We start from the raw sequence: 57671 nt of genomic DNA, 5'->3' as shown, positions 1-57671 counted from the left end.
CCAATTGTCGATAGCAGTTCGCCGTGCCGATGTAGGCTTCCATCACCGCGGGGGAATTCTGATAACGATTCGTCGCGGCGTTGTAGACGTCGATCGCCTCGTCGTAGCGTTCCAACTCAGTGAGGGCCGCGCCCCGGGCAAAGTAGCAGTTGCGCAACATTGCCGCGTCGAGCGGGCTGATCGCACCGGTCGCCTGCCGACGCGTGATCTCGTGCTGCACCCGGTCGTACTCGGCAACGGCACGGTGCAGGTGGTCGTGGCTTTGCCGCTTCAGCGCCAGTCGGGCCGTGGCCACGCTGGTCGTCTCGGCCTTTGCCCGAACCTCGGCCGAAAGCTGCATGGCACTGTCCGCCAGCAGGTAGCGCAATTCGAGCGATTGTGGCTGATCGCCGTAGCGTGCCACGGCTTCTTCCAGACGCGGCAGCGCCTCGGCGTACTTCTGTTCCAGGTGCAGGATGCGCGCCAGCTCGAACAGCGAATCGCGCCACTCGATGCTGGCCGGCGTCAGATCGTCTCCCTGCAGATTCTCGAGCAGCAGCTTCTTGGCCTCGTCGTCCTTGCCCAATTCGACCAGCGCTCGACTCGCCACCAGCCGCGCCCGGAAGTTCGCGGCATCGCGTGGGTAGGCTTCGAGGCACTCGCGGCAGGTCGTAAGCGCCAGGTCGACCTCGTCGACGGCCAGGTACGACTCGGCCAGTCCGACCAGGGCAAACGCGCGACGCTGCCGGGCCTCGTGCGTCAGGTAGAGCTTGTAGAACTCGATGGCGTGCAGGTAATCGCGTCCGCGATAGAAGTTGTCGGCCGCGTTCCAAAGATCGTTCGGATAATCGCGTGAGACGAAGCGAAGCTGTGCCAGAACGACGTAGTTTTCTCCGGCCTTGCGGGCACGAGCACGGGCGTCGCGTTCCAAGCTCTCGGCCTGCGAGCGCGGCAACGCGGCCGCCTCGTCTAACAACGCTCGGGACCAGAGGGCATTCGTCTCGGCCAGCAAGGCCACGGCACGATCGCGTGGAAAGAGCGGCTCGAGTTGCGAGGCCAGTTCCAGCGCGGCGGCGTACTTGCCGGCCGCCAGCAGGGCGTCGTAGGCGGCGAGCACGCGACGACGGAGCTCTTCGAGCGAAACCCAGGGAGAACGGAATTCGGCCGGATCGCCCGCGAGCAGCAACACTCGAGCATAGGCGGCCGCCGATTCCTCGCGTCCCAGTTTTCGCAGCAGATCGGCCTCGTCGATAGCCGCGGCGAGCCCCTCGGGCTGACTGTGGTAGAGCGTGCGTGTCTCGGTGAACTGTTCGAGCGCCGCGCGATCTTCTCCCAAGGCGGCCAGGCAGTAGCCCATCAGGTAGCTCGCCTGTCCCGAGGCCTTGTTGTCGAGCGAATTGCTCGCCGGCACCGTCTTCAGCAGTGCCAGGGCCGCTTGATGATGCTCGCGAATGCGGGCCAGCGCCGGCTCATCCTGGGCGCCGGCCGGATCGGCCGCCAGACGTCGCGCCGCGTCGATCTCGAGCCGAGCCCGCAGCACGGTCGCTTCGCCCCGTTCGCGGGCCTGCTGATCGATCGATTCGAGCGCCACGCGGCAGGCGTCGACGTGGCCAAGTTGTAGTTGAATTCGTACCTGGGCGAGCATAACGGCGGCACGTTCATCGTCGGTGAGTTGCGGGGCGGCCAGGTAGGCCGACACGTGCTGCAGGGCCACCTGCGGATCGGGACCGCGCTCGTCGAGATACGCCTCGACCAGCATTCGATGCAGTTCTTTGGCACGGTCTGGATTGCTGGCCAGCGCCGCTTCGAGATGCGGCCGGCTTTCCACGATCTGGCCGGATCGGTACAGGCTCTCGCCAAGCAGCCGGTGGCCGGTGGCCTCGCGTCCGGCGGGAAAACCCAAATCGCGCGAACGTTCGAGGTAACGTGCCGCCAGGGCGAAGAAGTCCTTATCGCCGCGTCCGTAGAGATCGCAGGCCTCTTGGTAATTGATCACTCCCAGCACGAAGGCCGGACCACCTGCTTCCTCGGATTTGAGGTGGCGAGCTTCGCGCAACCACTCGGCGAGATTGCGGGCCTGGCGATAGTTGCCTTCGTCGAGCGCGGCCAGCGCCATGTCGAACGTCGGCGATGGGGCGGGGGGACGTCTCGATAGCACCACGAGGTACGTGACAAACGGAGAGTTGAGCAGCAACAGCGCGACGACAAGCAAACGCAGCCGGCTGGCCGTACACCAGGCCACCACACTGCGCCACGTATTCCGCGCGCGCTCCAGCGGCGATGAAGGCGCAGCGGATGCCGCGTCAAGGGCCGGCTGAGATTCGCGTTTCGGTTGGCTCACGGCGTAGCGACTTCCTTGTCGGACGCTGTTCGGTCACGAGCGTCATCGGCGAGCGAGCGATCCGTCTCGCGCAACTACCGACAACACTGCACTTCGCCCGCGCGTTGCGCAGCCAGACTGGCTCCGCAGCCCGCGTGGGCAGAGTAGAGACGTGGAAAAGCGGGGAGTATGTACCCCAATCAACCAGCAGGTGTCAATGCGCATCGCGCCTGCTGGCAACGCTAGAGAGTGGCGCAGCGTACGGCGCCAGAAGTTCGTGCTAGCAGCACGATTCGCCCGTCACTTGTTCCATGATCCAACGGTCCATGTCGGCCAGGATCATGGGATCGAGCTGATGCCCGCACGGGTATTGGCGCAGCGTGACATCCATCCCCGCGCTGTGAAAGAGGCGCAGGTCGGCGCAGATCGACTCGGCCGAGCAGACCGTGCTATCGCGCCCGTGCGCGAGGAACAGGGGCAAGCGGCGCGCCTCGGTGAGGCGGCTCAACGGCGCGCCCCCGCTCGGGAACGTGGCGCCGATCGTCAACACGCCCGCAAATTGCTGGGGGTGGTTCATGGCCACGCGATAGGCCATCGTGCCCCCCACATCGAAGCCGCCCAGAAAGATGCGTTGCGAGGCGATGTTCAGACGGCGGCGGGCAATCTCGACGGCATTGAAGATGCGCTGCTCGGCCAGGTGCAGGTGGCCGTCGGTCTGCTGCCAGGTGAAACGCGATTTGCCTGGCTCCGCCGAACGATACTCGGCCGTGCCGCGCGGAGCGATCGCGGCGTAATTCCGCGTGCTGATGCAGGGCATGATCCGCTTCAGTTGGCTCTCGTCCCCCCCGGGGCCGTGCAACCACACGATCAGCGGATAGGCGTAGTTCTTCTCGTAGTGCAGCGGCGCGAAGAGGGCACAATCGGTGCCGCGCACGCTGGGAGAGTAAACGGCAGACCCGACGGCGGGAAGTTCGCTCGGAACGGCGATGTCCTGGTAAGTCGGTTCAGCGTGGATGCGATTCATAGGCTTTCTAAATCCTCGCGACCACCGAAAACAGTCCTCTTGGGGGACACGCTCGCGGGACCGCGACGGGGTAGGTCAATCTTCTGTCTCGACAGTGATTACTCGATGAGGGTCCGTTTGTCTAGCGAAGCAGGGGCTGATTTGGCGCCACAGGCCACACCGTACGCGCGCGGCGCGCCGAGTGCGTATCCTGCGCGCCCGTCGGAAGCAACACTGCCTCGTCGGCAGACCAATTCGTGCGGGCAGTCGCCGGAGCACGGGCCGCAACGATCATTTGTTCCAGCGGAAAGAGGCGTCCCGGGCAGGCGGTCGCCTTGAGCTGGCTGTGCCCCACAACGTTTTCCGGGGCAATTTCGTACTCTTCTGCCAGCACGGATACCAGTTGGCGGCACGCCTTGACCTGCAGCGGCGTGGGAGCGGTCTCCTCGAAATTGCCTACCAGGCAGATGCCAATGCCCAGGTCGTTGTGCTCGGCGTCGCCCGCGTGGGCGCCGTGCAATTGCTCGCGCCAACGAAAAGTTGGCTCCACCAGCCCGTCAGGCATGGGGCGGCCGTTGCCGATCACAAAGTGGTACCCAATGCCGAGCCAAGGTTTTCCGTCACGGTCGATCTGACGGCGATGTTCGGCGTCGATGGTGGCCACGTCGCCCCGTTCGGTGGCCGTGTGGTGCAACACGAGATACCGCCACTCTCGCGGCGGGGCCTCGAGCGATCGTTGCGGGTCGTCGAAATTGAACTGCGTATGGACGACCGGGTGGATCTCGCGAGACCGAGGCTCCTGGTCGCCGGTCCCCGGCTCCTCCGACAGGGGCAGCGCCGCGCGGTAGTCGGGCGCCGGAGCCATCGCCGTGCTGCTCGGCAGGCAACCGATCGACGGTGCAACGGCGAGCATGCTGAGGCCCCAAAATAAGATTGATGCGATCGATCGACCCGGCAATGACATGGATGAAGCTCACGCACTTGCCGGATGAAATCGTTGAACCGCGCGGACTTTCGGACTCTAGCGGATGCCGCTGCGGGGTGTCAACGTCGAGGGGGCGAGCGTATGCTAGCAAGCTAGCATACCTGAGCCGCCCTGGATGGATGCCAGTTTGGCATTGCCCAAGGTGTCGAAATCCCTAGACTTCCGCGTCGCTCGGGCCGTTTGCACCGCGCATTGACCGCAGCGACCCTGCCTCGAATAGTTTGCTTAGTACGACATCCCTGGCACGACTGGCACGAGGCCGGCCGTCGCAACGTTTCGATCCCGCCATGCCCCTTTCCAACTCGACCGAACCGCCGCAAGCGCCAACGAACCTGTCGTTGCTCCGGCGGATGCTCATTCTGAGTTGGCCCTATCGCTGGAGCTGCGCACGCCTGCTGGCGATGCAGTTCGCCATCACGCTGCTCACGCTGGCGGGACTCGCCCTCACGGGGCTGGCGATCGACTTCGTCGCCCATCGCGTCGAACTCACGACCGGCGACCAATGGGTCGCCCGCCTCGATGCCTGGCAGTGGCCTCCGCTGGCGGTCGTGGCCGCGCTGGCGAGTGGCGTCTTGCTGATCGCCGTCGTTCGCGCCGCGATCGGCTACCACTATGCCGTCGCCTCGGGGCGCGTCGTCCATCACGAGATCGTGGCCGATCTGCGGGCCAAAACCTACGAAAAGCTGCAGCGGTTGAGCTTCCGCTTCTACGACCGCAACGCCAGCGGCTCGGTGATCAATCGCGTGACGGGAGATGTCGCCGCCGTGCGACTCTTTGTCGATGGCGTGCTGATTCAGTTCGCCATGATCGGGCTATCCCTTGTCGTCTACCTGGGATACATGCTGTCGATCCACGTTCGCTTGACGCTGGCCTGCCTGGCGACGACCCCATTGCTTTGGATCGCTTCGGCCACGTTCTCGCGACTGGTGCGTCCGGCTTACGATCGGAATCGCGAGTTGATCGACCGGCTGATCCTGGCCCTGACCGAGAATTTCCAGGGCATCCACGTCGTGAAGGGGTTTGCCCGCGAGCGGCAGGAGATCGATAAGTTCGCCGCGGCGAATCGCACGATCCACGATCAGCAGCGGCGGATCTTCTGGGCAGTGAGCCTGTACACGCCCACGATGACGTGGTTCACGCACTTGAACCTATTCGTGCTGTTGGCGTATGGCGGCTGGCTGGCGGTCGAAGGTCAACTCGCGCTCGGCACCGGGCTGGTCGTATTTCACGGCCTGCTGCAGCAATTCTCGACCCAGGTAAGCAACGTGGCCACCGTGGCCAACAGCGTGCAGCAAAGCCTGACCGGCGCCCGCCGGGTGTTCGAAGTGCTCGATGCGCCGATCGAGATTGAGAATCGCCCCAACGCACTCCACGTGGCGCGCGTCCGCGGCGCGATTCGCTTCGAGAACGTGTCGTTCGAATACGAGCCGGGAAAACCTGTGCTGCGGGGGATTGATTTCGAGGTGCAGCCTGGGCAGTGCGTGGCGCTGGTCGGCCCCACGGGGTCGGGCAAGAGCACGCTGATGAGCATGATTCCCCGCTTCTACGACCCGACCAAGGGGCGCGTGCTGATCGATGGCTACGATCTGCGCGACCTGTGGCTCGACGACCTGCGCCGGCAGATCGGGCTCGTGTTTCAAGAGAACTTCCTGTTCAGCAACACGGTGGCCGCGAATATCGCCTTCGGGCATCCTGCGGCGACGCTCGAACAGGTCGAACGTGCCGCGAAGTTGGCGGCTGCCGACGAATTCATCCGCCAGTTGCCCGAGGGATACGACACCGTGCTGAGCGAACGGGCCGGCGATCTGTCGGGCGGGCAACGTCAGCGGCTGGCCATTGCCAGGGCGTTGTTGCTCGAACCGCCCGTGTTGCTGCTCGACGATCCAACGGCGGCCATCGATCCGCGCACCGAGGAGGAAATTCTCGAGGCGATGGATCGCGCCATCGCCGGCCGCACAACTTTTGTCATCGCACATCGTCTGAGCACGCTCCGCCGGGCCGATCTCGTCATCGTGCTCGAAGAGGGACGCATCGTCGAGCACGGAACGCACGCCGAGTTGCTGGCACGGGGCGGACACTACGCCAGCGCCGCGCTGCTGCAGTCCGCTACCGCCGAACCAGATCAGGCAGAGATCTCGCAGGATGCGGGAGTTCGCGCCGCATGAGCACGGTTCCCACTCCGCGTCGTCCCTCGCCCCGCCGACCGGGCAAACCGCAGCCCCCCGCCGCGAGCATTACGCGCTTGCGCGGCGAGACGGACGAAGACGCCGTCATGCGTCCGCTCGATCTGGCGATCATCAAACGAATTCTTTCCTACACGAAGCCGTACGCCGCCAAGCGCAATCTGTTGATCGTGCTGGTCATGATGCGCTCGATCCAGTTGCCGTGCCTGGCCTGGCTGATCGGCGCGGTGATCAACGGACCGATCGCCGGTCGATCGGCGAGCGGCGCCATCTGGGGCGCCGTCGCCTATTTGGCCCTCGCTACCTTCACGCAAGCCACGTTCCATTTCCGGCAGCGACTGGCTCTCGAACTGGGCGAATCGGTCGTCCACGACCTTCGCCGCGAGATCTTCGAGCACCTGCAGCGCATGCCGATGAGCTTCTACCATCGCACGAAGCTCGGTCGCGTCATCAGCCGCATCACCTCCGATGCCGAAGCTGTGCGCGTCGGCATCCAGGACGTGCTTTTCGTGGGCATCGTCGGCGTCGGGCAGATGGCGGTCGCGGCCGCATTCATGCTCTCTACCGACTGGGTGCTGTTTTGTGTCGTCGCGGCCATGGGTCCCGTGCTGTGGTACCTGAATGCCTGCTTCCGCCAGCAATTGAGCCGCGCCTATCGCGACGTGCAGGAAAGTTTTAGCCGCTTGACGGCCACGCTGGCCGAATCGGTGAATGGCATCCGCGTGACGCAGGGCTTCGCGCGCGAGCGGGTCAATGCAGATCTGTTTCAGGATCTCGCCGTCAGCCATGCCGACTACAACCTCGAGGCGGCACGGCAGGCCGGCATTCTGCTTCCCTTGCTGGAATTAAACAATCAGTTCTTCATCGCCATTCTGCTCCTGCTCGGCGGCTATCGCGTGCTCGAGCCGGGGGGCATGCCGATCGGCGATCTGATTCAGTTCTTCTTTCTGACGAATCAGTTTTTCTCGCCGTTGCAGATGCTGGGCAATCAATACAACCAGGCGCTGACCGCCATGGCCGGGGCCGAACGTGTCTTCCACCTGCTCGACCTGCGCCCCGACTGGCAGGATCCGGACGACGCCCTCGCTTTGGGCACGCTCACCGGACGCGTCGAGTTCGAGCAGGTCGGCTTCGCCTATGAACCGGGGCGACCGGTGCTCGACGACATTACCTTCACCGCCGAGCCGGGGCAGACGATCGCGCTCGTCGGCCACACGGGCAGCGGCAAGTCGACCATCTCGAGCCTGATCGCCAAGTTCTATCTGCCCGGTGAGGGCTCGCTGCGCATCGACGGCCACGACATTCGACAGGTCTCTACCCCCTCGCTGCGCCGTCAGCTCGGCATCGTGCAACAACAGACGTTCCTCTTCTCGGGCACCGTGCTCGACAACATTCGCCTGGGGCGCCCCGACGCCACCGACGACGAAGTGATCGCGGCCGTACGACGGCTCGAATGCCTCGACATGCTCGAGTCGCTGCCGGGCGGCCTGCGCACCGAAGTGGGCGAACGTGGCGCGGGCCTGTCTCTCGGCCAGCGGCAACTCGTGTGCTTTGCCCGGGCCATGCTGGCCGATCCGCGGATCTTGATCCTCGATGAAGCGACCAGCTCCGTCGATACCCTCACCGAGCTGCGCTTGCAGCAGGCCCTCACGCGACTGCTCGCCGGCCGCACGAGCTTTGTCGTCGCCCACCGGCTGAGTACCATCCGTCACGCCGATCTTGTGCTCGTGATCGACCACGGGCAGATTGTCGAACGAGGGACACACGACCAATTGGTGCGTCGCGGGGGCGTGTACGCCGAGCTGTACGAGCAATTCGTGCGCGCCGCCGCGGCTTAATGCGGCTCCGACCTGCACGGCGCGAGACGCATTGCGGCCGAAGACTCAACGCGTCCAGCGGCGTGCCGCAATGCGATCGAGCGCCCGCTGCATTGCCAGACGCATGGGGCCCTTCACCAGAGGCCATGCCAGTGGCCACGCGAGCGGGCTGGTCAGGTCGTAGGTGTACTTCCACGTGATGCGCACGCCCTCTTCCACGGGCTCGAAGGTCCAGTCGCCGTGTCCGGCCCGGACGAGCTTCGAAAACGGGGCCACATAGCCGGTCACACGGTAGGCGTGCCGCCGCGGACGCTCGAGCACGACGATCTCCTCGCGCAACAGGTTGCCGTCGGCCAGCTTGATGCGACGGCTTTCGCCCACGACCGGTTTGGCGCCGTCGATCATCTCCATCGAGCGAATGGCGGGCACAGGCCCGTAGCCGACGAAGTATTCGGGCACCGCGTCGAGATCGGTCGAGTAGTCGAATACGTCATTCGCATCGGGATGCGGAACGACGACCGTGGCCGAGGTGCAAACGTGCGCCATGTCGAGGCCTTCAATACGGAGCCGTGGCTCACGCCGGCGGAATCAACATGCCGCCGTCGATGACGAGCACCTGCCCGGTGATGAGATCCGATCCGGTAATGAAGGCCAGCGCGGCCGTGGCGACATCTTCCGGCTCGCAAACCTTCTTGAGGGGCACGCGCGACTCCATCGACTTCTTGACCAGCGGATACGCCAGCCCCAGCCCCTGTTCGAGCCAGCGTCCGGTGATAAAGCCCGGCGCCACGGCGTTGACGCGGATCGTGGGGGCCAGTGCCCGAGCCAGGGTCACCGTCAGATTGTTGAGCGCCGCTTTCGAGGCACAGTAGGGAATCGAGCTGCCGACTCCCCCCACACCGGCCACGCTCGAGATATTGACGATCGCCCCGCCGCCGGCGGCAAGCATCGACTCGCGCACGGCACGCGCGCAATAGAAAGGCCCCTTCAGGTTCACGCCAAGAATACGATCCCACTCTTCGTCACCCACACGATCGAAATCGGGGTGTGGGATGAACTTCGTCGTGCCGGCGCTGTTGACGAGCACATCGATCCGCCCGAACGCGGCGAGCGCCGCGTCGGCCATCGCCTGGCAGGCCTCGGCGTTGGCGACATCGGCCTGATGGGCAATGGCACGCACGCCGAGCGCTTCGACTTCGGCGGCGGTCTGCTCTGCCTCATCCCGCGAACGCGAGTAGTTCACCAAGACCGAGCAGCCCAGCTTCGCCAGGGCGATAGCCGTGGCGCGTCCCACGCCCGTGCCACCCCCGGTGATGATCGCCGTCTTACCTTCGACCTGCATATCGTGCTTCCCTCGTCTCGATCCTAAAGACTTTTTACGCCAGCGGCCCCAGAACTACCGAAGGTGCTTATCTTACCGCTGGGTCCGTCCTAGCGGGAGGACTACGCGCAGCGATGGCGCCGCGCCAGGTCCCAATCGACCTCGACCCCCAAACCGGGCCGATCGGAGAGGGAGACCAGTGGCCCGACGATCTCGAGCGGTTGCTTCACGATCGAGAACTCGTGATAGACGGGTCCCAGGGCGTCGCCTGGGTAGCGTTCGACCTGCATGTTCTCGTGAGCCACGACCAGGTGGGCCATGGCGGCCGTCGCCACGTCCCACTCGAGATTCGAGCCGATCGAACAGGCAACGCCATGTAGCGCCGTCAACTCGACGATGCCGAGCGATTTGCGCAGGCCGGCGTTTTTGCCCGGATAGACGCTGATGGCGTCGCAACACTCGTTGCGGATCAGCTCCCGCGCGTGGGCCAGATGGAAGCAGATGTCGTCGGCCAGCACCGGCAAACCTGTCTCGCGCCGCACGTGGGCCAGCGCCGCATAGTCGCCATCGGGGGTCGGTTGCTCGACGAGCACGAGCCGGCAGTCTGCCAGTTCGCGCAGGCAGCGGATCGCCGTATCTGCATCCCAACCGCAATTCGCGTCAACCATAAGATCCGTGTCGGGGCCGATCGCCGCGCGCACTGCCCGCACGCGGGCAAGATCGAGCGAGGGTTCCGTGCCGACCTTGACCTTGATCGTGCGAAATCCGTCCGCGACGCGATCGGCCGCGATGCGCGCCGCCCGCTCGGGTTCGTAGGCCCCTAACGAAAAGCGGCAACGAAACGTAAGTTCGCGTTTCGGCCCGCCGAGCAATTCGTAAACGGGCCGACCGGCCGCGCGGCCTTGGATGTCCCAGCAGGCCATCTCGAGCGCCGATTTGGTAAACCAGTTGTGCGCGCACGCGGCATCCATGCGTCGATCGATCTCGGCCACATCGTGCGGATCGCAACCGATGACGAGCGGCGCGAGCACGTGCTCGACCAACGCCTGGGCGCTCCAGACCGTCTCGCCGCTCCAGCGCGGCATCACGGTCGCTTCACCCGCTCCTTCGAGGCCGTTGTCGGTGACGACTCGCACGAGGAGATAGTCGGATACCTCGTGCTTACCCAGCGCCGAGACCATCCTTCGCTCGGGCACGAGGGGGATGCGGACGGGATAGGTCTCGATGTGGGTGATTTTCATAGGCATAGCTGCGGGGCATTCTAGCAGTGAAATTGCCGGGGCGCACAGCAAAGGGGACCGCCGATTGCATCGATCAGGTACCGGCATCGCGACCGACGAATAACGAATTGCTTGAACCGTGCGGTGGGGATCGTACGATAGGCAGCAGCCCGAGCGTGAGTGGGGCGGTTGCCAGGGAGCAAACGGAGCAGTTCATGAACGTGCGATACTCGAATCCTGGGATGCGGCGTGTCGTTCTTGGAACGGTTGCGTTTGTACTTACATCGATTACCGCGATTCGTGCGGCCGAGCCCACTCCCGTCACGCTCGACAATGTCGTGCCCCCCTCGGCCAACTCGCCCGACGAGCCCCTCTTGGGGGCGTTCTCGCGGGCCAAGGCCGAACATTTTCTCGATTCGGCGGCGCTCGCCTGGCAGAAGAACCGCAATTGCATGACGTGTCACACGAACTACCTGTACCTGATGTCGCGGCCCGAGACCGATCTCGAGGCACCGGCGGTGGGGGTCGTGCGCGACTATGCGGAGAAACTCGTCACTGAACGCTGGGAGGAAAAGGGACCACGTTGGGATGCCGAGGTCATCATGACGGCCGCCGTGCTCGCCTCGCACGATGCGGCGCAAGGCCAAGGGCTGCACCCGGTCACGCGGAAGGCACTAGATCGCATTTGGACGGTCCAGCGCGAAGACGGTGGTTTTAGCTGGAAGAACTGCGGCTGGCCACCGATGGAGTTGGACGACTATTTTGGCATTGCGATGGTGGCACTGGCGGCAGGCTTCGCCCCGGACGACTATCAGCACACACCCGCGGCGAAGGCGGGACTCGAACAGCTTGCCCGGTACGTACATGAGAATGAAGCCCCCTCGCTGCACCATCATGCCTTGCTTGCCTGGGCCTCGACCAGGGTCGATGGCCTCATGAATGACGAGGAGCGTCAGACGTGTGTCGAGGCCATGCTGACGCTGCAGCACGCCGATGGTGGTTGGGGACTCGCCACGCTCGGCGATTGGAAACGCCAAGATGGTTCGCCGCAAGACCTGGATTCGAGCGACGGCTACGGCACCGGATTTGTCATCTTTCTCGCGCGGCAACTGGGCGTGCCAGCCAACGATCCGCGCCTCGCGCACGGCGTCGAGTGGCTTAAGACCCACCAGCGCGAAAGCGGGCGCTGGTTTACGCGCTCGCTCTACAAAGACAACAAGCACTTCCTCACGCATGCTGGCACGGCGTATGCCGTCATGGCGCTCGAGGCGTGCGATGCCTTCCACAATTCGCCCACCGAATAATCGGGCCGATGGATGAACCAATGGCGCGAGATTCTGTCGGGTTTGTTCTTCGCGAGACTCGTGCCCGGCACCGTAGTGGTCGTGTAGCCCTGGATCATCCCGGGTTGGGAGCAACTGTCGCCATTACGGGCCTTGCTCCTGGTGCTCATTGGCCGAATCCTCGACGGCACCACGATAAATTACCAGCCCGCGGTCGCGCAATCGTGTGGTGAAAGGCGCGATCGGCGAAGCCTTTTTGCCTGGGAAAAATATGCGGGCGCACGACCTTCGACCGACGCAAAAAAATTTCTCAAGCTCCAGATCTCTGCGCCGTATTCACTTGCGCCGGCTGTCGGACGCGTTGCTCAAGAATTTTTTCTCTCGCATTTTGACTTCACTCCCAGCGCGTGTATTTCAACTATGGCTGCGACGCACGCAAGACAAAAACGATGCGAAGCCGTGGCCGAGATTGAGCGTCGGAAGCAGGTCAACGCAGCGATGGCGCGGCAGCGTGCCGCGAGGTTTTCATCCGCTTCACTCGAAGAACGAGGAACGCGCAGCATGAGGTTACCCCGCTCCGGTACCAGAGTAGGGGCACTCGCCTAGCGAGACGAGTGCCCTGTGGCGGCGACGCCGGCTTGCCACTCGATCCGCCAGCGACGCAGGCACGTTCCACGCGACTCGGGTCGCTCCTCCCGATGAGTCGCGGGGCTTCGGGCCGTCGATTGCGGTTCTGCGATGGCAGCGGTCTCGCTGGTGTCCCTTCGACGGTGAACGAACCAATCTCATTTCCTTCCAGCTTGCGAGGCGGGTTGACAGTCCTCGGCGCAGCGTTCAGACCGGAAGTCGCGAATCCTTCCGGTCCGCCCCCCAGGCACGCTGCACCGGGACCCATCAGCCCGCCTCGCTCGTTTGTTGGCGCCCCCCGTGGCGGCTTCGCCTGGGCACTATCTCGCTGCCGGATCGGCCACTTGAGAAAATTCTTCTCCACGAAGCATCCCTGCCGGCAAGATTTCTCGAATGGAGCAGGACTCAAGCGGCGTCGCCGCGCGAACCGATATGCTCAGGGTAGCGACAAGACGCTGCTTGGCGCGAACCTTGGAAGAGGATTCCAAGTCATGTCCTCAGGCGAGGTTCGCACAACATGAGGCTGGAGCCAGACGGCCAGGCAATCGGCTGCAACCCGATCTAAGTGGGTTCGACTCCCACCGGCCTCTTTTTCTTCACGATGCGAGCAACGCCCTCGCGCGGGCCTGTCCTTCGATATCAAGTCCCGCCTCGCGGCTCCAGGCCGCCATCAACCGGGCATAGATCGGCCCCGGCGACCCGTCGGCAATCTCGCGATCGTTCACGCGTGTCACCGGCAACACGCAGTTGGGCGTGCTGGTGACGAGCACCTCGTCTGCCGTCGCCACTTGCTCAACGCTCAACTCGCGGTAAACGCACGTGATCCCCTGGGCAGCGGCCAGTTCCATGGTCACGGCCAGGCTAATGCCAGGGAGCACCGATTCGAGCGGGGGAGAAATCAGCCCTTCATCCTGGCGGTAGACGAGCACGTTCGCCGTGGTCGTCTCGAGCACGGCACCGCTTTGATCGAGCAAGAGCGCGCGAGCACTTCGCGAATGCTGCGTCGCACAGCGGTCGGCCAGGTAGTAGTGCATGCGGCTACGGCATTTGATTTCGCGCGGCCACGAGCGCGGCGACACCTGCTCGAACGGTGTCACGATCAGGTGCTCGCCGCCGCGATACTTGTTGGCCCAGCGGGCAAAGGGCAACTCGTACGTGTGCAGACAGACGGTCGGTGCCGTCTGCCCCGAGGCGAACGTTCCGTATGGTCCCGGCGTGACCACCATCGAGAGTCCCAGATCGCTCCCTTCGTGGAGCAGCGGGAAATTGACCTCGACCAGGTCACGCGCCGCGGCCGAAATGGTTTCGAGCGATACGGCCTCGGCCAGCCCCAGATAGACAAGGCTGCGCTGAAGCCGCGCGACGTGATCTTCGAGGCGAAAGATCTGCCCGTCGAACGTGCGCAACTGCTCGCTCAAAGTCACCCCCAGCACGAAGCCCGCGTCGGTGACCGAGATGCGAGCCTCGTCGTCGGGGACGAAGCGACCGTTGAGATAGGCTTGGGGGCGATCCATAGTCTCGATTATCAACTGCATTCCGCGAAGCGAGAAGTCGAATCCGCGAAATCGGTCCGGCCCGTTCGACGGTTACCGGTCAACTGGTAGACTACACCCGCTCGCAGGACACGACTCGAGGCCGTCGCGTTCGGAACGCTCCCGCCTCTTTTCTTCGGAATGGCCATTTATGCAGAACGACAAGGTCCGCTTCGGCATCCTGGGTTGTGCCCGGATCGTGCGGCGTGCCATGCACGCGGGCATCGAACAATCGGGGGTGGCGACGACCCTGGCCATCGCCAGCCGGGACCGTGATCTCGGCGCCGCGTGGGCGCGGGAATTCGCCATCCCCCGCCACTACGATTCGTACGAGGCCCTGATCGATGATCCCGACATCGACGCCGTCTATATCCCGCTGCCGAACGAATTGCACCGCCCCTGGACGTTGCGTGCCGCGGCGGCCGGCAAGCATGTGCTGTGCGAGAAACCGCTTGGCCTTACCGCCGAAGACGCCGCCGACATGGTCGAGGCCTGCCGTCAGCATGGCGTGATCCTGATGGAGGCGTTCATGTGGCGCCACCATCCGCGAGTGACACGGGTGCGGCAGATGTTGGCCGACGGCACGATCGGCGATTTGCGCCTCGTCAAGCTCGACTTCTCGTTCGATATCGATCGTGGCGATTGGCGACTCGACCCGCAACATGGTGGCGGCGCCGTGTGCGACCTGGGCTGCTACGGCATCAACGCCGCGCGCCTCTTTGCCGGCTGCGAGCCCAAAGAAGTCTATGCCCGGGGCGTGCGTTATGAATCGGGCGTCGATATGACGCTGTCCGCCCAACTCGTGTTTCCGAATGGCGTGATGGCACTTTTCGACAGCAGCTTCGAGTGCCCTTTTCGTTGCCGTCTCGAGATCGTGGGCACGAAAGGCGCCGTCGAGTTGCCTGGCGGCGTGCTCCCCGATCCCGAAGCGACCTTGATCGTCACCACGGAAGCAGGGACGCAAACCGTACGGTTTCCGGCGGCGCAGCAGTATGCCGAACAGGTCAAGGCGTTCTGCGCCGGGATCGCCAACGGCCGCTTGTCCGAGCCGGCTGAAGGGGGTTTGGCGAACATGCGCGTGCTCGATGCGGTGCGCACGGCCGCCGGTCTCGAATTGCCCACCTCGCAGGGTGGTTAGCGCGCGGCCGCCGCATGCCGGGACCTGCCACTCGACGCCATGGGTAGCGCCGGGGGTGGATCGTCGCTCTCGGCGGGAGTTCGATCGCGCAGGTCGTCGAAGGAGAATTCGCGTCTTGCGCGTCCCATCACGGCGCCCGAATTCACATGGTGCGTCCAGTCGTGATGGCGTCCAATCGCCCCGGTGACATTCACCTGCCATAGCTTTGCGCCATGTTCGCCCAGTCGCGTCCGCGACGCGACGCCCGTGCGTCCCAAGGCCTCGGGCCCCCGGCCGTGTCCATACAGATGGGGATAAAGCCGCAGGACGGGGTCTTCGCCATTGACGAAGACGACCAGGCTCTCGACTTGTGAAAGCGCCATCCCGTGGTGTTGGCCCACGCCCAGCCAATGATGGTCGAGCGCGGCTGCAATCAGCACGGCGCGCACCGGGCGGCCATCTGCCGCGGGAGTAGGAGTCAATTGACGGCCGGCGATGCGTCCCCCCCCCATCAAATGCAGGGAGGCGGTAATCAAGCGTGCGCCGTAGCTGTAACCCACGAGCCCGACCGGAACCTCCGGCGCCAATCGATCGACCAGCGCCGCCAGGTACCACGCGTACGATTCGCTGGTGCCGGCCTTGATCCGCGCATCTTCGATCGGCTTGCCGGGGATCGCATCGCTTGGCCAGGTGTAGATCACCAGGCGCGCCGGCCCATCGCCATAGTCGCCCCGTTCGAAGCGGCGCACCCACTGCCAACCCATCTGCTGCGCCTCGCCAAAATCGGCGCGATTGCCGTGTACGAAGAAGATCGTCGGCACGCGCGGATTGTCGGCCACGTGAAATTCCTCGGCCGTGGCGCGCGTCCAATGGCAGCCATCCTCGGCGTGCCAGTAGTCGAGCCGCTCGTAACCGATCTCGGGGTCGCCACAGCGACTTGCGCGACGACTGCTCACGAGCCACACATCGTGCTCGTGGCAGACGCGGGCAATCGCCGTGAGGCTCTCGTCGCAAGGATCGTCCTCGGCCGTGCTGACCAGCGGCACGCGAAAGGCATCAACATCGCCGCTGACGTCGATCGGCGTTGTTTCGTCTGGCGTAACGTGGTTCGCCCTGGCGTCGGCCGCCAGGAACAGGCCGCAGAGACCGGCATGCAATAGCAAGGCCAGCAGGCGCGCACGAACGCCGAACGCACGCAGGTGGTGCGCGATCGCGAAGGAAGGGGGCGCGGCAGTGTTCGTCGTCGGCTTCATGCCTGATCGGGGGGGTAGAGCGAACTGTGCGCGCGGAGCCTGCTAGTACCCCGCTACGCAAATGTAGCCTCCGGTAAACATTCGCGATGGCGAAAAATTTTCGCGTTGGTGAAAAAAAATGACGTGTTGCGTTTGCACATCACCAGACACGTTGTAGAGTTGCTTGACCCACGAGTTCGTCCCGGAACTCGTGACGCTTCGACTGGAGATACGAGCCATGAAGAAGCTGCTGATCCTGACGGCCGTAGCGATGCTCACGGCTGTCGCACAAGGATGCTGCCACAATAACAACTTTGTGAACCGTGGCGCGCCGTGCAACACGTGCCCAACCAGCACTGCCCCTGCACCGTGCGCTTCGGGCGCTCCCTTTGCCGGCGACGCGTATATGTCGCCCGCGGCCGGTGGCATGTATGCCCCTGGTCCTGGCTAAGCGAGAACTTGAAGTTGCCTGGCACTCCTTCGGCGCTCAACTGAGGAACGACGCGCATCCGCTGCTCTGTGCCACAAACCCAGATGGGATTGCACAAGCCGGCCGATCGTCTCAGGGGCTTCGCCTGTCACAGCAGGCGAACCGCGAGTGCTGAAACGACCACTGATTGCCCCGCGAGGAATGAGCACTCGAACCCGTTGGCCACGATGGGCGCATGTCCCCACCACGGCGTTTCGAGTCTCTCGCGACACCACAATCAGCGACGACGCTGCTTGATCGACACCACCAACTCGAACGAACCGGACACCGCGTGACGCGCCGTTACCCAGAAGGGAGCGGCCGTCGCCGCGGACGCGGTGTACCCCGTTCGACCTGATTCGACATCCAGCGACCGACCCCACCGGCGACCGTCCGCAGCGCGACGATACGTGCCATCCTGACCACGCATCGTCGCGCCGGACGGCTGCTGCCGGCTTCTCATTCCTGTAGATCGCTCGTCATGCCAGCCTCTCTGCGCGCCAGCAAACCAAATCGACTCGGCCGCATCATCCTGCGCGAGTTCTTTCACGGGGCACACCCGACGACGGGCCCACTCGGCCGTGCCCCCGTATCCCACCGGGCTTCCGATGTCACGCCGGGTGCGCAGGAAAAGCCGCCGGCAAAGCCCGCTTAGTTCGTCGCGCGCGGATAGCCGGGCACTTTATCGCCGAGGAACGCATTCAGCCGCTCGGCAATCAGGCGATTGCCCGCTTCGCTGAAGTGGTGGTACTTCTCCGTCAGGAAGAAGCGATCGATATTTCCCGCCGCGAGAAAGTCGCCCGAGAGATCGAGCAGCGGAATGCCCTGCGTCTGGGCGAAGCGTTCCAATTCGGCAATGATCTGCCGGTACAACACTAGTCGTGCCGGCTCCTTCAACTCGCCCACTTCCGGCAGCATGACCAACACCAGGGGGACATCCCCCGCCTCGCGCTTGAGCTCCGCCAGGATCGCCAGGGCCAGTTGAAACTGCTCGTTGCGATCGACTTGAACGCGCACTTCGCGCGCCGGCTTGACGACCGTATCGACGGTGCGGAAGAGTGCGCTCTTCTCGAACAAGAACCCCAGCGGTCGCGCACTCGGGTCCACCACATCGCCCGTCTCGATCTTCGGCGGCACGGGCTGATTGCTCACCACGACGCGGCCATCGATCAGGTTGAAGTGGGGCACCGCGGCGCCATTCGGGGTGCGCATATTCACGAGGCGCCAGAAGTCGTCGACAATGAAGCTCGCCACTAATAAGTCGGGCTCGAGCCGTGCATGCTCTCGTTTGAACCAAAGATAATCCTGCCCGACCGAGTACCCCCCCTGCCCCATGTTCACTGCCTGAATGCGCGGATTGACTTGTTCCAACTGCGCGGGATAGGTGTCGGGATCGTCCACGCCGTAGCCCATCGTCATCGAATCGCCCAGGCAGACGACGCGGAAACGATCGCTCGGCTTGTGTCCAACGTAATCCTCGCGGCCGCGAAAGCCGTCGGCATTGATGGTGATCGAGCGTCCCTTGCCGTAGAGATGGCTGACGGTTTTGCCGGGAATATGTTCCCAACCTAATTCCGAGTTGTGCCGGGCGTGATAATCCTCGAGATAGGTAATCGCCCGGGCGGCCGAGCGGCGCCGTGCGAGAAAGTCCGGCACCATCCAGAGAATCGACAAGAGCCCTTCGAGAAAGACTAACCCGACGGCGACCGCCACGATCGCAAAGACGATTCGTTTGCCGCGTTGGGAACCCTTGGTCGACATGAGTCTAGTTCTCGCTGGGGGGACGTTGGGTCCTGCACCAGTTTGAATTGTAATCCCCGTGGGTTTCTCAGCCTTCGGCCGCATCCGAAACTGCTAATTCCGCGGTGTTGATCCTGCGGGTGCCGGCGGCCTGAGTGGAGCGATGGCCGGCGGCATGTTGCGTTCGCCCGGCGGACGGCTGGCGCTGTCGAACAACAGGCACACGTAATAAAGCGTGACATAGTTGCCACCCAGGTTCGGATCAAGCGACTCCTGTTGCAACGATCGTCGCAAGAGCTCGGTCTGACCGTACGACACGTGATACCATTCTCCCGCGAAAAGCTCGCGTCGATAGCGTCCCCAACTTAGCAGATTGCTGGCCACCAACCCGACGAGAACCACGTTCACCAACAATGCTCGTCGAGCGCTGCTTCCTTCGAGAAACCAGTTCAGTCCCAGCCATACGGGAAACAGCAAGGTCGCCTGAATCGGCAGACCATAGTACCAGAGGCGATGGTCGACATCGTAAATCGCGGGATGCCGTACGACCATCACCGCCAGCATGAAAGCACCTGCCACACTTGCCAGACACGAGTAGAGCAAGGGGGGGACGAACGCCGTCCATCGGTGGCGAGGAATGCCACGCCGCTTGAGCACGATGGCCAGCGCTGTCAGCATCAGCAGCAAAGCGAGCAATAAGGCATAGTTGCCGAAACCGAGCCAAGCCTGTTCAACCAGCAAGAGCGATCCTTGCGCCAGGTGCCAGGGTTCCGTAACGATGCGCATCAGGTCGACGCGCTGATAGCTAAAATCGGGCCGATAGCCATTGATCCAAAAGATGAGCTGCGGACCCAGCACGTAGTTGTAGAGCAACCCCGTCGCGCTGCTTGCCATGAGCGCGAGGCAGACATCCCAGTGTCCTTTTCGCCACACGGCGTGAATCGCGGTCAGCGCCGCCGACACGGTGACCAGGTAGAACCCCATGCGATCGAGCAGGCTGATCGCCGTTCCGATGGTGTACAACGAGACGACCGCCCACCACATCGCACGCCGTGCGACACCATCGCGTGGGCGCTGCTGAAAATACCAGACGAGCGACATCCCCAGCACGATCAAGGGCACCATGAGCGGCTTCGTCGAACGATAGTACATGCCGTCGGTCGAAAGTCGCACGAATCCGGTCAGATAGACCAGCAACACGAGGATCGACGTGACGGGAGGCAACCGCGGCAGGAGTCGCCCGATCCATAGTTGATGCACGAGCACCAGTGACACGGTGGCAAGGAACGTACTGGTGGCAATGAACAGCGGATACCCCATTTGCAGCCAGACGCGAAAGACTTGCGCATCGAGGTAGTCGAAGAAATAGCTCAGCTCACGCCCCTGGTAGGCATTGAAGTCGTTCGTGTGGGGGTCAAAGACCTTTGCCGCGATTCCCCGGTAGTCGAGATAATGGCTGATGAACCAGGGAGATTCTGTCTCGAGCACGCCTCCGTGCCAGTAGATCGCCGGCACGACGAGCAACACGACGACCGACAAACGCAGGGCACGCAGTACCAGGCCCCCACCTGGCTGTGGCTGTTCGGCGTCTCGTGTGTGGGTGGACTTGGGCAAAGGCGAACGCATCCAGAACGATCGGCGACCACGCTTGTGGCACCTACGGAAAGATTTCCGACCCCCTCGCGAACCGGCGACTGTATGCCAATGTCGCTACCACTTTGCGGAATGTCCAGTCGTCCGCCCGGTACTTCCGATCGTGTTCGTTGCCCCAGTTGCGCGGCCTCGTAACAACAGGTAGAATTCGTCTTATGCAAGGCACACCCGAACAACTCGAGCTGGCGAGCGACCAGCGACATCTGATCCACGCCCTTCACAATCCGCAGGCGCAAGCGCACGCCCATATTTGGGTTCGCGGCCAAGGCGCGTTGCTGTTCGATCACGACGGACGAGAATACCTCGACGGCCTGGCTGGCCTGTGGAACGTCGTCGTCGGCCACGGCCGCCAAGAGCTGGCCGACGCGGCCGCCCGCCAGATGGAAACCTTGGGATACGCCTCGGCGTACACGGGCAGCACCAATCGGCCCGCCATCGCGCTGGGCGAACGTTTAGCGGAGCTTTGCTACCCCTCGATCCAGCGATTCTTTCTCACGTGCGGCGGGGGAGAGGCGAACGAATCTGCCTTCAAGACCGCGCGCTATTACTGGAAAGTCGCGGGGCGTCCCGAGAAGACCAAAATCTTCAGCCGTACCTGGGCCTACCACGGCACCACGCTGGCCACCATGTCGGCCACGGGCATCGCCAGCTATTGGCCGATGTTCGAACCGCGGGCCCCCCATTTTCTGCACATCGCGAGCCCGTATCCTTATCGCTTCGCGCCGGCGGCGGACACCGCGTCCGACGATTCCCGCACGCCGGGACAACGGGCCGCCGATCTGCTCGAAGAGGCGATCTTGCGCGAGGACCCCGAGACCGTGGCGGCCTTTATTGGCGAGCCCGTGCAGGGGGCCGGCGGTGTGATTGTGCCCCCGGACGACTATTGGCCCCGCATTCGCGAGATCTGCGATCGGTACGACGTGCTGCTTATCGCCGACGAGATCATTACCGGCTTTGGGCGCACGGGGGACTGGTTTGCCCTGTCGCGCTACGGCATCGAGCCCGATATCGTGGCCTTTGCGAAGGGCATCACGAGCGGCTATTTCCCGCTCGGCGGCATCGGGGTGAACGGTAAGATCGCCGGCGCCATCGACCACGCTCCCGACCAACTGCGTTGGATGCATGCCTTCACCTACTCGGGGCATCCCGTTGGTTGTGCCGTGGCATTGGCGAATCTCGACATCATCGAACGCGAGGGATTGGTCGCACGCGCCGGCGAATTGGGACGCCATCTGAACAAGCAGTTGCGCACACTCGAATCTCACCCACACGTCGGCGAGGTACGCGGCCTGGGCCTGATGGCAGCGGTGGAATTGGTCGCGGACAAGACCACCAAGGCGGAGTTCCCCGCTGGCGAGAACGTGGGGGGACGGGTCCACGAGGCGACGCAACGTCGGGGGCTCTTTACTCGTCTGCGGGGAGACGTTTACAACCTGGCCCCCTGCTACGTCACGACCGAGGAGCAAATCGATCGCATGGTCTCGATCCTGGGCGAATCGATCGACGAAATCCTGCCAGGCTAATCTTCGACTGTCGCGGCGGTGCAATTGCTGCGATCCTCATCAGCGGAAGGTTACCTCGGCCGGTACGCCCCTTGCGTGCTGGTTTCCTCAGGCGAAACCTCTACCTGGCGTGTCTACAATAGAGGAAATAACACCTCGATTCCTCGCCCGGGAGAGTTCGCCTTGTCGCGCCGAACCTGGCTTGCCCTGCCCCTCGTTGTCACCTTGGTCCTGCTGCCCGAAGTGGCCCGGGCGCAGTTCGACGCGCGCGAAACGCCGGACGGCACCCCGTTGGGCCCGTCGTCGACGAGAGAACTGCGCATCGGCATGATTGTCACGGCGGGGGGCGCTCCTTGTCGGGGCATCGTGGCGACGGCGCCGGTGCCGATCGACTGGCCCGAGCAGCGCGTGCGCGTGGTCGAAGAAGACTTTTCGCCGAACGTCCGCGAAATCGACTACCGCAATGTCGGAGACACCGTGCGTCAGATGGTGCTCGACATGCCGGTGCTGGCCGCGGGGGAAGAAGCCCGAGCCATTCTCGTGCTCGAGATCGAGCGATCGCAGATCCCCGCCCCGACCGACACCTCGGGATTTATCATTCCCAAGAAACTCGACAAGTTCACCCGGCTATACCTGGGACCAAGCCCCTATATCGAAAGCCGCGATCCGAAGATCAAGTCGGCCGCGAAGGAAGCGATCGAAGGAAAAGAAACCGCCTGGGAACAGGTCGAAGGGATCTACGATTGGGTTCGCGACCGCGTGACCTACGAAGAAGGCCCCCTCAAAGGTGCGCTCGCCGCCCTGCGCGATGGGAACGGCGATTGTGAAGAACTGAGCTCCCTCTTCATCGCCATGTGCCGGGCCATCAAGGTGCCGGCACGCACTGTTTGGGTGCCCGGGCACTGCTATCCCGAGTTCTATCTCGAGGATACCGAGGGCAAGGGGCACTGGTTCCCCTGTCAGGCCGCGGGAGATCGCTCCTTTGGCACGATTGTCGAGCCGCGTCCCATTCTGCAGAAGGGGGATAACTTTCTCGTGCCCGAGCGGTCCCGCGACCGCCAGCGTTACGTGTCGGAGTATCTGACCGGCAAGGGGGGCAATCCGAAGGTCAAGTTCGTCCGCGAATTCGACGGCAAGACGTTCAATTAACCCCCCCCGACGTGCAGTTCTAATGGCGGAAACCACTGTCTCTGGACAGTTAATCAGCGATGACACACTACTCGTCGCGGTGACTGCCATTCCTGACGAGCGCAAAGGGGAACGCATCGTTGTGCTACACAAACTGATCGATGTGGCGCCAAGCGAAATCTGCCGTCGCCCGGCGGAAGCAGGTCTCCCGCCGTTATGGGTCCCAGGGCGTAACAGCTTCGTTGAACTCGACGAACTGCCGCTGCTCGGCACTGGCAAAATCGATCTCAGAAGGAAGAGTAAGCAACTGCCCGCGCGCGATTAGCGACCAATCTTGTGTGGCACGACAACGGCAGTGGCTCCGTTGAAGCGTACTTGCCGTCGCCCCACACGGCCCCGGGGCCTCGCTTTCCGCGTCTGAACAGGCACGGAAAGCTGAAGAAGACGGGGCGCATCCCGTCGCAAGAGGCGCTTCAATGGTGCCGGCCCCAGCAACCTGGCTGACTCGACCGTAGTCACCGCGAGGCCATGTCCCCTCGCACATTGGCAGCCAACTCATAAAAAAACGGGCCGCACTCGCGTTGAGTGCGGCCCGTTGGCTTTCACAAACTATTGGACGCCAGGGCGTCCTTCGCTCGTCTTAGCGACGGCGGCGGAGGCGGTAAGCTACCACACCACCGATCGTGCAGAGAGCGAATCCCAACACACTTGCCGGCTCCGGAGCAGCCAGACCGACCAGCGTGAAGGAGTAGGAGTTCCCCGGCATGCCGAAGACCGCATCCTCGTCGGTGAGGAAGGTCAACGTAGCCGTCTTGATCCCCGGCGGGAAGAGCGGATCGAAGTTCACGAAGTAGGAGATCAGGCCACCGGCACTGATTACCGTACCGGGGACGAACCCGGGCAGCGAGAACTCAACCGCATCCGGACCGGTGATCGTCGCCGAAATCAGCGTCATGTCGGTCAGCGTCGGATCGCCACCATTGGGATCGGTGGTGATGTTGCTGATATCGAGCTGAAGCTGGCCGTTGGCACCGATCACGACACTACCGAAGTCCAGGGTGTTGCCCGGAGCCGGGTTGTTGTCCGTATCGTACGGCAGTCCGTTGAAGATCGGGCCCACACCTTGGCCACTCACCGTCACCGGTACGACCTGAGCCTGATTCGTGCCGTCAGCGCTTCCGTTCGAGAAGGAGACGGTGAAGGTGCTCGAGTCGATGGTATGGGTGGTCGGCTGGTAGTTGATGGCGTAGTTGACATTCGTGTGGTCAGTCAGGCTGAAGGCCGCACCACCACCCGTGAAGCGAGCATCCGTTCCGGTATCAATCGTACCGTTCAGGTTGCTGACCGCACCTAGGCCCGACAAGTTGCCGTCACCATTGTTATGCACCGTGACCGAGGGCGGATTCGTGTTGCCCGGACCCGGAGTCAGGTAGGTGATACGGGTAAGAGGAGCGTCAACCGAGGAAGTAGCCTGCACAGGGGCAACACCTTGACCCTGAACGACGTAGGCCTCGCTCGTGGCCTGGTTGGTACCATCGGGGCTACCATTCGTGAACGACATCAGACCATTTTCCGAGTCCGCACCACGACCCGTCGGCGTATAGGTATACGAGTAGGTGTGCGTGGTGTGATCGGGAACGCTGATCGTTCCGAGCGGCGTGGGGGAGCTGGTCAGATTGAACTCACCCAGTGTCGTCGGCAGCGTGCCGTTCAGGTTGCTGACCGCACCCAGACCCGACAGATTACCGTCACCGTTGTTGGTCATCGAGACCGAAGCGGTGCCCGAAGTACCAACCAGGATGAAGCCGGCGTTGTTGGCCGACTGATCGACCGGAGTCGTCAGCGGGGCCACACCCTGACCAGTCACGTTGATCTGCAGGTTGACGGCCGTGTTGGTGCCGTCCGGATTACCATTCGTGAAGCTGTGGACCAGATTCTCCGAATCCGCACCACGAGCGGTCGGGTTGTAATCATACACGGGGTTGATCGTCGTATGATCGGGGACGCTCACCACAGCCGGACTGGACAAGGAGAACTCACCAGCACCGCCCGACAACGTACCGTTCAGATTGCTGATCGCACCCAGACCCGAGAGGTTACCGTCACCGTTGTTGGTGACCGAGGTAATCACCTGGCCCGTCGTGCCGACCAGCGTATAGGCGCCCGGCACACTCACGGCGCCACCGGCCGCGGCGGCCAACGGAGCCACACCCTGACCAGTCAGCGTGACCTGCAGGTTGTGAGCCGAGTTGGTGCCATCCGGGCTACCGTTGGTGAAGACGTGCGTGATGTTTTCCGAATCGGCACCACGCGCGGTCGGGTTGTAGTCGTACACCAGATTTTGCGAGGTGTGATCCGGCAGGCTGATCACGTTCGAACCGTTCAGCGAGAACTCGCCAGCACCACCCGAGGCCGTGCCGTTGAGATTGCTGACCGCACCCAGACCCGAGAGGTTACCGTCACCATTGTTGGTGACCGTCGCCGTGGCCTGACCAGTCGTACCCACCAGGGTATAGGCACCCGGCGTGTTGACCGCGGCGCCCGTCGCGGCACTGACCGGGGCAACACCCTGGCCGGTGACCGTGACCGTCTGGTTATGAGCGGTATTGTTACCGCTCGGGTTACCATTGCTGAAGCCGTGCGTGATATTCTGCGAATCGGCACCACGCGAGGTGGGCGTGTAGGTGTAATTCAGATTCGTCGAGGTGTGATCCAACAGGCTGATGCCAGCGGGACCCGACAGAACGAACTCACCACCACCACCCGAAGCGGTACCATTCAAGTTACTGACGGCGCCCAGGCCCGACAGATTACCGTCACCGTTGTTGGTGACCGTCGAGATGGCGTTGCCCGAGGTACCGACGAGCACATAGCCCGCGTCACCCCCGGTGGCAGCCGAGACCGGAGCCACGCCACGACCCGCAAACTGAACGGGCGCACTCCCCGAATCGCTCGTGATCGTGCGATTCAGCGTGTCCGCACCACGGCCAGTGGGCGTGTAGGTATAGACTCGCGTTTCACCCGGGGTGTTCGCCGCGATGGGACCAAACGCCTGGAACGAGAGGGGGCTAAACTCACCACCACCGTTCGGGAAGGTACCCGAGATCACACTGCCGTTCGTACCCAGGTTTTGAACCGTGAGATTACCGTTTTGGGCCGTGCCAACGAGCACGTTACCAAAGTTGAGCGTACCACCGGCCGAGGGCGTGGTGGTCAGCACCGGCACCTGCAAGGCATCTGCGGTTGTATCCTGCAATTTAATGTCCAAACCCGACACCGTGATGTCGATGCCCATGTTGAACGTAATGACACCAGAGATCCAGGCCGTCCAGGTGGCACCAGCGGCATCGATGTTCGTGACCTGCTGCGTCAAATTTTCCACCGAAGTGGCGGCGAAGTTGAACGCTAGCGGGATGAAGCTCGGCACCGAAGGGTTGACCGTGGTGCGGATATCGCGACCAGGGCCACTGAACACCCCCGGCTCCAAGTCTTGAATCGAACCGGTACCAGCCAACGTCGGAATTGCCTCGTTCAATACTTCGTTGATCGACGCAATCGTGCCGAGATTGAAGGGGGTATTAAAGAGGCCAGCGATATTCAAATTCGCGTTACCGCTGATATCGCCCGTCAAGGCACCACCGAGGTTACCACCGCTCCCTGACGAATCGATCAGGTAGTTGGTCGAGAAGTTATTTGGTGGCGTGGCAGCCAAGGTACCCGGTGCGTTGAACATATTGCTGCCGGTCTGCTGATACGTCAGCGAGCCAATCTGGCCGGTCAAGTCGGCCTGCACGTTGGCACTCAAGTCGAAGTTGATGCCAATCAGGGTGATATTACCGTCACCATTGAAACTGATCGTGTTCGACTGAAGCGGAACCGCACCGCCAGGCCCGAGCAGGTTCGCCGTGACGTTGCTGACCACCGCGTTCTGCAACGACTGCGGGGGGCTAGCGAGCGTCAACGTACCCGAACCGGTCGGATTCCGGTTAATGCTGACAGGACCCGGGTTGATACCATCCGTCAGCGAGATCGCGCTGAACTGCGGGTTGATGTTAATATTACCCGGCGCCGAGGCATTACCCAGGAAACCGAGCGAGGTCCGCAAGGTGAAGTTGATCTGGCCACTCACCGTCACACCGCCCGTGGCGGTGATCGTAGCCGTAAACGACTGATCGTCACCACCACCGTCAATAAACGTCAGTGGAATAGCCGACGCACGTTCCGTGGCAACACACATAGCCAGGGAAAGTAGCGACGCTACAAGAAACTTGGTCCGCAGAGAACTCATTTGCTGGCCCTTCCTAGAGGTTCGATCAGCTGAGCTAGGTTTGGCGAAACCGAGGCCAACCGCCATCAATGTTGTCTCAATCCCCCCCGCTGACAGCGGGTTTGCAAGCAACCCGCGCAGTAGGTGCACAGTAAGCTACGACTTGTAAAGCAAAATCCGTGCCTTGCGCGACACGTTTTTTGAACCAACGACCTGTAAGTTAGTTAGGGAAAACAATGTTCATCACCCGCCGCTCAAAATCCGTAGAAAGCGTAAATGCCGGCTTACTGGCGCCATTTACATTGTTAAGGTGTCTTTGCGCCTCGCCCGAAACGCCATGCTGGCTTGGCCGCTGACTCTCAACATCGTGCAAAAGGCCCTTTTATCCGCGCATATGCTATCGCTTGACCATAGCTACCACGGTCGCCGAGTTTACCAAGCCGTTTTTTGGTCTGCCAGTAAATTCTTGAAAATCTTTTCGATTTCCCTCGACACTTCTCCACGACCTTTCGTCGGGCTGCTTTTTTTGCTTTCTGCTCGCGTGCGCAGGGATCATGGTTAAACTGGAAGGCACGTTCTCGACCGTCCCGGGGGGGATCTGACGGCTCGCTTCGCGCGAATCGCCAGTTGTAGCACGGGCATAGCCGGTTCGATGTGCCCGTCTACCAGCGTGCCAAGCCAGCCTCATCCACACTTGAATGCACCTCGCGGGTTGCCTTGTGTGGCTGGTAGGAGGCGGCGTTTCTCGTCCCCCGACGGCCCAGACGCCACGATCCCGTTTTCACTCGAACCCGGTAGCGGTGCCTTCGATGTCGACGTCGTCTACAGCAGCCCCAGCCCCCTCGTGGCGGGCCGACTCGCCCGCCGGCTGGTGGGGCTGGACAGCATGGGGACTGCTCGCGGCCGCCCTTGGTGTCATGTACCGCGACAGCTTCGTGCAGCTCGTGAACACCTGGGAGAACGACCCGAACTACTCGCATGGGTTCTTTATTCCCTTGGTCTGTGCCTACTTAACCTATCTGGGCTGGCAACAGGTGGGCCCACCCTTTCGAGCGAACGTGCCGCGCCAGACCGTGCTGCTGGGGGTGCTAGAGATCGCCCTGGGATTCATGATTCATCTGGCGGGCTGGTTCGTGGCTCAGCCCTTGTTCGACTTACTGGGTCTGGTGTTCATCCTGCGTGGTTTTCTGCTGGCGATGGGGGGCAACGAGGTCAGTCGTGGCTACAGCTTCGCCGTGTTCTTCCTGCTGTTTGCGGCCCCCTTGCCGATGGCGATCTACCAGCCCCTGGCGGTTTTCCTGCAAGAGCTCGTGAGCGTGGTCTCGACCTTCGTGCTGGAAGTGCTGCAAATTCCCGTCTACCGCGAGGGCTACAAACTGCAATTATCCGCCGGATACCTGGAGGTCGGACCGGCGTGCAGCGGCACGCGGCAGATCACGGCGTTTTTGGCGCTGGGGGTCATCTTGGCGCATTTGAGCGATCGCGGCCGGGCCTACAAATGGGTCGTCGGCATGATGGGGTTGCCCATCGCCATCGCGACGAATTGCGTTCGCGTGCTGGTCACCGCGTTCATCCTGCTGCTGTTCGGGCGAGAATGGGCCGAGGGGGTGTTTCACACGATCGAAGGACTCCTTATGCTGGTATTAGGGACAGTACTAATGGTGGCCACGGCTTTGTTTCTGGCGAACCTGGACGACGCCTACGGTTGGGGCGGACGTCGCCAGGATGGTAATTCGGAAACGGACGCCACGCGTGCGGATGGCGCCGCCACGAATACCGTGGCGACCGAACCGAGCTAGAGTAGCGCTGCGGCAGTTTCGTACGTAGCGAGCGTGAGTTGTTGTCGAAGGGGCGTCACGAGCGTTTGCAGAGCGAGCCGTTCGGCGAGTTCGCGCTCGGTGACAAGGTCGCGTGGGGCGGCTGATTCGTGTCGAAGATGGTTCGCCCGAGGGTGTTTCCTGGTGAAATTCGGCCTACGTCTCATCGCAGTCGCAGTGGTCGTCGGCGCGTGCCTGTTGGCGCACCTGCTGCTCGTGCAATACCTGAAAGCTCCTGGCGAGTTACAGACCGTGATGCCGGCTCGTCCGCTGGCCGAACTGCCGATGGAAATCGGCGGTTGGGTGGGAGAAGACGTCGAAGTCACCGACGAGAATCAAAAATTTGGCGAGGACTATATCCAGCGTGCCTATCGCCTCGGCAATATCCAAGGCGCGTTGGTGTGGATCGTCTACGCGGCCGATGGCGAAGATCGCGGCCACCATCCCGAGATCTGCATGGCCGTGGCGGGCCGACCAGAAAACACCTCGGCCCGCACGACGCTCGACGTGCCTGGCTTCCCGCAGCCCGTCCAGCAATACCAATTCGGCACGCAGCAAGACAGCCAGTGGGTCTTCTACTGGCACTACACGTTGAATCCACCGCCGAACGAAGAGCTCGACGAATTGCAGCGTACCTTTCAGCGGATGCGCAAGCGTCCTTCGAGCATGACCCTCGAAGTCTTCGCGCCGGCGGGTGCCGACGTCGAGACGCTGCAACAATTCGTGATCGATCTGGACGCGGCCGTGCAGGAGATCCTGCCGCCGCACGCCGAACGCGGCAGCCGCCGCAGCCCGGTGATTCGCGTCGACGACGGAACCACCGCAACCGAGACAGAAGCCGCTGCCCGGCCGGGCAGCGCCGGCGCCCCGACTAGTAGTTAGGCGCCCACACGTACACGGCGACGGAACGCCACCCAGACCCTTTCATTCTCCTCTTTCCGGTGAGGAACGACTGCCGTGGCAATTTCGACGACGCGTTATCTCGTGCGTGGCCTGCTCGTGGCCATGATCCTGATCGTGGCAGGGCTGTTGGGCCTGAACATGCTGCGAGATCAACCCAGCTTCGACAAGAACAAGGCCGACGCCGCGCGCGAGGCGGGGGACTACCCGACGGCGATTGTCCACCTGCGTCGCTTGCTGCAGAAAGAGCCCAATAACGCACAGGCCCGCGTGATGATCGCGGAATTGCTGGTCGAAGAAGCGAAGAAACAAAACCCCCGCGCGTCGTTCGCGTCAGAACGTCCGGCGATGGAGGAATTGATCCGCGCCGCGGACCTGGCGCCCGACAATCTCGACATCCAGCGTCTGTTGATGCACGCCTTCGTCGACTACGGTGGCGAGGCGGAACCGGTGGCGATTCGCACGGCCACGATCGTCTCGCGGCTCGATCCCAACGATGCCACCGCGCAGTTCGTGCTGGCGCGGCAGGCCCATCAGGCGGGACAGTTGGAGGAAGCACTCTCGCGGCTCGACAAGGTCTCCGAACTCGAAAAGACCCCCTCGCTCGCGACCTTGATGCTCAAGGCCCAGATCGTCGACGGGCTCAAGGATCCGAAGCGCACCAACGAGTTAGTGGAACAGGCCGTCTCGTTGACCAGTAATCTGACGGACGAGCAACTCCAGGGGATGACTGGCCCGCAGCAAGAGCAGTTGATGCGGCTGCTGGCCGCGGGGGTCGAAATGGCCCCCGGCGTCGAAGCGGGCCAGGTCCGTCTCGGCGTGGCGCTCGACGTGCTCGAGCGTCTGCTCAAGCTCGTCGGCAACGAGCCGCGCATGATCGGCCTGATCAGCGATACCGCGGCCCGGGCACACATCGCGATCCTGCCGAATTTTTCGACGCCGACCGATAGTGAGGAAGAGCGAGAACGCCGTGCGGCGATCGCGGCGCGCGTCGAAACGCTGGCCAAGAAAGCCATCGCGGCGCAGACCGCCACGCCGCGTATCTATTGGGCCTTGGCTCGCTCGGCGTTCGCTGCCGGCAACGATGACGCGGGCTTCCGCTATCTCGACCAAGGCATCGTCCGTGCCTCGGAATCCTCGACAGAAATGTCGGACCAGGTGCTTCGTCTGCATCACCTTTACTGCACGGAGTTGATGCGGGCCGGCAAATTTCGGCTAACCGAGCCCCACGTCAAAGTGCTCAAGGCGAGCACGAACAAGAATTACCAGGGTTGGGCTCATCTCGTCGCGGGCCTGGTGGCCATGGTCGACGGCAACCGCGAAAAGTCGATCGAGGAAATCTCCCAGGCCCGCCAGCTCATGGGGGACACGTTCCTGGTGAACGTTACCATGGCAGAGAACCTGTTGCGGCTGGGCATGAAAGAGGACGCGCTCGAGTATCTCGATCGGCTCCATCCGCAGATCGCCGATCTGACCGTGAACGATGCCGAGAAGATCGCCGGCGGCTTCCTGAGTAGCGCCCCGCAGATCCATCTCGCCCAGGCGCGGACCTTGATCGATCTGAACCGCTACGAAGCTGCCGAAGTCCACCTGCAGGCCATCGAAGTCGATCGCGAGCTGGCTCCGCGTGCCCGCGAGCTGCGTGTGCAGTACCTTTGGGCTTCGGGACAGCGCGACGAAGCCTTGCGCCGTCTGGCCGCGGCCCGCACGGACTTTCCCCACGATCTGGGGCTGCTGCTGGCTCAGGTGACCGCCTATTGGGAGCTGGATCAGAAAGACCAGGCCGACGAGTTGCTGCGCAACTTCGTCGACGAGCACCCCGAAAACCTCGAAGCGCACCACCAGTTCGTGACGTATCTGTTGCGCGAAGGACGTCGCGATGAAGTCGACGAGTTCCTCGTCAAGATGGAGGAACGCTTTCCCGACAAGCCCGTGGTGCTGCTGATCAAGTCGCAGATCCACATGTCGGACAACGAGTGGGAGAAGGCGAACGCCTTGGCGGCCAAGATCGCCAAGCTGCCGGGGGGCAAGGGTATCAGCCTGGCGATTCGGGCACAGATCGCCTTGCACACGGAGAACTATGAAGAGGCCGCGCGTCTCTTTGCCCAGATGGACGCTGATGGCCGCAATGGCTCGTCGCTACGGTTCATGAAGTCGCTGGCCGAAGCCCGCATGGGAAACGTTTCGCAGGCGATCGACACCCTGGCCGGCGTGCTGGGCGTGAGCAGCATGCGGCAACAGGCCCAAAGACTGCTCGAGGGGGCGCTCGACGAGTTGATTCGTCGCGAGGGCCCCGAAGCGGCTGAGTTGAAGGTCGACAAGCTGCTCGAGGCGAACCCGCAAGACCCCTACCTGTTGTTCCAGCGTTGGAACATCGCCTTGCGGCTGAAAAAGTACGACGTCGCCAAGTCGACGCTCGACCGACTGATCGCCATCCAGCCCAAGGCCAAGACGGCGAACGATTTCATGCGGGTCCGCACGCACCTGGCCGAAGGTCGCCCGGACCTGGCCATGGAGGTGATCGAAGAATCGCTGCCGGTCAGCGCTCTGGGACAGGCCCAGGCCGAGCAACTCGGGCTGATCGTCGAAGGCGCCGAGGCCGCCGAGGCGATGGGTCAATACCAGAAGGCGCTCGATTATTCGCGCGCCGCCTTGAAGTTGAACAACCAGTACTGGGATGCCTACCTCACGCAGGCCTCGGCGCTGCGTGGCTTGGGTCAGCACGATCAGGCGATCGAGGTGGCCAAGCGGTTGGTCGAGGCGCAGCCCGGCATGTATCGGGCTCACGAGCAACTGTTCCGAGAGTATTACGAAGCGGGGCGGCTCGATGAGGCGCTGGCCGCCGCCCGCGCGGGGCGCAAGCGTTTCGAAGGGGCCACCGAACTGAAGCAGTTCCGCGACCTGATGCAGCGTTGGGAGATCCTGTCCTTGTGCCGGCTCGATCGTCGCAGCGAGCTGAACGAGATGGAGCCCAACAACAAGCCTTTGTCGCTCGTCAAGGCATCGGCTTGGGTCGAACTGCGTGAGTTCGACAAAGCCATCGACGAGTTGAATCGCATCTTGAAAATCGATCCGCTCTTTACCGATGCGCGCGTCATGGCGGCCAAGCTCTGCTTCATGCAAGATCGTTACGATGAAGCGGCGGGGCACGCCATCGCGGCGATCGGTCAGAACCGCGAGCTGTGGGAGCTGTACCCCTTGCAGGCGACCGCGCAGTTCCGGCTCGAGCAGTACGATTCGGCGTTCGGCGTGCTGCGCACGTTGATTCGCGAGCAACCCAAGAACGCGACTGGTTATCGAGAACTGGCGCGCCTGCTGCAAAGCCATAACGACATCGACGAAGCGCTCACCGTACTGGCCGACGGGCGCGAGGAGATGCCCGAGGAGCTCTCGCTGGCGCGTTTGCAGATCGAGATCCTCGCCAAGAGCAAGCGTATCCCCGAAGCTCAGAAGATCATCCAGGAGATCGCCGGAGAAAACCCCAGCCCGGAAGTGTGCCTGGTGGTGTCCGGCATTTTCTTCCAGGCCGGCGCGGCCAACGAGGCGGCCGTCTGGGTGAACCAGGCGCGAACCAACGGTGGCGACCCCATCGAATGTGCCCGACGCCTCGGTGAAATTCAGATGGCGCAAGGCATGGCCGAGGGCAATCGCGATCTGCTGGCCGAGGCCGTGAAGCAGTTCGAGCAGGTCAATCTCGCGCGTCCCGAGGATATCGTGACGGCGAACAACCTCGCCTTGCTGTTGGGCACGGTGTTCGGCCAGCCGGAGCGTGGGCTGACTCTGCTCGACAACGCGTTGAAGGGGAAGTCTCGCGACATGATGCCGACCGAGGTCATCGACAGCTACGTGCGCATCCTGCGTGCGATGGAGCGGCTCGATGAAGGTATGCAACTGGTCGACAAAGCGCTCGAAAAGAACCCCGACCAGGCGCTGCTGCTCTACCAGAAGGGCATGATTTTAATCAGCAACGGCCAGGCCGATACCGCCCGCGAAGCGCTCACCAAGGCGCTCTCGTTGGGACTGCCGAACATCGACGAGGCCGATGCTCAGCGGGCTCTCGATTCGTTGAAGTAGTACGGCTGACTACCGAGCCGATCCCCTGCCTGGCCGGCGGCTCCCTCACGAGTCGTCGGCCGGGCGTGCCACGGTCGGCGCGGGGCGCCGCGCGCGGTTACCGAGGTAACTTTCTGTCCTTCACCCTTGAGCACGTCGAACCAGCTTATGTCGGTTGCAAGCGAGCCTTCGTCGCCTCCCGAGAAGGCGCTCTTCACGCCGGTGCTCCCCGCGCATTTGGCCCTGCGCAAGAAGCATGTCGTGCTGGTGGCGGCGCTGGCGGCCTTCTTTCTGTACCTGAACTACATTCCGCTCTGGCACACCGATCTCTGGTCGCACGTCGACTATGGCCGATGGATCCTCGCCCATCGCGAGTTGCCGACGAGCGAGCCCTTCCTGCCGCTGGCCCAAGGCATGCGCGTGGTCGACTCGGCGTGGCTCTCGCAGGTCATCCTCGCGCAGATCCAGCAATGGGGTGGCGACGAATGGTTGTCGAACTCCTTCGCGATCGTCGTTTTCTCGACCTATCTGCTCTTTGCGCGGAGCTTTTTCCTTGAAACGCGTCGAATCGCGCTCGTGCTGGCGGGGCTGCTGCTGCTCGGCGCCGTCGGTTGGAGCCGGCTCTCGACGATTCGACCCGAGATGTTCGGCGCGCTATGCTTCGCGATCTTGTGCTGGTTGCTGACACGCAGTCGCTGGGGAAGTCGCAGCAGCACAGAGCCGATTGAGCAGCAGCGTTTCGATGCGCCCCTTTGGGTGGGCGTGCCCGTGCTCTTCATCCTGTGGGCTAATCTGCACGGCTCGTTCGTCTGTGGACTGATCCTGCTGGGGTGCTACTTCCTGGGACAACTTATCCTGGTCGCCGCGCGGACGCGCTCGTTCGCCGCCGTGGCTGGCGACACCGACGTCCGGCAATTGCTCGTCCTGACCGAGATCGCCACGATCGCAACCCTGCTGAACCCCTACGGTCTCGATCTGCTGATTTATGCGACCGGGTTCATGACAAACTCGAACCTGCGCGACGTGCTGGAGTGGACCCCCCTGGTGCTGACGGGCATCGGCGGTTGGGAATTCGCCCTGTCTTGGGTCGTGCTGCTGGCCGTGTGGCGTCACAGTCGGCGCCCCATCCATCCCCGCGAGGTTCTGCTGCTCGGTGTGTTTGGGCTAGCGGCAATCTGGCAGATCCGCATGCTGGCCTGGTACGCCCCGGTGTTCGCGCTGGTCGTCGTGCCCCACCTGGGCGAAATTGCCGACAGGCGGTGGCCGCGCACGGCCACGCCAGAACCAGCGCCCGAGTCGGCGACGCGCAGCCAGTGGACCTACACGCTCTGCTGCCTGGTGCTTGTGTGGATCGCCTTTGCGTTATCCGGATTGAGCCGGCCGCTGCTCGGCGGCGCCGAGCGCACTCCAGAGCAACTCTACAGCCGCTACACGCCGCGCGGCGCGAGCGCCTACCTCCGGGCGAATCCACCCAGCGGCCAGGTTTGGAATCCGCAGTGGTGGGGGGACTGGCTCACTTGGGATGGCCCGCCCGGCCTGCAACCGTTCGTCACGACGCAGTTGCACATGCTGCCGGCCGAGGTTTGGAAGAACTACATCCAGATCTACAACGCCCAGCCAGGCTGGCAGGAGCTGCTCGATCGGTATCGCATCACCACGGTCGTGCTCGATAAAGAACGCCAACCCATCCTGACGCCCGTGCTGCGACAAAGCCAGGATTGGATCCCACGCTACGAAGACGAGACGGCGCTGATCCTCGAGCGCAAGCCTGCCGAACAACTCCCCGCGAACCCCGCCCCCACGGCGCCCGCGGCCCAGGCCGCTCAATCGCCAGCAAGAAGGGCATTCTGAGCTTTCGCCCACGCCACGAATCGCCGACCGTAAATCACCTCGCGCAAGCACGAACGGGTATCGAGATGCATCCCTCCACCACGGCGTCCGGGGCAAAACGAAGCTGGGCGGCCTTTGTCGTCGTTCAGGTGATTCTGTTGGCCGCGGGGGCCGCCTGGGCCGCCAGTCGCGTCCGCGATCTCCGCGCCGAACGGGCCCTGCCTCCGCTGCGGTCCGAACCGCTGACCGTGCGTCCTACCTACAACAACAATGTCGTCGTCTCCGACGATCAATTGCGTCAGGTCCTGACTCGTCTGGTGCCGAAATTCCACGGCCAAGACTCGAAAGTCAACAACATCGACCACGCCCTGCGGTTCTGGGGCCTCGATGCCAAGTTCAGCAATCCAGCCTGTATCTCGGGCGAAGACATGCGTCGTCTGTTGCTCGACAACCATCGCTTCGTCGAGGTCTTCGGCGCGGAAACCGCCCCGTTGCTGATGGACATTCCCGGCGGTGGCGTGAAGGTCCGCGTCAAAGAGGGACAGCGCTCATCGAGCCACTACGATCACACGATTGCCGGTCTGGCCGAGGTAGGCACGCCCCTCGATTTCCCGGTGACTACCGCCACACAGCAGACCACATATCGCGCCATGCTCGAGCAATCGCTACGAGATTTCAGCGTGAACCAGTGGGAGTACGAGTGGTCGGCTCTGGCCTATACCCTCTTCCTGCCGGACGCGCCAGGCTCGAAAAGCAGTGCGGAAGAGCCGCTGCACTGGGTGACCCAGGAAGGCCAACGAGTCGACTTCGACTTTCTGGCAGAACGCATCATGCGGCAAGAAGTGCCCCAGGGAGTGTGCGCTGCGAACCATCGCATGCATGCCCTGGTGATGATGTTGCGCATCGACGACGAGCACAAAATCCTCTCTCCCGAGGGGCGCCAGCGCATCATCGAATATCTGCAGGGGATTACCCAGATCCTGGTGAAGAACCAGCATCCGGACGGCTATTGGACCATGGACTGGCCTGCTGGGATCGGCATCGAGCCGAAGAACGCCGGCGACTTATCCCCGCTGGCAGGCCATATCCTGGCGACAGGGCACCCGCTCGAATGGTGGTCGCTGGCGCCGGAGGAGGTCCACCCCCCGCGTCACGTCCTCGCGGCAGCGGGGCAATGGCTGAGCAATGCCATCATCAATCTCACCGACGAGCAAGTCGAAGAGTACTACACCTTTCTCACGCACGCCGGCCGCGCGCTATCGCTCTGGCGCGGTCGATTCCCGACCGAGGTCGATCTCGGCGACGTACTGGTGCCCGCGGATAAGAGCACTTCGCCGGCCACTGCCGAATAAGCCTCTGGGGCCCAAGACGCACGGCCCGGGGAGCAAGCTGCGGATAAAAGCACTTCACACCGGCCACCGCCAATTAAAAGTACCGCTGCGGGAAGTGGCGTTCTTTCCGGGGTCCGTCCTTTCAAATGGTGCTACGCGACCATTCGCCGGAAAAGGTCCGCCGACCTTGCGTCTACCGCCATCTACGAGAATCGATGGTGTCGCAAGGCTTTGCGCTCTGGCAAGCAGTCGCGGTGGTCTTGTTTGCCGACCGGTGCATTGATCGTTCGACGGCTCAAATCTGTAAGGCGCACTTTACAGGCTAGCGCTAACGCGCTTAGGGAAGCATAGCGATTTACAGCGGTTTTCAGCGAACACCATGGTGAGAAAAGCTCGATTGAAGCTGACGAGACCACCACAGCAAAAACTCGCAAGTCATTTTCCATAAATAACTTGTGTGCGAACAGCCAGATCGAGTGCAGAAATCCCAAAAAATACTTAACCCAACGGCACGAGTGCTGCATTATGTGGGGCGTGCTTGAGGCGGTCACCCGTCTCAGGGGGAGTCGAGCCAAAGTGGTTCGACCGAGAGTCTGAATGGGACGCCTCACAATCAAGGGAGATACAAATGTCCGCAATTCGTCGATTGTGGAATGAAGAAGACGGTGCGATCGTCTCTTCGGAATTGGTTCTGGTCGCCACGTTGTTGGTGATCGGTGTCGTGACCGGCCTGAGCTCGGTCCGTACCGCTGTCGTGACCGAGCTCGGCGACGTCGCCGACGCCATCGGTGCGATCAACCAGAGCTACAGCTTCGGTGGGACCACCGGTCACCACTCGGCCACCTCGGCCAGTGCCTTCACCGACGCTCCGGATGCTTGCGACGCCGTTGGTTCGAGCTGCTCGCAGACTGGCAACACCAGCCACTGCCTGCAGGTCTGCACCACGCCGCACACCCCCGGCTAGTTTTGTCGGTACTGCGGATATCCGAAAAGGGTCCTGGTGGGTCTCCCCCCAGGACCCTTTTCTTTTTCTGCGGCTCCCATCGGTCGCTTCCGCACTAAGAGCCAATTCGTACTCAGGAAATCCATGAGCCGTGGGCTTGCTCGTTACGAGCGTTATGGACGGAACAATCGGAACGCCTTCCATCGTCGGCGGTTCGTCACCGGACGACAAACACCACAGCGATGCTACCGGCTTTGAAATCCATCGATTAGAGTGGACCGCAGCGGTACTTCGCCGCCCTTCTTGCCGGAGCTGTTTCCAGCCGTGAATGCCGCGACTGTCGTATTTCTTGCCGCCGTGGGTGTGTTAACGCTGGTGGCCGCGTTTTGGGACGCCCGCACCCGCAAGTTGCCCAACTGGCTCACCGTATCCGGCTTCGCCGCCGCACTCCTCTTCCATGTGACGACAGGGGGGCTGGCAGGACTTGGATACTCGCTGGTCGGCTTCCTGACCGGCTTTGGCATCCTGCTGTTGCTGTGGTTGACAGGGGGAGGTGGGGCGGGAGACGTCAAGTTGATGGGGGCGCTCGGCGCCTGGCTGGGCGCCAAGGGGACGCTCTACGTCTTCTTCGTCAGCGCCATCCTGGTCGTGATCGGCTTCGTCGGTTGGTTTGCCTATCGACTGCTGCGTCATTTACTGGGGTTCGACGGCAAGGGGGGCCGCCGCAAGAACCTGTTCGAAACCTTGCGCCCCAAGCGCACCCTGGCCGATGGCAAGCCTGCCCCGCGACGGGGTATTGTGCCGTTCGCGCTGCCGTTGGCGCTCAGCACGTGGCTCGTGTTGCTGGCCTGGCGGATTCTGGCGATTCCCGTCCTGGGAGCCGCCCCCTGGCTGGTGACATAAACCCAAAAACAATTTCGCGCAGCTCCGACACATTCTGCGTATACTAATCGCGGCACTTCGGCGGCATGGACGCTTTCCGACAAACGCTCTGACGAAGATCACGAGGCGTTGGATGACAGCGTTCCCACCATTCATGTCGCGACGGCAGTGGCAATCCGCTCGTACCGGGCGCCGCGGGGCGATCCTCACTTTCGAGCTGCTGCTGATTCTGCCGATCGTTCTGGCACTTTGCCTGGCGGTCGTCGAGCTCAGCCTGCTCTGGTCGGGCAACCAACGACTAGCCTTGGCTAGTCGCGCCGCCTGCCGCGTGGCGACCTTGCCCGGCAGCACCGACGATGATATCCGCCAAACCGTGCTGCAATCGCTGTTGGGGCATCGCCTGGGCAGCGTTGTGAAGATCGAGATTCAACGCGGCGCCATTGCTGGCGACCCGGTCGGCGTCCGACTGATCGCCCCGATGCAGGCGGCCTCCCCTGATCTGCTGGCCATTGTCGGGTTCAGCCTGGCCGACCGGCAGTTCAGCGTGGTCAGCATCATGCGTCAAGAATAGCGAGCGCATCCCCAAAACCCGTAGGCAGGGGTAGACTCGCTGGCCATAGATCGGCCCCAGGCGCCCTCGCTCAACGACGGAAAACGAGTACAAAAAGTCAACGCTGTTTTGTTTGACGGAGCTAAAAACCGCGTACATACTGGGGCTTCTGACTTGGCGCTGCTTGCCGCGATTGCCCACGTTCCCCTCAGAGGAAGGACGGCATCGCGCCGGCGCGCCATACGCAGCACTTGTTCCGCGCAATGCGCAAACCATTTTGAACAGTAACGCAAGATGATCGCTTGCCGGTACGCCCTGCATACGAGCGAACATGGTTGCGGCGCCCACGAAAAGATTCGTATCGAACTCAGCGAGGAGGACAGGAATTGTCCCGCATCAGCACCGAGACTATGACGTTTGGCATTCTCGCTCTCCTGTTCGGATTGGGAGGTGCCTACCTGGCGCGACTCTACTTGCGTCCTGAGCCCGAGGTGGAAGCCGCCGCTCCCCCGCCGGCGATCGACGTGCCATTGGCGGCGATGGATCTGCCGACCGACAAGTTGCTCCGCATGGGAGACATCGTCATCAAGCCGATGACGACCGCGCAGATTGCGGATCAGAACATCGACCCCGATCGCACGTTGCTCAATCCGCAACAAATCATCGGTCGTCGCTTGAGCCGACCGGTTCGCATGCTGCAGCCGTTCCTTACCGATTCGCTGATGCCGGAAGGAACGCGTCCTCCGCTGACCGCCAATTTGAAACCGGGCTTACGCGCGGTGACGGTGCCGCTGAGTGGTCTCGATGCCGTGGGGGGCTTTGCCGGTCCTGGTTCGATGGTCGACGTGTTCTTCCGCACGAAGTCGATCTTCGATGAGCGGCCAGGCCGCGTTTCGTTTCCGGACATGACCAAGCTGCTGCTGGAGAACGTGCAAGTGCTCGCACTCGGCCCTTACACGACGCCGGGTGAAATGATCGAAGAGGACGCGGCCGACATCAACACCGTGACGTTTGCCGTGACTCCCGATCAGGCCGCCAGGCTGGCCATCGTCGAAGGCCGCGGCGATCTCTCGCTCGTGTTGCGCGATCCGAACGAAACATCCGCGCCCGGCGGCGCCGGTCGCCAACCGACGGTCTCGACGTTTATGGACGTGTTGGGTTGGGAGCAGCCGCCCGGTCCTTGGATCACCGAGGTCTACACGCGAGGTTCGGGTTCGGCGAGGCAATTCCCGCGCGACGATATCGCGCCCCCCCGCGAAGAGTCGTTCAGCAGCAGCGCGGACGAGCCGATTGGGGCGCCCATCGTGCCACCTGGCCGCACCACCCAACCCAGCAGTGGCAGTGGCGCACGTTAGGCGATAAGAGAGTCTGAGCAACACGCACAGGAATGATTCACGCTAAGATAACCATCGGGGTGGCAAGACAACGATCCAGGAGCCAAGCGACGGGAGGAAGGCCGAGCGTTCGACGGGATTCGATTGCCCCTTCAATGGATTGAAATAGCGCGGCGCGCACAGCATCGACTCTCGCTCCGGCACGACCGGGGCAGGGTCTCCACTCTCGTGTGCCGCTTTCGGCCGGCCATCCTTCGCCGGTCTCTTGACATTTCACATGAATTTTCGCGCAGCGGCAGAGTGGTTCGTTCGAATCGCCGGGGCCGCCAACCGTGGCGACACGTGGGTGGAAGCTTGCTCCCACCGCACGCGGTCTCCACGCGCAGCTTTTCGGAGTGGAGCTTGAAGACGGCTGCATCCACGAACATCGCCTACACCGCCACGGGAGCCGCGCGTCGGCTGCCCTTGTCGCGGCGCCGCGCCCTGCGTGCTGGTGGCAGTCGCCGCGGGGCACTCTCGGGCATGTTGGTCGTGGGGTTGATTCTGCTCTTCGCCGTGCTGGGGTTGGCCCTCGAGTTGGGACTGATCGCCCACGTGCAGGTTCAATTGCAAACCGCCACCGATGCCGCCGCGCTGGCTGGCGCGGCAGAACTGCTCGACGAGAGCGTGCTGCGGCCCGGCGAATCACCCGATTGGACCGACGACATCGAGCTCGCCTTGAAGCAATCGCAGGTCTTTGCCGCCAGCAACGTCGCGGGGGGCCAAACCGTCGCGATTCTGCCAAATCCGCAGAACGATCCGAACGGCGACTTCATCGTCGCCTGGCTCGAATCCTCGACGAATCCTGGCGAAGTACCGCAGCTCTATCCCGACTCGGGGCGCTGCAACACGCTGATCGTGCGCGCGCAACGGACGCAAGGGCGTGGCAATCCGGTTCCTCTCTGGTTCAGTCCGGTGGTCGGCATCGCCACCGCCGACGTGCTGGCCGAAAGCCGCGCCACGCTCGATCAACGCATCTGCGGATTCCGTCCGCAGGGGCTGGGCGCGATTCCCGTCGTGCCTTTGGCGGCACTGGCCAAGGGTTCGCAGGACGCCTGGTTCGAACAATCGCAGACCACGCCGATCGAGGGCGTCAACGACAAGTACACCGTCGACTATCGCACGGGAGTCGTCACCAAGGGGCCCGACGGAATTCCCGAGATCGAGTTGAAATCGCCGCTCGAAGATGACGCCGGCACCGATGGCAACTTCCTCGTGCTCGAGTTCAACCCCGACCCCCAACAACAAAATCAATTCCAGCGGCAACTGGAGCTTGGCCTGACGGCCGCCGACCTCGTCGACCAGAACGGGCAACTTCTGCTCGACAAGTCGGGCCAGTTGGTCGTGCCCGGCACGGGCATCAACGAAAAGCTACTCGGACGACTCACCACGATCGTCGGTGAGAATCGCGTGTGGCCCCTGTTCTCGGAGCAAACCGACTCTGACGGGACAACCGCCGTCGTGCTGACCGGCTTCGCCGCGGGGCGGATCGTCGATGCCCGAGTGAATGAAGACGATGAAGCGGTCGTGCTCGTCCAGGCCAGCACCCTGGTCACGGGCACGGCGCTCGTGCGCGAACTGGGTCCCCACGACCAACGGAACCCCTGGATCGCGCGGCTCTGTCTGACCAGGTAGTAGGCGGGTCGAACGTAGACAGGTCAAACACAGCCAAGACCACGAACTTAGCGGAAGCAGGAATACGATGCGTGTCGTGATCGCACATGGGGATGGAGTCAACACGCTGGAACTGCGCCAGGCCGTGCATGGCGCGGGGCTGGAGTGTGCCGCCGAAGATTGCGCCAACTTCACCGGCTTCGAAGAGCGCCTGGCTCAAAGTGGCGTGGATCTGGTGCTGGTGGTCTTTGGCGACCGTGCTGACGTGGCCCTGCAGGCGATCAGTCGTGCGGCGGCGATTACCAATGCCCCCGTGCTCGCGGTAGGGCCCACGCACGATTCGAGCCTCGTGCTGCGGGCGCTGCGCGCCGGGGCACGCCAATACCTTGATTTGGCCGATTTGCGCGACGATCTGGATCTGGCGCTCGACAAGCTGGCCGCGGCCGGCGCCGATCCGCGGCAGCGCGGCATGGTGATCTCGGTGTACGCTCCCACACCAGGCAGCGGCAGCTCGACCATCGCGGCCAATCTTGCCGGCGCGCTGGTCCGCGCTCATCCCGATGAGATCGCCCTGGTCGAGTTGACGCGCGAGGATGGCGATCAGGCCTTGCTGCTCGATCTGACGCCGCGGTTCGGCGTGGCCGACGTATGCGCCCGCTCGCAGAGTCTCGACACGGTCAGCCTGCGTCATAGTCTCGAACATCATCGCACCGGCCTGCACGTGCTGGTGCAGGGGAGCCATCAAGGCGTGCCGTCGGCCGTCAGCTCCGAGGCGTTGCGTCGCCTGGTCGTGCTGCTGCGGAGCATGTTCCGCAATACGGTGATCGAGCTCGACCGCGCGACGACCGACGAACAATGGACCGCGATGGCCATGTCGGATCTCATCGCCCTGGTGGTGCGTCCCGACGTGCCTGCCGTACGCCGTGCTCAACGTGCCGTGCAAGAAGCGGCCAAGCACGGTATTCCGCGCGATCGCATGCGGCTGGTCGTCAATCGCTGGGATCAGTCGGGGCAGCTTCCGTTGAAGAGCATTCAAGAGATCCTGGGCTTCAGCGAGCCGCTGTTGATTCCCGACGATCCCGACAAGGTGAACAAGGCCACCAATCGCGGACTGCTGCTTACCGAGCTAGCGGCCCGGGCCACGATTACACGACGTTTTGGTCAACTGGCGAAAAGCCTGAACGGCCGCAAGTAGTACGGCTAGGAAGTCCGCCAAGCGCAGGCAGCTATGGAAATGATCGACCGCAATCGCGAACCGCAACCAACCGAAAAAGCCTCTGGCGAGAGCGCGAGCTCGTCGAATCGCTTTCTCGATCGTCCCGCGCGCCAGACCTTGACCGGCGCCGACTTGGGTCACGTGGATCGCCACGAACTCGAGTTTCAACGTCTGAAGGCCAAGATCCACGAAGAGCTGGTCGAGTCGCTCGATCTGTCGCGCGTGACGCATCTGGGGCGCATGCACTCGCGAGGCGAGTTGCGCGCCGTGGCCGAACGTCTCTGCACGAATCGCCGCGAGATGCTCAATCGGCTCGACCGCGAGCGGATGATCGAAGAGCTCATGGACGAGATGTTCGGCCTGGGCCCGCTCGAGCGGCTGCTCAAGGACAAGCACATCGCCGACGTACTGGTCAACGGTCCGCACCATGTCTACATCGAGCGTTTTGGCAAGCTCGAGCTGACCGACATCGTCTTTGCCGACGAACACCACCTGATGCGGATTATCCAGCGCATCGTGGCCCGGCTCGGTCGTCGTATCGACGAAGTCAGCCCGATGGTCGATGCCCGCCTGCCGGACGGTTCGCGCGTGAACGCGGTGGTCCCTCCCTTGTCGCTCGACGGTCCGACGTTGTCGATTCGCCGTTTCGGCAGCGAGCCGCTGGGCATCCACGATTTGACCGATCGCACGTCGATTCACGAGGACATGGTGACCTTCCTGGCTGCGGCGATTCAGGCCCGGGTGAGCTTCCTGATCGCCGGTGGCACGGGTGCCGGCAAAACGACGTTACTCAATGCCCTGTCGACGTTTATCCCGCAGGCAGAGCGTCTGGTAACGATCGAGGACTCGGCCGAGCTCAACCTGCGGCACCGCCACGTGGTCCGCATGGAAACGCGCCCGCCGAACACCGAAGGCATGGGCGAGATCACCCAGCGCGACCTGGTCCGCAACGCCCTGCGCATGCGTCCCGACCGCATCCTGGTGGGCGAAGTCCGCGGCCCCGAGGTGCTGGACATGCTCCAGGCCATGAATACGGGGCACGAAGGTTCGCTGACCACGATCCACGCCAATGACACGCGCGACGCCCTGAGCCGCATGGAGATGATGGTGGCCATGGCCGGTTTCGAGCTGCCCATGGCTGTAACCCGGCAGTACATCGCCACGGGCATTAAATTGATCGTCCACCTGTCGCGTCTGGTGGGCGGCGAGCGTAAAGTGATGCGAATTACCGAGCTGCTCGAGGTGTCCGACGGCAATTACGTGTCGCAAGACATTTTTGGTTTCGAGCAGTTGGGCGTGACCCCCGAGGGCAACGCCTTCGGCGAGTTCTACACGACCGGCACCCGACCGTCGTGCCTGAGCCGCCTGCGAGCCGCCGGTTGCTTGTTGCCCGACTCGATGTTCGAAGCCAAACGTTTCGGCGTGCTGGCGAAAGACGTGCCTTCGATCGGCACCGAGACGGCCGATTCTGTTTTGTAGTTGAGCCTGGGAGACCATTGTCGTGCCCACGTTACCCTTGCTCGTGCTGGCGATCTTCGTGGCCTTGGCATCGATTGCCGCGGCGGTGGGGCTGCTGCTGCGCGACATGTTGTTCCGCCGACGAACCACGCTCGATCGGCGACTGGGAACCATGGCCGATTCGGGCGAGGTCGGATTCGCGCCGAACACTCCCGAGTTCGATACGACGCCCACGCTCAATCCGGTCCGCCGCATGACGCGCTGGTTCGTGCGTCTGGTGTACGAATCGGGCGTCGACATGCCCCCCGAAGCAGCGCAATTGCTTTTGCTGTTGTGTGGGCTGGTCGTGGGCGGGTCGCTCTTCGTGTTGTGGCAAGACGAACCCTTGCCCGGCATCCTGGGCATGATCGTCGGTATGTCGTTGCCGATCTTCTACCTGCTGTGGCTGCGTGCGAATCGCATTCGCGTCATGCAGGAACAACTGCCCGACGCGCTCGACCTGCTGGTGCGTGCCGTGCGCGCGGGTGAAAGTCTCGATCAGGCGATCGAACTGGTCGGCACGGAGACGCCCGAGCCGCTCGGGAGCGAGTTCCGCCGCTGTGCCGCGCAGATTCACATGGGCCTGTCGCTGCACGCCGCCGTTCGCTTGCTCGCGCAACGCGTGAATCTGATGGAAGTCCGCATCTTTGCCACCACGGTGATGGTCCACCGCCAGACGGGCGGTAACCTGGCGATCACGCTCGAACGCGTGGCGGACGTGGTGCGCGACCGTATCAGCTATCGCCGCCGCTTCCGTGCCGCCACGGCGGGGGGGCGTTTTGCGGCCATTCTCATCGCCTGCCTCGGCGTGCTCGCGTTCAGCTATATGCTCTTCTTCGAGCCCGAGTATTTGAACGCCTTCTTCGCCGAGCCGATCGGCTGGCTCGTGCTATCCGCGGCGGTCGTGTTGCAGTTGCTGGGCATCCTTTGGGTCGCCTCGCTGCTGCGTGTCGATTACTAGAGTTTCGAGTTTGCGGGGAGCGCCGGCGTCATGAATCCAGACATGCTCGTGAACCTGATGGCAGTGGCTACGTTCGTGGCCATTTTCATCGCGGCGTTCATCTTCTTGCAGTTTCTGATCGGCCGGCGCTCCGATCCGATTCGCGATCGTCTCGAACGCGCGGTCGCCGATGGCGAGGGGGACGGCATCGATCGCCCTCGGCCGGACGATGAGGCCCTCTTCGGCTCCCTCACGGCCGGTCTAGCCGCGCAGATTCCGCAGACGGCCTTCGAAGAGGCCGGCCTCGATCAAGACTTGCGCCGCGCGGGCTACTATCGCCCCAATGCCCGCCGCGACTACCTCGCGATGCGTAACTTGCTGTTGATCGTGTGCGTGATTGCCACGGGCATCGCGGCAGTGATCTCCGGTCCCGACAACTGGGACCTCACGATCATCATTCTCATCGTGGGGGCGGTGGTATCGGTGCTGGCGTTCGGCCTGCCCCGTTTCTACATCTACTTCAAAGCTCTGGGTCGCGTGCGACGGATCATCAATGGTCTGCCCGACGCACTCGATATGATCAGTATGTGCGTCTCGGGCGGTCTGGCCCTGCAGCCCGCGCTCGACCGCGTGAGCCGCGAGCTTTATGTTTCGCACCCTGACCTTGCCTTGGAGCTGGCCATCGTGCGTTATCAGGCCGAGGTGGGGAGCCTGGGGCGTGCGTTCCGCCAGTTGGCTTTCCGTATCGACGTGCCCGAGGTGAAGTCGATCTCGTCACTCGTAACCCAGGCCGAGAAACTCGGCTCGAACGTCGTCGAGGCCTTGCGCGACTACGCCGATACCATGCGGCAGAATCGCCGTCAGCGTGGCGAAGAGCAGGCCAACCGCACCGGCATCAAGCTGCTCTTCCCGCTCGTGCTGCTGATGGCCCCGTCGGTCTTCATCCTGCTGTGGGGTCCGGCCCTGCTCGAACTGCGCAGCTTCTTCCTGAATGAGACAGGACCGGGGGGTGCGTTCGACCAGTTGAGCGTTGACGACATCCGCAATACGACCCAGGGCAACAATCTGCTCGATCGTCCCACCGGCCCCGCCCCGGCTACGCAGCCGCTGCGCACCGTGCGTTAACGTCGCCACGTGGTCATGCGCGCTGATTCTCCTGTTGGCCGTGCGCACTTGGCAGCATGCTGCCGTCGAGCAGGGCAGCACAAGACCACCTAGCAGGCGCAAGTCATCTCCGGATCAGTCAACGACCGTTTGGTTCATGACTGACATGTGACGCCCGCTCTCCGTCATCCGCCCCATCCGCTGCCGAATTTGTTCTTCGACTCGGCAGATGAAGAATCGCTGGGATCGTTCCCTTCGCCCGGTTGTCCGGGCAGATCTTTTTTGCCCGGCTGGCGGGATGGATTACTCTCGACAGGCGTCATGTCTGTGGAACCGGGAATGGCAGGCCCTGCCAGGCGGCGATGGACGACGCGGCCCTTCAACTCGTGCAGCAATTACTGTCGCAGCATGCGGCGGCGCTCGAGTTGTACGCGCGGCAATGGTGCCACTCGCCCGAAGATGTCGTGCAGGAGGCGATCCTGCGCCTGGCGCGGGAGCGCCCGTTGCCCGAACGCCCCGTGGCATGGCTGTACATTGTGGTGCGACACGGGGCGATCAGCGCCGCGCGTGGCGCGTCGCGCCGCCGCCACCATGAAGAGGCGGCCGGCGCTCGCCAGGAGTGGTTCGTTGCTGGTACGAACGAATCGCTCGATGCGCGGGAAGCGGCGGCGGCCCTGTCCGAATTGCCACTCGCCGAGCGCGAGGTGGTGGTGGCGCGGCTGTGGGGCGGATTGAGCTTTGCGGAGATCGGTCAATTGGTCGGTTGTTCTTCGAGTGCCGCACATCGCCGCTACTTTGCGGCGCTCGAAACGTTGCGAGAAAGGTTTGGTGTGGAATGTCCTCCCACGAGCGACTGCCCCAAGAACTGAGCAACTTCGAACGAATCCTGGCGGGGCTCGCTCCCGCGCCCAGCCGGATCGACCGAGATCGGTTGATGTTCGAACTGGGCGTGCAGTCGGCCACGGCGCCGCTTGCCGCGTCCCCGGGCGGGCGCCCGTCGCGGTGGATCTCGCCCGCGGGGGTTTGGGCAGCCGCGGCGGTGCTGTTGGCTTGCACGTCGCTGGGGTTGGCCATGCGTCTGGCAGCCGCGCTGCGCCAGGCCGACGACGCCACGACGATCGCCGCACAAACCGATGGCCCAACGCCGTTCATTGATGCGCCGGTCAACAGCGTTGCGATGTCCGTAACACGCGACGCAGCCGAGCGAACTACGGCCAGGGCGACTCGCTCGGTGGAGGAATACTGGCTGCTCCGGGTCTCGAACCCGGGCCTGCGAGGTGGCGATGCATGGCGTGTGCGTCCGTCGTCGTCGCGCAGCTTGATCGAGCCGGGCACACCGCTGATCGTGGCCGAAGCCAGGCCCGATCTCCAGGAATCGGCGAGTGGCCACCCTCGCCTTCCCGACCCTCAACCGATTCCCCGGCGATTGAATGATCGCCAGCAGTGGCAGGACTGGCTCGAGACGTTCAATTAAGCCTGCCGCTAGACGCTCGTCTCTCCCTCTTTCATATCTGCGAGGATTCTATGCGATCTGCCTTTGCGTGCGCAATCTGCGCGCTGATGTTATTCAGTAGCGCCATCGCCGACGACAATCTCCGGCTGGTGAAACTGACCATCAGTCCGGCCGGCATGCCCGTCCCGGCCATACGTTATCGGCTGACCCCGATCACGCGCGATCTCCGGCCGGGGAATGCCGCCGCGTTGTACTATCGCGCTTACATCGAATTCCAAAGTATCGAAAAGCAACTCGATCCGCGACTGCCGAGCGAGGCGACCTTCAAAGATCGCTTGGAGGCAGCTCGGCAGGCTAGTGACGGTATCTGGCTCGATCAATCGATCCGTGAGTTTCCGCTGGAGCAGGCCAAACTGGGACTCTCGCTCTGGTCAACTCCGCTCAATGAAGTGGCCTTGGGCGCCACGCGTTCGCAAGCCATCTGGGATCTACCGCTGCGCGAAGGGGGCGTCGCCACGCTGCTACCCGAGATTCAAGGCATGCGGAGCCTGGCACGCTTGGTGGCCTTGCAGGCCAAGATCGAAATCGCCGAAGGGCGTTTTAATGAAGCGGCCCATACTCTTACCACGTTGCTACGTTTAAACCAGCAGGTCAGCGAATCGGGCACGCTGATCAGCTCACTTGTCGGCATCGCCTGCGATGGGATCGCGCTCAATGAAGTCGAGGAGTGGATCGACTCGCCGAATTCTCCCAATCTGTACTGGGCTTTGACCGCACTGCCGAATCCGCCGATCGACATTTCGATTGGTCTGGAAAGCGAGCACTCCTGGATTACCGCCGATATTCCGTATCTCGATCTAATCGAGAACTCGGTCCTATCCGATGAGCAGAGCCGCGAACTACTGAAGCGAATCAGTGGCTTTCTGGAGATGGCGTTCAGCGAGGGGACGGTCGAGTTGCCAGGGGGAGTGAAGCTTCCCGGCACCTCTGAGTTGTCACAACTATTGCCCATGCTGGCCACTTATCCCTCAGCCAAGCGTGAGTTGATTGCGCGCGGACGCAGCGCCGACGAAGTCGAAAGAATGCCCGTGGCGCAGGTCGTCGTGCTGCGTTGGGTGCAGGAATATCGCGACATGCTCGACGAGATGATTGTCTGGGGCCCGCAACCGTTCGCGGAATCGGCTGGAGCACTGGCCGACCTGGACGAACGCAGCATGGATGTCGGCAAACACCCCTCGGGGCATCTCGCGGCACTGCTGTTGCCCGCGGTCGGAGCGGCGCGTCGGGCAGAAGTGCGATTGCAGCAGCGCGTGGCGTTTCTGCGCGTCATCGAGGCCTTGCGTCTGTATGCCGCTTCGCACGGCGGGGGATTGCCAGCAAGCCTTGACGAGATCCGAGAAGTTCCGGTGCCGCTCGATCCCGTCTCGAACGAGCCTTTCATCTACGAATTAAAAGGCCAGACCGCGACGCTCCGCGCGAAATCGGCCCAAGCCACCATACTTGATCAACGCTACGAGATCATGGTGCGCAAATAGCTTTTTGCTCAGCGGTTTTTCACAAAAAGAAAGGAAACCATCATGCGAGCCCACAGGACCCGCGTCTCGCTCGGCGCCGTGCTTCTCGTGTATTGCCTGCCGGCAATGCTCCGAGCCGACGACGTCGCTTCTTACGAATCGATTCAGCGATTGCTCGACGAACAAGCGATTGCCGTGGCACGACTCGATCTGAAAAGCGCCTCACCGCTTTCCATTCTGCAAGTCGTCGAAGCGCAGCCCGACCTGGCAGCCACCGTGCAAGATGCCGAGCAAGCAGCCAAACTCGCCGAACGCATACGCGACGCGGCGGGCCCCATCGCTTACCTCATCTACTCGGTGCCACTCTCGACGGAATTGTCTGCCTTGTGGGCAGTCCCCTTGAGCGATTCCACGAACCCCGCGGCCGCGCTCAAGGCCTTTCCCGCGAACAGTAGACTCACCGACAAGTGGGACCGCAAAGTTGTCGACGGCTTGCTGATTGCCGGTCCCAAGCGCCAAGTCGCGGCGGCCGCCGCGAGGCTGGAAAGCGAGACACCGGCCGCGGAATTGGGGCGCGTCTCGCTCGAAGAAGCATTCGCCGCGGTCGCCGATGCACCGAGCGCGTTCGCCATCGTCCCCTCGGCCGATCAGCGGCGTGTGTTGCGCGAAGTGACTCCAGATCTCCCCGCTCCCTTCGGGGAAGCCAAGTTGCGCGAATTCCTGCAGCGAGTGGAATGGGGAGCTGTGGGGATCGATCCAGAGAAGTCGCTGCACATCGTGCTGCAAACCGCATCGACGGAAGCCGCCGCCGAGACAAAACGTCTGGCAGAAGACCTACAACAGTCCATGGCCAACGTCGATGTTGCATCGCCCGAAGGACTAGCCGGTCTGCTGCTTCCCTTGGCAGCTACCTTGAAGCCGGAATCTCGCGGCGATCAGGTACATTTCCAGGTCGATGGCGCCCAGCTTGCCAGCGCGCTCGCGCCCGCGGTCAAGTCCGTGGCCACCAAGGCCGATCGCGCCGCCGCGATGAATCAATTCAAGCAGGTTGCGATTGCCATGCACAACTATCACTCGGCGGTGAAGGACGCCAACGGGAAGAGCCGCTTCCCCGACGTGGCCAGCACCAACACCGAGGGCAAGCCCTTGTTGAGTTGGCGCGTACACCTGCTGCCCTATCTCGACCAAGGCCAACTCTACGGCGAGTTCCACCTCGACGAGCCGTGGGATAGCGAGCACAACAAGAAGCTCCTCGAGCGCATGCCGGACATCTTTCGCCTGCCGGGTGTGCAGGCCGGCGTGGGCAAGACCTGCATGGTGCTTCCCGTGGGTAAGCAGACCGCGTTTCCCGATGGCAAGGGACTTGCCATCCGCGATTTCACCGACGGCACGTCGAACACGATCTTGTCGCTCGAAGTCGACAACGAACACGCCGTACCGTGGACCGCGCCCGACGATCTAAAGGTCGACGCGGCGGATCCGACGAAGGGGCTCGGCCAACACTACGGCGAAGGGACCCTCGTCATGATCGCCGACGGCTCGGTACGCTTCCTGCCCCAAGCGACCACGGCCGAGCAATGGAAGGCCCTGCTCTCGCCGGCGGGGGGAGAAGTAATCGAGAGAAACTAGCTGCTACTCCAGGGACGGGCACCGGAAAAGTGCCCGTCCTTTTTTGTTGCGCTAGCGCGGACGGGCCAGATTACCTGACTCGCGAATCGGGGTCGCGCTGCCGCGGACGGTGTTTTCGCCCGCCGCGCCGATCATGCCGTACTTGCGCATCTTGTTGTAGAGCGTGACGCGGCTGATGCCGAGCGCCCGGGCCGTCGCGGCGCGATTGAAGTCGTGCGCGCGGAGCGTCTGCTCGACGATTTCCTGCTCGGTCGTGGCCACCTGGGCCGTCAGGTTCGAGGCGGCCATGGGGGCCTCGCGGCGTGCCTGGACCGTCTTTTGTGCCTGCAACACGGTGGCCGAGAGATCCTTCGTCGTCAGTTCGCCGGTGCGGCAGAAGAGCACGGCGCGCCCCATCTGGTTCTTCAACTCGCGAATATTGCCCGGCCAATGATAGGTCCGCAGCACCTCGAGGAAATCGGGATGGACGGAGTGGATCTTCAGATCGTGCTTCTCGCAGAAGCTCTCGACGAAGTTGAGCGCCAAGGGGACGATGTCGTTGGGGCGCTTTCGCAACGGCGGAATGAAGAACTTCAACTCGTTGAGACGGTAGTACAAGTCGGGGCGGAACCGCTCGTTCTCCATCAGGATTTCGAGATCGACGTTCGAGGCCACGATGGCCCGGGCGTGCGAGATGTGCGTCTCGTTCGAGCCGACCGGTTCGAACTCGCCGGTCTCGATCACGCGGAGCAGCTTCGCTTGTTGCTCTGGTCCCAGCACGTCGATTTCGTCGAGCAGCAGCGTGCCACTCTCGGCCGCCTCGAACTTGCCGATCTTGTTTCGTTCGGCGCCGGTAAAGGCTCCCTTCATGTGGCCGAAGAGCTCGCTCTCGATCAGATCCGGAGGTAGCGCGCCACAGGGGACCGTGAGGAAACGATCTTCGGCCCGTGGCGAAAGCTCGTGCAGCAGGTGGGCCAGATAGGTTTTGCCGGTGCCCGTCTCGCCGATGAGCAGCAGCGTCACGTCGTGGTGCGCGGCCAACTCGAGATCGTCGAGCATGGCGAAGAGATCTTCATGATAGGTCACGAAGCGCTGCGTCTTGCCGAGCAGCGTCCGCGGCTGGGTGGGCTGCGGTGTCCGCGCGACCATCATGTTGCGATCGAGGCGGCGCATCACCTCGCTGACGCGGGCGCCGTCGAGCGGGAAGGCCAGCGTGCCCGTCACGAGCGCATCGACCAGCAGGGCCAATTCGCGGGGAAAACCACCGTCGATCATGGCCACCAGGCGGCCGGGGCGGTCTTCCAAGAATTCGCAGTGTTGCAACAGATCGCCGAGCGCATCCCAGTTCGCGCCCGGTCGCATGTCGAGAAAGACGGTCCGCTGTGGATCGCGTTGCAGCTCTTGCTTGGCCGTCTCGTAGCTGGCCCATTGGCAGCGCAGACCACCGTCGGCCTCCAGCACCGACTCGACACCGGTCAGGACCTCTGGCCCCGGACCGACCACCAGCACTCCACGACCCCGCATCGCTAGCTCCTTCTGGATACGACAACCCCGCGTGTTGGAATCAACACAGAATGGGAGCGAGCGTGGGTTCTAAACCGGGCCCCAGATGGGGTCGCGCCACCGAGTCCTGAAATGCCGGGGACACCGAATTTAGGCCGAACTCGCTGGCTCCAGTTTGGTCGGGCGCGAACTAAGTGTCAATGTTTTTTTACACTCTTTCGGGAGATTTACAGATCTGCCGCCGACTACGCAGAACCGTTTTTTTGCGGTAAATACGCTCTGAGAGGCGTTTGCGGCGAACGCCAAACCTTGGGGCACGGATCAGCCCCCGGCGGCCGGCATGGCCGCGGGTTCGAGTCCACGGCTCGGACGATTCGGATTTGCCCGGAAGATGACCACCACCGCTTCGACGAGCATCAAGACGGCCAGCCCGATCAGCACCAGGGCCACGTAGGGCACCGGATTCGTCGGCCAGATGCCAGTCTCGTTGAGGGGGACTACGAGATCCCGATGGATGATTCGCCCCAGGGCCCAGGTGCTCATGACATACATCCACACGGTCGGCACCCCAGTGACGAACCAGACCCAGCGGGCGCGCTGCGTGCGCCACAGCCAGACGGTCACCCCGATCAGCGTCAGCGCCGCCAGGAGCTGATTGCTCGAACCGAAGAGTTCCCAGAAGACCATGTAGGCCGGCCGGTCGGCCACGGGCTTGGCCGCCAGCAGCAGGTAGAGGGGCACGCCCGCCGTCAACGCCGTGGCAAAGGTGCGTCCCGCGCGGCCTCGCCAGCCGGTGAGCTCCTCGATGATGTAACGCCCCAATCGCGTGCAGATGTCGAGCGTGTCGTAGACGAAGGTCGTGAAGGCCATCAGACCAAAGGAGACCCCAAACGCCGCCGGAATGCCCACCGCGCTCAGGAACTTGCCAACCCCTTCGGCATAGAGGTAGTTCGGCTTCACTGCCGCGGGATTGCTGAGCGCCGGGGCATTCAGTGGCAACATCATCACGCAGCACAGCGCCACGATCGCCACCATCGCCTCCATCAGCATCGTGCCGTAACCGATGAGCCGGGCATCGGTCTCCTGACGCAATTGTTTCGACGTCGTGCCGGAGGCGATCAGCGAATGAAAGCCCGAGCAGGCGCCGCAAGCGATGGTCACGAAGAGGACCGGAAACAGCGGTTCGCCGCGCGGATTCGACCAACCGGTGAAGGCCGGGTATTGAATCGTCTCGCCACCAACGACGAGGCCGATCGCACCGCCGCCGAGTGCGGCGAAGAGGAAGTATCCTCCCAGGTGTCCGCGCGGTTGCAGCAACAGCCACACCGGCACGATCGAAGCGATAAAGCAGTACACCAACAGCAGCACATTCCAAACGGTCTGGGCGCCGAACCCGGTCTCGGTGGTTTTGTCGGGCAAGCCCAGGATCGCCCCCAGATCGAAGGGAGCGTATTGCCCCACCCAGATCGCCAGCCCCACCAGCGGCAGAAAGAGTACCGTGGCCCAGCCGACCGACATGCGTGTGTAACGCAGCACGACTCCCATCACCATGGGAATCAGCAGGTACAAGAGAGACGACGTCGCGATGCCGGCGCCGGAGACTTGCTGGCCGTTCTCGAGTTGCACCAGCCCGAGGAACGAGGAAGAGGTGATGTCCGTAAATGCCACCACGATGTAGACGAGCGCCAGCCAGACGAAGGCGAGAAACAAGAAGTAGGAGCGCGGGCTCATGTGCTCGCGCACTACTTCGGCGATCGAGCGTGCCTTGTGACGAATCGAGGCTACCAGCGAGGTCATGTCGTGTACGCCGCCGACCAGGATCGAGCCGACGAGGATCCAGATGAGCGCTGGCAGCCAGCCGAACCAGACTCCGGCAAAGATCGGCCCCACGATCGGCCCCGCGGCGGCAATCGCCGAGAAGTGCTGGCTGAGCAGGAAGGGGGGCGAGATCGGCACGTAGTCGAGGTCGTCGCGTAGCTCGACGGCCGGGGTCTTCCGATTCCGATCCAAACCCAACAGCCGTGACAACAGGGGGCCGTACGTCCAGTAGGCAATCGTGAGCAGGATGGCCGAGGGAAGCACAATGACGAGCAGGTTCATCGAACGTCTCAGAGGCGGAGTGGTGGTCGCGGCAGAGTACCTGGCAGCCATCCCTGGGTACGGACCAGGTTGCGCGGGCGGATGATCTCCTACAACTATACCAGCCCCACGTTTTCGACACGATTCCAACCTCCCCAGGCCGCCTTCTTGCGAAAGGTCTCTTTGGAAACTCGGGCGCCGGTCTGATACAATCTGGATGTTGCATCCATATCCCTTCTGACGGGTCTTCATCCCCGTGGCTTCCACGAGCACGCGTCCCGAGCTTTCGGCACTGCGCATCGACCGCTCGCGCAAGAGCAGTTCGCGCGGCACCTGGTTGGCGTTCGTCCTCGTCGTCCTGGCCCTGGCGGCAGCCGGCGGCGGTGTGGCCTGGTGGATGCTCGGCGACTCTTTCGAGCGCCGAATCGTGGTGAAAACCGACACGGTGCGGGTGATGACTTTGGGGCAGGCCAGCCGTGTGTTGACGGCCACCGGTTATCTCGAATCGCGCAAGCAAGCCGCCGTCGGCGCCAAAGCACCCGGTCGCATCGCCAAGATGCTGGTCGAAGAAGGGGACACGGTCGAGGCCGGCGACCTGCTAGCCGAGCTCGAGCATAGCGATCTCGACGCGACGCTCGCTTCGCGCAAGGTTGAGGTCACGCAGCGCGAGGCCGAGTTGAACGAGGCCCACAACATGCTCGTGCTGGCCGATCGCAACTTCGCCCGCGAGAAGCAGAACTTTACGCGCAAGGCGGGGACGCAGGCGGCGCTCGACAACGCCGAAGCGGAGTTCAACACCGCCACCGCCCGCGTGGCGGCCATGGCGGCGGCGCTCGAAAGTGCGAAAGCACGCGTGCGCGAAGCGGAAGAGTCGATTCAGAACATGCGCGTCTATGCTCCCTTCGCCGGCACGATCATCTCGAAGGAGGCGGAGTTGGGCGAGACGATCATGCCCGGCGGCATGGGGCTCGCCTCGGGGCGCGGCTCGGTGGCGACGCTGGCCGACCTGTCGCACCTCGAAGTCGATACCGACGTGAAGGAAGATTATCTCGGCAGCCTGCGGCGCGGCCAGCCGGCCGAGATCGCGGTGGACGCCGTGCCCGATCGTCGCTATCGCGGTCGCCTGCGCGAAATCATTCCCATGGGCGATCGCACACGCGGCATCGTCAAAGTGAAGGTCGAAGTGATCGACCCGAACGATCGATTATTTCCCGAGCTCAGCGCCACGGTACACTTCTTGCCCTTCGAAGATCGGGCAGCGGCGGGGGAGCCGGCCCGAGCCCCGTTCGTGCCTGAAAATGCCATCGTCCAGGACACCGGCAAGAGCTATGTCTGGCGCGTGATCGATGGTCGTGCCAAGCGCGTGGCGGTCGAGGTCGAGGGGCCCGCGCGCGATGGTCTGCTGATGGTGCTCAGCGGCCTGCGTGGGGGCGAGACCGTAATTGCCAATCCGCCCCCGGAACTGGCTGAGAACGTACGCGTCGAAAGTCCCCGATAGTGGGGATTCTTTCTCCCTCTGGTCCTCCGCGGCAAGCGGTACTATAAAGCTTGCGACGCAGAGGAAGGCGGCTTCGGGCCCTGGGAACAGGCGGGCTCGGACAACTGCCGGTGAATCCCGAACCTCACCGGTGGCGAATCATCGTACAAACCCCACCGCCCGCGGAAGGAGCTACGCCGCATGGCCGACGCTGCCCTGCGCCCGCTCGTCGAGCTGCGCGACGTTTCGAAGGACTATTACCGCGACAAGTTTCGCGTCCCCGTGTTGGCCAACACCAATCTCGACATCCCCCGCGGCGAGTTCGTCGCCATCATGGGACCGTCGGGCTCGGGCAAGTCGACGCTGCTCAATCTGGTCTCGGGATTGGATCGCGCCACGACCGGCGCCGTCCGCGTGAATGACGTCGATCTCGGCTCCCTCTCTGAAAGCAAGCTCACGCGTTGGCGTTCGGAAACGCTGGGCTTCATCTTCCAGCTTTACAACCTCATGCCGGTGCTGACGGCGGCCGAGAACGTCGAACTGCCGCTGCTACTCACGCATCTCAGCCGCCGGCAGCGAGCCGAGCAAGTGAAAACCGCCCTCTCCATC

Annotated in this window: 40 protein-coding genes and 1 tRNA gene (2 of these 41 cut by a window edge); 28 read left to right on the top strand and 13 right to left on the bottom strand. The window is 63.0% G+C overall.

Going from position 1 to position 57671, the window contains the following annotated elements; all coding sequences use genetic code 11:
* The 3 genes from KF708_17930 to KF708_17920 all read right to left on the bottom strand — a co-directional run.
* On the bottom strand, positions 1 to 2320 hold the 5' portion of the coding sequence (locus KF708_17930; GenBank protein MBX3414571.1) for a tetratricopeptide repeat protein. It extends 164 nt beyond the left edge of the window; the window shows 2320 of its 2484 coding nt (coding positions 1-2320); its start codon is at positions 2318 to 2320; its stop codon lies off the left edge, out of view.
* A gap of 259 nt (positions 2321 to 2579) precedes the next feature.
* Positions 2580 to 3323 carry a hypothetical protein gene (locus tag KF708_17925; protein MBX3414570.1) on the bottom strand — a complete coding sequence of 248 codons (744 nt, stop codon included), beginning with the start codon at positions 3321 to 3323 and terminating at the stop codon, positions 2580 to 2582.
* A gap of 121 nt (positions 3324 to 3444) precedes the next feature.
* The gene (locus KF708_17920) at positions 3445 to 4215 is read right to left on the bottom strand and encodes an N-acetylmuramoyl-L-alanine amidase (protein ID MBX3414569.1); all 771 of its coding nucleotides are present in this window, start codon (positions 4213 to 4215) and stop codon (positions 3445 to 3447) included.
* A 359-nt stretch (positions 4216 to 4574) separates the two neighbouring features.
* Between KF708_17920 and KF708_17915 the strand changes: the two genes are divergently transcribed.
* Together KF708_17915 and KF708_17910 are read left to right on the top strand one after the other, a co-directional pair.
* Positions 4575 to 6452 carry an ABC transporter ATP-binding protein gene (locus KF708_17915; GenBank protein MBX3414568.1) on the top strand — a complete coding sequence of 626 codons (1878 nt, stop codon included), beginning with the start codon at positions 4575 to 4577 and terminating at the stop codon, positions 6450 to 6452.
* Complete coding sequence (locus tag KF708_17910) at positions 6449 to 8308, top strand: ABC transporter ATP-binding protein (protein ID MBX3414567.1); 1860 nt, start codon at positions 6449 to 6451, stop codon at positions 8306 to 8308. The genes KF708_17915 and KF708_17910 overlap by 4 nt, the downstream gene beginning before the upstream one ends.
* Before the next feature lie 45 nt (positions 8309 to 8353).
* On the opposite strand, the gene KF708_17905 is transcribed toward KF708_17910, so the two are convergent.
* The 3 genes from KF708_17905 to KF708_17895 all read right to left on the bottom strand — a co-directional run bounded on the left by KF708_17905 (position 8354) and on the right by KF708_17895 (position 10849).
* The gene (locus KF708_17905) at positions 8354 to 8833 is read right to left on the bottom strand and encodes an SRPBCC family protein (GenBank protein MBX3414566.1); all 480 of its coding nucleotides are present in this window, start codon (positions 8831 to 8833) and stop codon (positions 8354 to 8356) included.
* Positions 8834 to 8861: 28 nt separating this feature from the next.
* Positions 8862 to 9629 (bottom strand): glucose 1-dehydrogenase, encoded by a 768-nt coding sequence (locus tag KF708_17900; GenBank protein MBX3414565.1) that lies wholly within the window; start codon positions 9627 to 9629, stop codon positions 8862 to 8864.
* Between the two features lie 101 nt (positions 9630 to 9730).
* Complete coding sequence (locus tag KF708_17895; protein MBX3414564.1) at positions 9731 to 10849, bottom strand: hypothetical protein; 1119 nt, start codon at positions 10847 to 10849, stop codon at positions 9731 to 9733.
* 194 nt (positions 10850 to 11043) lie between these two features.
* On the opposite strand from KF708_17895, the gene KF708_17890 reads away from it, so the two are divergent.
* Positions 11044 to 12132, top strand: a complete 1089-nt coding sequence (locus KF708_17890) for a squalene--hopene cyclase (protein ID MBX3414563.1) — start codon at positions 11044 to 11046, stop codon at positions 12130 to 12132.
* 1125 nt (positions 12133 to 13257) lie between these two features.
* Positions 13258 to 13328: transfer RNA gene (locus KF708_17885), tRNA-Cys, on the top strand.
* Between the two features lie 6 nt (positions 13329 to 13334).
* On the opposite strand, the gene KF708_17880 is transcribed toward KF708_17885, so the two are convergent.
* Positions 13335 to 14252, bottom strand: a complete 918-nt coding sequence (locus tag KF708_17880; protein MBX3414562.1) for an aminotransferase class IV — start codon at positions 14250 to 14252, stop codon at positions 13335 to 13337.
* A gap of 169 nt (positions 14253 to 14421) precedes the next feature.
* Here KF708_17880 and KF708_17875 point away from each other — a divergent pair, with 169 nt between their 5' ends.
* Positions 14422 to 15408 carry a Gfo/Idh/MocA family oxidoreductase gene (locus tag KF708_17875; GenBank protein MBX3414561.1) on the top strand — a complete coding sequence of 329 codons (987 nt, stop codon included), beginning with the start codon at positions 14422 to 14424 and terminating at the stop codon, positions 15406 to 15408.
* Here the strand turns inward: KF708_17875 and KF708_17870 are convergent.
* The 3 genes from KF708_17870 to KF708_17860 all read right to left on the bottom strand — a co-directional run bounded on the left by KF708_17870 (position 15405) and on the right by KF708_17860 (position 20454).
* A complete protein-coding gene (locus tag KF708_17870) occupies positions 15405 to 16640 on the bottom strand; it encodes a hypothetical protein (protein ID MBX3414560.1) in 1236 nt (411 codons plus the stop codon). The genes KF708_17875 and KF708_17870 overlap by 4 nt on opposite strands.
* 1099 nt (positions 16641 to 17739) lie before the next feature.
* On the bottom strand, positions 17740 to 18849 hold the full coding sequence (locus KF708_17865; protein ID MBX3414559.1) for a hypothetical protein: 1110 nt from the start codon (positions 18847 to 18849) through the stop codon (positions 17740 to 17742).
* Positions 18850 to 18942: 93 nt separating this feature from the next.
* Positions 18943 to 20454, bottom strand: coding sequence for a hypothetical protein (locus KF708_17860; protein ID MBX3414558.1), 1512 nt, complete (start codon positions 20452 to 20454; stop codon positions 18943 to 18945).
* A gap of 182 nt (positions 20455 to 20636) precedes the next feature.
* On the opposite strand from KF708_17860, the gene KF708_17855 reads away from it, so the two are divergent.
* The 3 genes from KF708_17855 to KF708_17845 all read left to right on the top strand — a co-directional run bounded on the left by KF708_17855 (position 20637) and on the right by KF708_17845 (position 23436).
* Positions 20637 to 22004, top strand: coding sequence for an aspartate aminotransferase family protein (locus KF708_17855; protein ID MBX3414557.1), 1368 nt, complete (start codon positions 20637 to 20639; stop codon positions 22002 to 22004).
* Positions 22005 to 22166: 162 nt separating this feature from the next.
* A complete protein-coding gene (locus tag KF708_17850) occupies positions 22167 to 23132 on the top strand; it encodes a transglutaminase family protein (protein MBX3414556.1) in 966 nt (321 codons plus the stop codon).
* 22 nt (positions 23133 to 23154) lie between these two features.
* Complete coding sequence (locus KF708_17845; protein ID MBX3414555.1) at positions 23155 to 23436, top strand: hypothetical protein; 282 nt, start codon at positions 23155 to 23157, stop codon at positions 23434 to 23436.
* A gap of 315 nt (positions 23437 to 23751) precedes the next feature.
* Here KF708_17845 and KF708_17840 read toward each other — a convergent pair whose 3' ends face one another.
* Positions 23752 to 27399, bottom strand: a complete 3648-nt coding sequence (locus KF708_17840) for a choice-of-anchor D domain-containing protein (GenBank protein ID MBX3414554.1) — start codon at positions 27397 to 27399, stop codon at positions 23752 to 23754.
* Between the two features lie 788 nt (positions 27400 to 28187).
* On the opposite strand from KF708_17840, the gene KF708_17835 reads away from it, so the two are divergent.
* From KF708_17835 to KF708_17750, 18 genes are all read left to right on the top strand, one after another.
* Positions 28188 to 29177 carry an exosortase/archaeosortase family protein gene (locus tag KF708_17835; protein ID MBX3414553.1) on the top strand — a complete coding sequence of 330 codons (990 nt, stop codon included), beginning with the start codon at positions 28188 to 28190 and terminating at the stop codon, positions 29175 to 29177.
* A gap of 162 nt (positions 29178 to 29339) precedes the next feature.
* Positions 29340 to 30077 (top strand): exosortase-associated EpsI family protein, encoded by a 738-nt coding sequence (locus KF708_17830; GenBank protein MBX3414552.1) that lies wholly within the window; start codon positions 29340 to 29342, stop codon positions 30075 to 30077.
* Between the two features lie 75 nt (positions 30078 to 30152).
* The gene (locus KF708_17825) at positions 30153 to 34169 is read left to right on the top strand and encodes a tetratricopeptide repeat protein (GenBank protein ID MBX3414551.1); all 4017 of its coding nucleotides are present in this window, start codon (positions 30153 to 30155) and stop codon (positions 34167 to 34169) included.
* 147 nt (positions 34170 to 34316) lie between these two features.
* The gene (locus KF708_17820) at positions 34317 to 35999 is read left to right on the top strand and encodes a hypothetical protein (GenBank protein ID MBX3414550.1); all 1683 of its coding nucleotides are present in this window, start codon (positions 34317 to 34319) and stop codon (positions 35997 to 35999) included.
* Positions 36000 to 36064: 65 nt separating this feature from the next.
* Positions 36065 to 37330 carry a hypothetical protein gene (locus KF708_17815; protein MBX3414549.1) on the top strand — a complete coding sequence of 422 codons (1266 nt, stop codon included), beginning with the start codon at positions 36065 to 36067 and terminating at the stop codon, positions 37328 to 37330.
* 607 nt (positions 37331 to 37937) lie between these two features.
* On the top strand, positions 37938 to 38273 hold the full coding sequence (locus KF708_17810; GenBank protein MBX3414548.1) for a hypothetical protein: 336 nt from the start codon (positions 37938 to 37940) through the stop codon (positions 38271 to 38273).
* Between the two features lie 303 nt (positions 38274 to 38576).
* A complete protein-coding gene (locus KF708_17805) occupies positions 38577 to 39155 on the top strand; it encodes a prepilin peptidase (protein MBX3414547.1) in 579 nt (192 codons plus the stop codon).
* Positions 39156 to 39267: 112 nt separating this feature from the next.
* The gene (locus KF708_17800) at positions 39268 to 39705 is read left to right on the top strand and encodes a pilus assembly protein (GenBank protein MBX3414546.1); all 438 of its coding nucleotides are present in this window, start codon (positions 39268 to 39270) and stop codon (positions 39703 to 39705) included.
* 365 nt (positions 39706 to 40070) lie between these two features.
* Positions 40071 to 41039, top strand: coding sequence for a Flp pilus assembly protein CpaB (cpaB, locus tag KF708_17795; protein MBX3414545.1), 969 nt, complete (start codon positions 40071 to 40073; stop codon positions 41037 to 41039).
* Positions 41040 to 41420: 381 nt separating this feature from the next.
* Positions 41421 to 42692 carry a hypothetical protein gene (locus tag KF708_17790; protein ID MBX3414544.1) on the top strand — a complete coding sequence of 424 codons (1272 nt, stop codon included), beginning with the start codon at positions 41421 to 41423 and terminating at the stop codon, positions 42690 to 42692.
* A gap of 67 nt (positions 42693 to 42759) precedes the next feature.
* Positions 42760 to 43866, top strand: coding sequence for a hypothetical protein (locus tag KF708_17785; GenBank protein ID MBX3414543.1), 1107 nt, complete (start codon positions 42760 to 42762; stop codon positions 43864 to 43866).
* A 39-nt stretch (positions 43867 to 43905) separates the two neighbouring features.
* Positions 43906 to 45366 carry a CpaF family protein gene (locus KF708_17780; protein ID MBX3414542.1) on the top strand — a complete coding sequence of 487 codons (1461 nt, stop codon included), beginning with the start codon at positions 43906 to 43908 and terminating at the stop codon, positions 45364 to 45366.
* Between the two features lie 22 nt (positions 45367 to 45388).
* The gene (locus KF708_17775) at positions 45389 to 46345 is read left to right on the top strand and encodes a type II secretion system F family protein (protein ID MBX3414541.1); all 957 of its coding nucleotides are present in this window, start codon (positions 45389 to 45391) and stop codon (positions 46343 to 46345) included.
* A 30-nt stretch (positions 46346 to 46375) separates the two neighbouring features.
* Positions 46376 to 47449 (top strand): type II secretion system F family protein, encoded by a 1074-nt coding sequence (locus tag KF708_17770; GenBank protein ID MBX3414540.1) that lies wholly within the window; start codon positions 46376 to 46378, stop codon positions 47447 to 47449.
* A gap of 341 nt (positions 47450 to 47790) precedes the next feature.
* On the top strand, positions 47791 to 48297 hold the full coding sequence (locus KF708_17765) for an RNA polymerase sigma factor (protein ID MBX3414539.1): 507 nt from the start codon (positions 47791 to 47793) through the stop codon (positions 48295 to 48297).
* Positions 48264 to 48902, top strand: coding sequence for a hypothetical protein (locus tag KF708_17760; protein MBX3414538.1), 639 nt, complete (start codon positions 48264 to 48266; stop codon positions 48900 to 48902). The genes KF708_17765 and KF708_17760 overlap by 34 nt, the downstream gene beginning before the upstream one ends.
* 86 nt (positions 48903 to 48988) lie before the next feature.
* Positions 48989 to 50416, top strand: coding sequence for a hypothetical protein (locus KF708_17755; GenBank protein MBX3414537.1), 1428 nt, complete (start codon positions 48989 to 48991; stop codon positions 50414 to 50416).
* A gap of 42 nt (positions 50417 to 50458) precedes the next feature.
* On the top strand, positions 50459 to 52024 hold the full coding sequence (locus KF708_17750; GenBank protein MBX3414536.1) for a DUF1559 domain-containing protein: 1566 nt from the start codon (positions 50459 to 50461) through the stop codon (positions 52022 to 52024).
* Positions 52025 to 52075: 51 nt separating this feature from the next.
* On the opposite strand, the gene KF708_17745 is transcribed toward KF708_17750, so the two are convergent.
* Together KF708_17745 and KF708_17740 are read right to left on the bottom strand one after the other, a co-directional pair.
* Entirely contained in the window at positions 52076 to 53527 is a 1452-nt protein-coding gene (locus KF708_17745) for a sigma-54-dependent Fis family transcriptional regulator (protein ID MBX3414535.1), read from the bottom strand.
* Positions 53528 to 53827: 300 nt separating this feature from the next.
* On the bottom strand, positions 53828 to 55606 hold the full coding sequence (locus KF708_17740; GenBank protein ID MBX3414534.1) for a carbon starvation protein A: 1779 nt from the start codon (positions 55604 to 55606) through the stop codon (positions 53828 to 53830).
* Between the two features lie 235 nt (positions 55607 to 55841).
* On the opposite strand from KF708_17740, the gene KF708_17735 reads away from it, so the two are divergent.
* Both KF708_17735 and KF708_17730 read left to right on the top strand, forming a co-directional pair.
* The gene (locus KF708_17735; protein MBX3414533.1) at positions 55842 to 57083 is read left to right on the top strand and encodes an efflux RND transporter periplasmic adaptor subunit; all 1242 of its coding nucleotides are present in this window, start codon (positions 55842 to 55844) and stop codon (positions 57081 to 57083) included.
* 180 nt (positions 57084 to 57263) lie between these two features.
* Positions 57264 to 57671 carry the 5' portion of an ABC transporter ATP-binding protein gene (locus tag KF708_17730; GenBank protein ID MBX3414532.1) on the top strand. 312 nt of this gene lie beyond the right edge of the window, so only the first 408 of its 720 coding nucleotides appear in the window; it begins with the start codon at positions 57264 to 57266; the stop codon falls past the right edge of the window.

Source organism: Pirellulales bacterium (assembly GCA_019636335.1).
Taxonomy (GTDB): Bacteria; Planctomycetota; Planctomycetia; order Pirellulales; family JAEUIK01; genus JAHBXR01.
The sequence above is the reverse complement of the archived record's forward strand: the minus strand, read 5'-3'. Positions and strand labels throughout refer to the sequence as shown.

Excerpts from the sequence above, each read along its gene's own strand:
- KF708_17815 (MBX3414549.1), top strand. The coding sequence starts at position 36,065 with ATGCATCCCTCCACCACGGCGTCCGGGGCAAAACGAAGCTGGGCGGCC.
- KF708_17835 (MBX3414553.1), top strand. The coding sequence starts at position 28,188 with ATGTCGACGTCGTCTACAGCAGCCCCAGCCCCCTCGTGGCGGGCCGAC.
- KF708_17810 (MBX3414548.1), top strand. The coding sequence starts at position 37,938 with ATGTCCGCAATTCGTCGATTGTGGAATGAAGAAGACGGTGCGATCGTC.
- KF708_17800 (MBX3414546.1), top strand. The coding sequence starts at position 39,268 with ATGACAGCGTTCCCACCATTCATGTCGCGACGGCAGTGGCAATCCGCT.
- KF708_17760 (MBX3414538.1), top strand. The coding sequence starts at position 48,264 with ATGTCCTCCCACGAGCGACTGCCCCAAGAACTGAGCAACTTCGAACGA.
- KF708_17910 (MBX3414567.1), top strand. The coding sequence starts at position 6,449 with ATGAGCACGGTTCCCACTCCGCGTCGTCCCTCGCCCCGCCGACCGGGC.
- KF708_17755 (MBX3414537.1), top strand. The coding sequence starts at position 48,989 with ATGTTATTCAGTAGCGCCATCGCCGACGACAATCTCCGGCTGGTGAAA.
- KF708_17780 (MBX3414542.1), top strand. The coding sequence starts at position 43,906 with ATGATCGACCGCAATCGCGAACCGCAACCAACCGAAAAAGCCTCTGGC.
- KF708_17765 (MBX3414539.1), top strand. The coding sequence starts at position 47,791 with ATGGACGACGCGGCCCTTCAACTCGTGCAGCAATTACTGTCGCAGCAT.
- KF708_17740 (MBX3414534.1), bottom strand. The coding sequence starts at position 55,606 with ATGAACCTGCTCGTCATTGTGCTTCCCTCGGCCATCCTGCTCACGATT.
- KF708_17840 (MBX3414554.1), bottom strand. The coding sequence starts at position 27,399 with ATGAGTTCTCTGCGGACCAAGTTTCTTGTAGCGTCGCTACTTTCCCTG.
- KF708_17915 (MBX3414568.1), top strand. The coding sequence starts at position 4,575 with ATGCCCCTTTCCAACTCGACCGAACCGCCGCAAGCGCCAACGAACCTG.
- KF708_17750 (MBX3414536.1), top strand. The coding sequence starts at position 50,459 with ATGCGAGCCCACAGGACCCGCGTCTCGCTCGGCGCCGTGCTTCTCGTG.
- KF708_17845 (MBX3414555.1), top strand. The coding sequence starts at position 23,155 with ATGGCGGAAACCACTGTCTCTGGACAGTTAATCAGCGATGACACACTA.
- KF708_17855 (MBX3414557.1), top strand. The coding sequence starts at position 20,637 with ATGCAAGGCACACCCGAACAACTCGAGCTGGCGAGCGACCAGCGACAT.
- KF708_17925 (MBX3414570.1), bottom strand. The coding sequence starts at position 3,323 with ATGAATCGCATCCACGCTGAACCGACTTACCAGGACATCGCCGTTCCG.
- KF708_17820 (MBX3414550.1), top strand. The coding sequence starts at position 34,317 with ATGTCGGTTGCAAGCGAGCCTTCGTCGCCTCCCGAGAAGGCGCTCTTC.
- KF708_17745 (MBX3414535.1), bottom strand. The coding sequence starts at position 53,527 with ATGCGGGGTCGTGGAGTGCTGGTGGTCGGTCCGGGGCCAGAGGTCCTG.
- KF708_17875 (MBX3414561.1), top strand. The coding sequence starts at position 14,422 with ATGCAGAACGACAAGGTCCGCTTCGGCATCCTGGGTTGTGCCCGGATC.
- KF708_17870 (MBX3414560.1), bottom strand. The coding sequence starts at position 16,640 with ATGAAGCCGACGACGAACACTGCCGCGCCCCCTTCCTTCGCGATCGCG.
- KF708_17920 (MBX3414569.1), bottom strand. The coding sequence starts at position 4,215 with ATGCTCGCCGTTGCACCGTCGATCGGTTGCCTGCCGAGCAGCACGGCG.
- KF708_17860 (MBX3414558.1), bottom strand. The coding sequence starts at position 20,454 with ATGCGTTCGCCTTTGCCCAAGTCCACCCACACACGAGACGCCGAACAG.
- KF708_17770 (MBX3414540.1), top strand. The coding sequence starts at position 46,376 with ATGAATCCAGACATGCTCGTGAACCTGATGGCAGTGGCTACGTTCGTG.
- KF708_17900 (MBX3414565.1), bottom strand. The coding sequence starts at position 9,629 with ATGCAGGTCGAAGGTAAGACGGCGATCATCACCGGGGGTGGCACGGGC.
- KF708_17895 (MBX3414564.1), bottom strand. The coding sequence starts at position 10,849 with ATGAAAATCACCCACATCGAGACCTATCCCGTCCGCATCCCCCTCGTG.
- KF708_17905 (MBX3414566.1), bottom strand. The coding sequence starts at position 8,833 with ATGGCGCACGTTTGCACCTCGGCCACGGTCGTCGTTCCGCATCCCGAT.
- KF708_17880 (MBX3414562.1), bottom strand. The coding sequence starts at position 14,252 with ATGGATCGCCCCCAAGCCTATCTCAACGGTCGCTTCGTCCCCGACGAC.
- KF708_17785 (MBX3414543.1), top strand. The coding sequence starts at position 42,760 with ATGCGTGTCGTGATCGCACATGGGGATGGAGTCAACACGCTGGAACTG.
- KF708_17890 (MBX3414563.1), top strand. The coding sequence starts at position 11,044 with ATGAACGTGCGATACTCGAATCCTGGGATGCGGCGTGTCGTTCTTGGA.
- KF708_17865 (MBX3414559.1), bottom strand. The coding sequence starts at position 18,849 with ATGTCGACCAAGGGTTCCCAACGCGGCAAACGAATCGTCTTTGCGATC.